The following is a 57,671-nucleotide window of genomic DNA, read 5'->3' as shown; positions in this document are numbered from 1 at the left end:
TCAAACCAGTCGGGATGGATATTTCAGCCTGGAAGCCATTGGATGTATGGGTGCTTGCAGTAATGGCCCTGTAATCAATATAAATGGTGATTTTATTAATGCAGTTTCGGTATCAGCGATCGCTTCCCTGATTGAGCAATACCGGAAAAAGGCTTAAGATGTATTCCAATGGATGATAAGGAATTTTTATTAGAAGAGGTGCTTCCTGGAAAATCGCTCATGATGGATCGAAGGGTTTCAGAGCGATTGGCTACTCTATGTAATGAAAGAGTATCTAAGCCTATAATATATATCGGATCCGGTACCTGTGGAATAGTGGCCGGGGCTGGTGAAACGCTCAAAGCAATCACGAAGTATATTTTAGAGAATAAGCTTCAGGTAAGTGTTATTGAGGTAGGCTGTATAGGATTATGTTCCTATGAACCTATTGTGGATATCCAATTACCTGGCAAAGCCAGGGTATCATTCAGGAATATTCAGTCACCTATGGTTGAGTCATTGCTTGATGATGTTTTCAATGGCGAAATCCCTTATGACCAGGTAATCGGGCAATATAAAAACGATCTTCATAATGCCTGGGAGGGAGTAAGTAGTCTGGAAAGACTCCCATTCTTTGCATTGCAACATCGCATAGTGATCAGGAATTGTGGGATCATTGATCCGGGTTCCATAAATGAATATATTGCAAGGGGTGGGTATCAGACCTACCTGAAATGTATTCGTAACTATACTTCTGATAAAATATGTGAATTTGTTGATGAATCCGGATTGCGCGGCAGGGGAGGTGGAGGCTATAATACCGGGAAGAAGTGGATGATTGCCAATAACCAGGTGAGTGATCAGAAATACCTCATCTGTAATGCTGCCGAGAGTGATCCTGGTGCATTTATGGATCGGTCCTTATTGAAGGAGATCCTCATTTGTTATTGGAAGGGATAGCGATTGCAGCCTATGCTATTGGTGCAACCAAAGCCTATATTTATGTAATGGCTGAGTACCACCTTGCATGGTCGAGGTTGCGGAAGGCTATTGACCAGATGAAAGATTATGGACTGCAGGGATACAATGTGCTTGGCAGTGGAGTTGACCTTCAAATGATCCTGGTAAAAGGACCCGGTGCCTTTGTATGTGGGGAAGAGACAGCACTTATCAAAAGTATCGAGGGAAAAAGAGGCATGCCCGAATCGAAACCGCCCTATCCTGCTATCGAAGGGTTATTTCGTAAACCGACAGTTGTGAATAATGTTGAGACTCTTGCCAATGTCCCCTTTATTCTTAAGCATGGCCCTCAACGATTTAATGAAATAGGTACAACGAACAGTAAAGGCACCAAGGTATTTGCACTATCAGGAAAGACGGTGATAACAGGATTGGTAGAAGTCCCGATGGGCACATCAATCCGGGATATTATTTATCGGATTGCCGGTGGAATTCAGGATGGAAAAGAACTGAAAGCGGTGCAGATCGGTGGGCCTTCCGGAAGTTGTATACCTCCTCATAAACTTGATCTTCAGGTTGATTATGAATCTCTATGGGATGCAGGTGCCATTATGGGATCAGGTGGGATGGTTGTTATGGATGAGAACACCTGTATGGTGGATATGGCAAAATTTTTCATGAATTTCCTCAATAAGGAAAGCTGCGGAAAATGTATCCCTTGCAGGGAAGGTACCCGCCGCATTCATGAAGTACTGGAAAGCATTACACGACGGCCTCAAAATGAAACCGGCCATGAAACACTGGAAAGGTTCAAAGGAATTATGCAACTTGAAGGTCTTGCTGAAGTTATCAGGGATACTTCATTATGCGGGCTCGGACAAACAGCCCCTAACCCCCTGATCAGCGCACTTACATGGTTCAGAGATGAATTTGAAGAACATATTTTCGATAGGAAATGCAGGGCTGGAGTATGTAAAGAATTGAGAGTATTCTACATTGATGTGGATAAATGTACAGGTTGCGTAGCCTGCCTGCGAAAATGTCCAACCAATGCTATTGTCGGACAACCCCGTCAGCCGCACTTTATCGTGGAAGATAAGTGTATCGGATGTGGGTTATGTTTCGATGTTTGCAAGTTTGTTGCTGTTATGGTCAAATGAGTTCATTCAAGACCTCATTGAATCATTAAAGAGTTCTAAACTAAGAAGTTATGTTTTTCGATATAGAAGTAAACGGTAAAACAATAAAAGCACGGAATGGTGATACCATACTTTCTGCTCTTGAGCGGAATGGTATTAAAGTTCCCACGCTATGCCATCTTGAAAATTTGCCTCCCAATGGGGCTTGCAGGATGTGTGTTGTTGAAGTGGAAGGAAGACAATCTTTGTTACCGGCATGTTCTCATCCTGTGGAAGAGTGGATGAAAATTAAGACTCATTCCCCCAGGGTAGTCAAAGCAAGAAAAACAAATATTGAGTTACTGCTGAGCAATCATCCTGATGATTGTCTCTATTGTGAAAGAAATGGGAATTGCGAATTACAAAGGTTTGCAGAAGATCTGAACGTTAGGGAGAGAAGGTTCCATGGCTCCCGGAATAAATACAAGACTGACCCCTCCAGTGCCAGTTTACTTCGTGATCCGGCAAAATGTATTCTTTGTGGCCGATGCATCCGTATTTGTGAAGAAATTCAGCATATCACTGCATTGGATTTCATCGGCAGGGGTAATAAAATGCAGGTAGGACCAGCATTCAACAAAGGAATGAACCTTTCCAGTTGCATAAATTGCGGTCAATGTATAATTGTTTGTCCTACCGGCGCTCTCACTGAAAAGCAACATCCGGGTGAATTGCAGGATGCACTTCATAACCCTGATATAAAAACAATAATTCAGTGCTCCCCTTCTTTATCAGTCACACTGGCTGAGGAGTTTGGACTTAGAGCAGGAAAAGATATGGAGAGCCTGATGTATGCAGCACTGCGCAAACTAGGCTTCGATTATGTGTTCGATACTACCTTTGCAGCAGATCTTTTAGTTGTTGAGCAAGCGGCAGAATTACTCGAACGGCTGAACGAAAAGAAATTGTTGCCGATGTTCTCCAGTTGTTGTCCGGCATGGATCAAATATGCCGAACAGGCCAGGCCATCAATACTTAATAAGATTTCCAGTTGTAAATCCCCGCAACAAATGATGGGGGCTCTCATTACCAGTCATTTTGCAGCTGATCTGGGTCTGACAGATGATTCCATTTATTCAGTCTCTGCAATGCCTTGTGTAGCTAAGAAATTTGAAGCTCAAAGGGAGCAGATGACCCATAAAGGAATCACAGATGTAGACACTATTTTAACAACCAGGGAACTTGCCCGGTTGATCAGGTTGAATGGTATAGACATACAACAAGTTGAACCTGAAATGGTTGACTTGCCATATCGTTCCAGGAGTTCTGCAGGCAAGTTGCTTGCTGTTAGCGGTGGTCTTACAGAATCGCTGATACGCACCCTTCATTTTATGATTACAGGAAAAGAGATAGCTCAGCCAAAAATTCAGGAACTTCGGTCATCAAGAGGCAGAAAAGAGTTCAAAATAAAAATAGGGGAGTTTAACCTTGGATTTGCTGTTGTTAATGGCATCGGGAATGTAAATGAGTTGCTTACTGAGATTGAAAATGGCAGGTCCGATATTCATTATATTGAAGTCATGGCATGTCCGGGGGGATGTGTTGGTGGAGGGGGACAGCCCATACATCCTGAGTTTAATAACCTGAAAGCCAGGGCAAAAGCTGTATTTGACATAGATGATAAAGAAGCTATAAGGTTTGCTCACAGAAATCCTTCCCTGATAGCTCTATATGACCATCTGCTAGGTAAACCATTAAGTGAAACAAGTATGAACCTGCTGCATACATCTTATCAGCACAGAGAGGTTATGCTTTGATCATTTTTATGGTAAAATACTAATCAACAATAGGTAATGATGATTCAGCATAATCAATTATAAGGTATGGAAGCAATAGGGTCTGATAGAACCAACCTGGAGGCAGAGTTTAATAAACTGGTATTCACCATTAAGGAAAAATGCCGTGTTTGTTATACATGTGTCAGGGAATGCCCTGCTAAAGCCATTCGTATCACAGGCGGACAAGCTGAAATCATTGCCGACCGTTGCATAGCTTGTGGTAATTGCATAAAAGTCTGCAGTCAGGGAGCCAAGGTTTTCAGAAAAGAGATTGATGCTGTTAACCATCTGATAAATTCAGGAAATGTCGTTATAGCATGTGTTGCACCGAGTTTTCCGGCTGAATTTGCTGATATCAAGGATTACAGAAACCTGGTGGGTATGATTAAAGCACTTGGATTTAGTCATGTTACGGAGGTTTCATTTGGTGCCGACCTGGTAGCCCGGAAATATAAACAACAACTTAGTCATGGTAAACAGGCCATTTCATCTGATTGTCCGGCTATTGTTTCATATATTGAGAGATATTATCCTGATCTTACAGGTTTTATGGCTAGTGTTGTCTCGCCTATGGTTGCAATGTCACGGGTCGTAAAAAAGGTGTATGGGGAAAAATCAAAAGTTGTGTTTATAGGGCCCTGTCTGGCTAAGAAGGCGGAATCAAAGGAAATTGACAATGCCATCACCTTCAGGGAACTGAGAGAAATGTTTCAGCAGAAACGGATTACACCCAAATCGGTGAGCCCTTTGGAATTTGATCCTCCTTTAGGTGGTCGTGGGGCTATCTTCCCATTAAGTCATGGATTATTGAATACAATGGAAGTGACTGAAGATATTTTGAGTGAAAAGGTTATTGTTGCAGGTGGTGGAATGAATTTCCTTGATGCTTTGCGGGAATTTGAGCATGGAAATCTGAATGGACACCATCTCCATCTCCTGTGTTGTGAAGGTTGTATTTTAGGTCCCGGAATGTCGCCGTATCCTAATACTGCAGCCAGCAGTCAACGATTTGCCAAGAAAGCAAGGATCATCAGTTATGCAAATCAAAGGATGCTCAACCTGGATAAGGAAGAGTGGATGCGCAACCTTGAAGAATATGAAAAGCTTGATCTTTCCAGGAGCTTTACAAAAAGGGATATGAGGATTCCCCGTCCCAGTAACGAACAAATAAAGGAAGTACTCTACCGAATTGGCAAGTTTGGCCCTGATGATTATCTTAACTGTGGTGCCTGTGGTTATGATTCATGTGAAGAACATGCAATTGCAGTAATTAATGGTTTGGCTGAAACAGAAATGTGCTTGCCTTATTCCATAGAGAAACTACACAACTATATCAGGGAACTGGATACATCGAATGAGAAACTGGCATCCGTGCAGGAAGCTTTGCGACATTCAGAGAAGCTGGCAGGGATGGGGCAACTATCAGCAGGTATTGCGCATGAGTTGAATAATCCTTTAGGAGTAATTACTATGTATAGTAATATTCTGAAAGAGGAACTGCCGGAAGACAACCCTATGATCAGAGACCTGGAATTAATTGTTGAGCAAGCAGATCGCTGCAGAAAAATTGTAGGCGGATTGCTCAATTTTGCCCGCAAAAACCAGGTTAACATCAGTGAAACAGATGTAATCGCATTGGCAGAAAGGAGCATAAGTTCAGTGATAGTACCCCAAAGCATCACTATTTCATTCGCAAATAATGTAGCTGATCCAATGGCGATGCTTGACCTTGACCAGATGACACAGGTACTTACCAACCTTTTGAAAAACGCAATTGAAGCCATGCCGGAAGGAGGGGAGATATTATTGAAAGTAAGTGATTCAAGTGAAAATATCATCTTCACCATATCTGATAATGGATCTGGAATTGAAAAGGAAAATATGGATAAACTATTCACTCCTTTCTTTACAACCAAAGGAATTGGAAAAGGAACTGGATTAGGATTGCCTATCATTTATGGTATTGTGAAAATGCATAAAGGAGAAATTAATGTGCAATCGAATTCTGATAAAAAGGCAGGATTAACAGGCACCACTTTTACAATTTCAATACCCAGAAAAAGATTGATTTAGCATAAACTCTTTAACAGGTTTGGTCCTGTGAGGCTTTGAAACGAATACCTAGAAAAAATTGTAATGAAAAAGCGGATATTGATTGTTGATGATGACATGGATTATCTCTACCAGATGCGGCTGAAAGTAGAGCAGATGGGCTTTGAGACGGTAACAGCAGAAAGCCAGGCAGAGGCAGAGAAAATCATCCTTGAATTTAAGCCTGATTTATGCATTCTTGACTTGATGATGGAATCAGATGACAGTGGTTTTGTGTTGAGTTATAAGATCAAAAGAAAGTATCCTGATGTGCCCATTATTATTGCAACAGCAGTAACAGCGGAAACAGGAATGACTTTTGACATCAGGGCTGAAGAAAGCAAAAAGTGGATTAATGCTGACCTGTTTCTTGATAAGGGAATCAGGAATGATCAACTACAGCGTGAAATAAAGAAACTTCTTAAAATATAATATGGCAACTTATAAAATCCTTGTTATTGATGATGAACAAGGCATCCGGGATGGAACAAGGAGGATTCTCCAGAGTTTTAAGGTTGATTATCCTTTTATGGATGAACAAATTGATTTCCAGGTATTGGAAGCAGGAACAGGCACTGAAGGTATCGAGCTGATTGACAAGGAACAGCCTGAGATACTATTGCTTGACAACAAACTTCCGGATATTCAGGGTGTAGAAGTCTTGGAGTATGTCAAGAAAAAGCAATATGACATTGTTGTTGTGATGATTACATCTTATGCATCCCTGGAATTGGCTGTAAAAGCAACCAGGGACGGTGCATTTGACTTTATTCCGAAGCCATTCACTCCTCAGGAAATTCGGGCTTCCATTGAGAATATTACAAAACAGATCTTCCTTAAAAGGATGACTCAAACACTGAATAGTACAGGGAAACAGATACGTTTTCAATTTCTGTCAGTGCTTTCACATGAGCTTAAAGCGCCGTTAAATGCGGTTGATGGATATCTCAAGATGATCAGGGATAGGCAGTTGGGTGAAAATATTGAGGCCTACAATGAAATGATCGACCGATCCATTGAACGAATTAAAGGGATGCGCAGCCTGATTATGGACTTGCTTGATCTAACAAAAATTGAATCTGGCAAACCTGTTCAGAAATTGGAAGAAGTTGATGTCAGGAAAATCGTACAGCTTTCCATTGATACGATCCGACCTTATTCCATTCAGAAAGATGTTGATATTTATCTGAATAATAAGGAAACCATCACTATGAAAGCTGATGCCGGAGAGATTGAAATCATTATGAATAATCTCATCTCCAATGGTGTTAAGTATAATAAAGTAGGAGGGAGGGTAGATATATTTGTTGAAAAGTTGAAAGACATGATTCGAATAACTGTATCGGATACAGGAATTGGCATGTCAGAAGATGATAAAATGAAGATATTTGATGATTTCGTAAGAATCAAGAATCAAAATACCCGAAATATAACCGGAAGCGGTCTTGGCTTGTCGATTGTGAAAAAAATTGTAGATATGTATCATGGCTCTGTTGAAGTACAGAGCACTCCTGATAAGGGAAGTACCTTTATCATTAACCTTCCGAATGTGGAAGAATAAGTAATTCTATTGATTCACCAAATCTAAAAAGCGTCCAATGAAAAAATTACCAGATAAAACTGTTGAACGTCTCAGCCAATACAGGCGGACTCTTTTAATTGCATTTGGAAATGGGAAACACCATATTTTTTCTCATGAACTGGCAGCCATGTTACATATCACATCAGTCCAGGTTAGGCGGGATATAATGCTTATCGGATATTCCGGCACACTCAGACAAGGCTATGATGTCAAGGAGTTAATTGAAATTATAGGGAAAATCATTGATAGTAAGGATGGGCAAAAGGTGGCAGTAATTGGTATCGGAAACCTGGGAAGAGCCATTATCGGCTATTTCAGTGGTAAAAGAACCAAGTTGTCGATTGTTGCAGGCTTTGATCAGAATCCTGACAAAATCGACAGGGTTTATGCAGGTGTTTGGTGTTATCACTTTGACAGGCTTATTGAAATTATTCAAAAAGAGAACATCAGCATTGCTGTATTGACTGTTCCCGCCGCTGAAGCTACCCAGGTGGCTGATAAACTGGTGGCAGCAGGAATTAAAGGAATATTGAATTTCACTCCACGACCCTTAAATGTTCCTTCTAATGTTTACCTGGAGGAATATGATATGATCACCTCGCTTGAAAAACTGGCTTATTTTGTAAAGAAGGTTTAATTGGTTGTAAATCAGCTTACAGCTTGCTGTAAAATGATCTAAGAAAAAATACAGAATGAAGGTTTTTCATGATCTTGGCGAACTCATTTCCATTCCAAATCCTGTGGTTACTACAGGTTCTTTTGATGGTGTCCATGTGGGACATAAGGCTATCATTGGTCGGATTAACCGATTGGCAAGGGAGATACAAGGTGAAAGTGTCCTGATTACATTCCACCCGCATCCCAGGAAAGTCCTCTATCCTGAAACTGCAGGAAAGGATTTATACCTGATCAATTCACAAAGGGAGAAAGTAGAGCTATTGCGGAAAGCAGGATTACAAAATCTAGTCATTTTGACCTTTACTGCTGAATTCTCTAAAACTACTTCTATCGATTTTATCAGGAATATCCTTGTTAATAAGCTAAACGCCAAGAAAATAGTTATTGGTTTTAACCATCAGTTCGGTTTCAACCGGGAAGGAAATTTTGAATTTCTTGATGAATTAGGGAAATACTATGGTTTTGAAGTGGAAGAGATTCCTGAGCAGGATATTCATAATGAGACCGTTAGTTCGACACTTATCAGGAAAGCTTTACAGGAAGGCAAAATACAACGGGCTAATGCTTATCTCGACCATCATTATTTTCTGATGGGGAATTTATTGCCTGGGAGTCAGGAGTTGAAAGAACTGCAGATTCAAACCTTTCAAATAGCGATTGAGGAAGAATGTAAGCTGGTTCCGCCTGATGGTGTTTATGCTGTAAAAATTGAAGTACGGGGTCATTCATGTAAGGGCATACTGAATATTAAAAATAGCAGATATGGGAATGAGCGTTCCGCTGATGAGATGAAAATAGAATTTTATCCATTTACCGATCAATCAATTCCAGTAAACCAGGATGCAATTGTGTCATTTTCAAAGCGAATCAGGGATGAGTTACCCTTTGCTTCTTTGGAAGAACTCAAAGTACAGCTAAAAAAAGATCAAACGATGGTGGATGATATGATTTATTAATCAAAGTATGCAGAAGAAACCTCAAAAACTGAAGATTACATTCCTGGGAACCGGAACTTCAACCGGTGTGCCTGTAATTGCCTGTAATTGTGAGGTTTGCCAAAGTCTTGATGTTAAAGACAAGAGGTTTCGGACTTCTGCTCTTATTTCGATTGCCGATTCAAATATTGTGATTGATTGTGGCCCTGACTTCAGAATTCAGATGCTTAGACACAAGGTGGATAACCTGGATGCAGTGTTGTTTACCCATGCCCATCGCGATCATATTGCCGGATTGGATGATATTCGTGCCTATAATTATATTCTGAATAAATCGATTGATGTTTATGGCTCAGCACTAACCCTTGCAGCTGTTAAGGAGCAGTTTCCTTACATTTTTGCACCTGGAAGGTATTTTGGTGTACCCCAACTCAACATGCATGCAATTGACCTGGAACCATTCAAGGCCGGAGGTTTAGAGTTTATACCGATACAGGTTCTACACCAGGAGATGGTAGTTTATGGTTACCGTTTAGGAGATTTCTCTTATATCACTGATGCCAACTATATTGCCCCCGAAGAGCTTGAAAAGGTCATGGGTTCAAAGGTTGTTGTGTTGAATGCGCTTCGAAACTCAAGGCATGTTTCACATTTCTCCCTGAATGAAGCCCTTGAAATTCTAAAAAAAATTAATCCTGAAAGAGCCTATCTTACACATATCAGTCACTTTCTTGGCAGGCATGAAATCGTAGAAAGTAAGCTTCCTCCAAATGTTCACCTTGCTTATGACGGGCTTGTGATTGAAGTATAGATAATTTAGAAATTTAGAAATTTAGAAATTTAGAAATTCTCTGAAGTAGCGAATTGCTTAGAATGAGTTATCAGATTTTTTCTAACCTCACACTAGCAAACTCAACTGCACTTTAGCTCCCCCCCTAGCTCACTTTAGTTCACTCTAGCTCACTCTAGCTCACTCTAGGCACTCTAGCTCACTCTAGGCACTGTTAATAAATTCACAAAGATTAGGTATTGAAATGCTTTAATTCGATGAAATATATTTAATTTTGTTTCATAATAGTGACTAAGTCGGATTAACATGAAATTTAAGCCTGAGATTTGCCGGATTCCCGATCAACGAATGAAACCATTCATTGATGCAGATGAGATTTGGGAAATCCTTCAAACTACTACATCTACTGCAGAACAGGTAAGGGAAGTGATTGCCAGGTCATTGGCCAAAGAACGCCTCACCCTTCGTGAAACTGCCATTCTGATTAATGCTGATGATCCTGCTTTGATCGAAGAAATTAAAGAAGGAGCAAGGAGATTAAAAGAACTGGTTTATGGAAACAGGATTGTACTCTTTGCGCCCTTATACATTGGAAATAAATGCACAAACAATTGCAGTTACTGTGGCTTCAAAGTGTCAAATAAAGATGCCATCAGGCAGACACTTGATGATGCTGCCCTGGTTAAGGAAGTAGAAGCTCTTGAGGATAATGGTCAGAAGAGACTTATACTGGTTTATGGTGAACATCCGGAGTATAATGCCGAATTTATTGCACATACAGCCAGGGTTGTTTATGGAGTGAAGAAAGGCCAGGGTGAAATCAGGAGAATTAATATCAATGCTGCACCACTTGATATTGAAGGATTCCGGATCGTGAAAGATGCTGATATAGGCACATATCAAATTTTCCAGGAAACGTATCACCCGGAGATTTATAAAACCTATCATTTAGGAGGTCAGAAAAGAAACTTTGAATATCGGCTTACTTCCCTCGACCGGGCCCAGGAAGCCGGTATTGATGATGTTGGTATTGGAGCACTGTTTGGATTGTATGACTGGCGATTTGAAGTGATGGGATTAATCAGGCATACCAATCATCTTGAAGCCTGCTATAATGTTGGTCCTCATACCATCTCCTTCCCAAGGATACAGGAAGCATCAGCCCTTAATTTTGATGGTAAGTACAGGGTCTCAGATGAAGATTTTACTAAGTTGGTAGCCATATTGAGATTGGCTGTCCCTTATACCGGACTTATTCTTACTGCCAGGGAAAATCCAGCAGTGCGACATGAAGTGATGCGCTTTGGTGTTTCCCAGATAGATGGTGGAACGAAATTAGAGATAGGTAGCTATTCAGATAGTTTAAATGAATTGCAGGATCTGAACAAAGAGCAGTTCCATGTGAATGATTCAAGGTCATTGAACGAAATTATTGATGAACTGCTGGTTGATGGTTACCTGCCTTCATTTTGTACGGCATGTTATCGTTTGGGCAGGACCGGGGAGCATTTCATGGAATTCTCAGTTCCAGGATTTATTAAAAGATATTGTTCTCCCAATGCCATTCTTACCCTGACTGAATATCTTGAAGATTATGCCCCACGGGAAACCAGGATCAAAGGGTATGAAGTCATCGAAAAAAATCTTCTGGACCTCGAAAAAGCCCAGGAACGTTCCAATGTTCCTGAAATCAGAAATCGAATCAGTCGGATCATAGCCGGGGAGAGAGATTTGTATTTTTAGGCTTTTGTCGTTTAGGATTAGCCATACCAATGTTTCTTATTTTGATTAACTTGCCAATACATTGAATATGAATGAGACCCGAGTATTAGGATTATTGATCACCGACAGGATCAAGGAAGCGGGGAGAACCCAGGGATTATTAAGCAAATATGCCCCTTTGATTCGCTCAAGACTGGGTTTTCATGAAGTAAATGATAATGTATGCAGTAGAGTTGGGATCATACTTTTACATTTAACAGGACCATTAGTTGAGTGGGAAGAGTTTGAAACCGAACTCAGGAAAATTGAAGGAATTGAAATTCAGGTAATGTCATTCAAATACTAACATCCTCGCCATGAAAGAAGTCCGAATCCTTGGGGTTTATGTGAACGATCGGGTGAAAGATGCAGCCCTCATCCAACCTATTTTAACCAAATATGGTTGTTCGATCAGGACCAGGCTGGGTCTTCATAGCCTGGAAGACATTTATGCTGTAAATACAGGATTAATTATTCTTGAACTGGTTGGAAGCCAGGACGAATGCCTGCGACTCGAGAATGAACTACTCTCTATTGATCAACTGGATGTTCAGAAAATGACATTCCGGAAATAATCTCTACGACTTTTATTGCAGTACAGTTTAATTACCGCCCATTATTGTGACGGATCCTTTATGTTTATCTGTATTGAAATAGCCTATTGTCTTTACAACATAGAAGTAAACCCCATCCGGAGCTCCTGCCGGTGACCAGTCATTTTTGTAGTCAGAAGTGGAGAATAAACGGCGCCCCCAGCGGTCAAAGATATAGACCTCGAAACGCATATACTCATGATCCAGGGGATTCCCGCTTTCATCAAATATTGTGAATACCCTGTTTTCCGGTGAACCATTGGGAACAATCAGGTTGGATATCTTCAATTTTTGATCTTTGATTGGAATGCGTTGAATAATCAGTGTATCACATCCATTCTGATTAGTGATGTGCAGTTTAAGCTGATAGAAACCATCCAGGTTTGAATTGGCCAGATCGTAAAGGTGGGTAGGATTGAAGGAACGGGCTGTATCCCCATCACCAAATTCCCATAATGGTGGTTCGATGACATGAGTAGGGCTTATTTCTTCAAAACTAAAGGTGAGAATTGGATTTTCCCTGAACAGGACCGTTGTAGTATCTCCTTCGCATTCAATTTTCAAATCAACCTTCGGACCAGGCAAGCCCTCAATCGAATAAAGGCTGTCAAGTTCACATCCTTTGCTATCAATAATCCTTAAACTATTAGGCCCATCACATAGATTAGTCTGGATAGAATCAAATCTTCCGGGTTGATTATTCCAAAGATACAGGTAAGGAGGTGTTCCGCCTGTGGCTTGTGCCAGGTAGTTGGCATCACATTTCCCGATACAGGTTGGATCAATTTCCTGGATTGCCAGTTGAATAGGAGGGTTTACAAAGGCTAAACCATTATGGTAAATATCAGAGATTAATGAATCGCCAATACTATGGTAGATGCAATTTCCCGGTGTAATGGTATCCCAAATTAATGAAGTAGATCCTGTGATTCCTTTAAAAACAAGCATTACCATAGTATCCTGAAATAAACTTGTTTCAGTCGGCCTGTGCCAATTTATCGAAACCTTGCCATTTAGTTCAGTAACCTGAAAACTCCCGCCGGTAAGATCCTGATGAAGGAGATAATAAGATTCATAACTGAGGACAGCCGGATTAAAATTGAGTACCAGGTTGAAGGAATCCACCCCTACCATATTTTTCACCTGAATTGGCATTGCCTGGGATGTGCCGGGGCAGAATAAACTGGTATCTATGCTTGTCTCCACATAAAAAATCTGGGCCAGACTTTTCACTGGATTCAACATCAGCAGTAAAACAAATAAGAGGATGAGATTCCTAAAATGCATATGATAATTCAGGTTCAGGATTTTTATTCAGGCATGCGATAGAGCTTGCTAAATTAATTAAAAATAGCAAGCATGCTATATAAACGGACTATGGGTGAAATTCTTGTGTATTATAATGAAGATTGAGTCATTGAAGTACAATTTCCTTAATTGGTCCTGAAATTTCCACTTTCAAAGGGCTAATCCATTGTTAGTTATCTCTTTTCTAGAAGAAAATTCCAGCATGTAACATCATGATTGAACAGGCGGCTAGTACTTCAATACCTGCTTCTTCCAGCTTTTTTTCAAAACCGGGATTTTCTGTTCCGGGATTAAAAATCACTCTGACTGGCTTGAGATTCAGGATGTACTCAAAATAGGGTTCCTGGTTCCTGGCACCAAGATAAAGTGTAACCGTGTGGATTGCTTGTCCATCAGGAACAGACTTTACAATCTGAATTCCTGATACATTCCCTTCTTTTAAGCCAACTGCAATTACAGGAATTTTCTGCATTGCCAGGTCACTGAGGCACATATAAGAATACCTGGAAGGATCAAGGCTGGCCCCAAGTAATAGGACATTTTTGGGATTTGGTGAATTCTGAGTATCGCTTTGAATTGAAGTACTCATTCCAGCTACACCTCCCTTAGCATAAGTTCAAGATTTTCAAAGCGTTGCCGATAGTCATCCATGGAACGCCTGATAATTTCATGAGCCTCATCACGACCAAAGATGTGTGTTATTTCAACATGCAGATCCAGGCCTGGCAAGTCCTTGTATGTCAGGAAGTAATGTCTTAAACGATCCACTACCATTTCAGGACAATCTGAAATATCTTTATAATCACCATAAACAGCATCATTCCTAAGCACACAAATGATCTTGTCGTCGGATTCATTTCCATCGATCATTCTGAATCCCCCGATAGGAATTGCTTGTACAAGAATATCCCCATGGGAGATCACTTTTTCAGTTAATACGCATACATCAACAGGGTCTCCATCACCTTTGATATCTGTTCTGCCACTTTTTTCCATGCAAAATTCTGCCACTTTTTTCCCGCTGAATGTTTGAGGAATGAAACCGTACATAGCAGGAACTACATTCGAATATTTCTGTGGACGGTCAAGTTTCAGGTATCCGCTAATTTTATCAACTTCATATTTTACTGTATCCGTTGATACCATTTCAATGAATGTAGTGATGCATTCCGGAGCCATATCACCTACTTCGACCCCATGCCAGGGATGCGATTTATACCGTAATCCCATCAGTTTACCAATGGGGTCCATTATTTTATTGGCCATAGCATATACAATTTACCTGCAAATATAAGCGGTTTGTTGATACACATGATAGTGAACTCCAGGTTAGATGTTAATCAGAAAAAACATAGAAATGACTATTACTTGTTGATAGGTAGTGTGATTAATAATAGCTAAGGATTTATTTCCACAAATGATTTATTGTTTAGATTAGCATCGGTTTTCAAGGACTGGAAGATCGTTTGTTGCAATGAAACAGATATATGAACGTTACTTTAGCAGGAATAAAAATGATGCGTTTTTCAATAACAATAATCATCTCAATTTTACTACTCTCTGGCTGTGAAAAGGAAGCAGGAGAAGGAGGTACCTCCAGTATCACCGGTAAGGTATGGGTACTAGATTATAATAGTGAGTATTCAGAAATAAATGCTACTTATTATGGTCAAAAAGAGGATGTTTTTATCATTTATGGAGATGAGGTAGTTTATGGCAATGCCTTCGAAACTAATTATGACGGCACTTATAAATTTGATCACCTGAGAAAGGGGAAGTACAGGATATACGCTTATTCTGAAGATACCACCGGCCTGGTGCCCGGAGGAACATTCCCGGTTATCAGGGAAGTTGAAATTACAGAGAATAAGCAGGACCTGGTAATTGATGATCTTGTAATTGTTAAATAGTATACTTGAATTGAACTCGCTGAACGATATAAGGAATTTACTGTCTGGCTTTGATCCTATAAGCCTTACAGATATGGATTCTGTGAAACTATTGAATCGCTCGGAAAAGAAATTTGTGTTGCATTTCAATAGAATCTCTTCTGTTCTGAAAGAAGTTATTTCTGATTACAAAGTGCTTGAAATCAATGATGAACGCATCCTGGAATACAATACTGAATATTTTGATACCAGTGACAATGCCATGTATCTTGCTCATCATAACGGCAAGCAATCTCGTTTTAAAGTCAGGCGACGCGAGTATGTGATATCGGGTGAACAGTTCCTGGAAGTAAAAAGACGAACCAATAGTGGACGTGTCCAGAAAAAGCGGGTTGAACTCCAGGGAGCAAATCTGGATTCAAATTTTGAACAGGTATTCATCGAAGCTGCCACACCTTATAAGCTTGATGGACTGGAAATGAAGTTGATCAATACATTCCAGAGAATTACCTTAGTAAGTATTCCGAGAAAAGAGAGGATTACCATTGATGTGGGACTGGAATTCAAAAATGATCATAGTACCATTCAGCTTCCTTCAGTTGCGATCATAGAAGTCAAATTCGACAGGATGGCTACAGAACCCGGGTTTGAAAAAGTCATGAAAAAACTGAGGATTCACGGTTCAAGCGTTAGTAAATACTGTATCGGGAGAGCTTTGCTTGAACCAAAACTCAAATCCAATCTATTTCAAAATAAAATCAGGTATCTGACAAAGCTAAATGCCCTGGTTAATGACCATCGTAATAATGCTTAAAGGTTTTCCTGGTCCTGATGTTTAGTAGCCAGGAAGTTAGCATATATCTAATATCTGGATACTCTTTCCCCTGAATTCACAGCTTTCACCTCGTTTTTTACCTTGTAAAGCCTGGTAAATAGGGACTTTTGCAGAAATTGCATAGAAAAGCTGGCTTTCAATTTCAATCTTACCGCTGCTGATGGCTACAAAGTAGTTTTGGTCCTGAGAAAATACTACTGCGCCAAATCCGACAATTTCTATTTTTTTATTAGGGTCAATCTTTTCAAGTACTTTCAATTCATTCAATTCAGTATCCAATTGTTGGGCCATCATGTCGCGCTTCCTCATCAGTTGAGCCCTGAATGCGTCATACCTGTCCCTGGGTGCCCCATATTCATTGGCTTGTTGCTGGGCATCATTCATGGCAATCTCGAGGTTACTGATAGAATCCAATAGCCGTTTCTTACAGGTTTCCAGCAAGATGCCTTTAATCTCTGTTTTATCCATTACTTTCTTTAAAGCGATTAAATCTCAATGCTTTTACAATGAAATCAGGTAAGGATTTATGAGGGTGCCTTTTTTTAAGGTTGAGATAAATTCCAAATTTCTTGAACACCGGGACTTTCAATGTCTCTACAAACTCTATCAAAGTACCATCAGGATCAGCGATATAGGCAAAGTGTCCAGCCGCTTCACCCATATCGAAACCTTTCGTGTCATGAGACGCAATGCTGTCAACAGTGAATGCGAAACCGTCATTTCTGCATTCTTCACGTAAACTACGCATGCCACTTACATCAAAGCACAGATGGATGAATCCCAGGTCTCCCCAGAAGCGATTTTCATATATTTTACGAACCGGCCGGTCAATGCTCTGAATCAGTTCCAACTGCGTTGGTCCGAGCAACTTACTAAAGCTCCCCCGTTTGTGATCGGAATGGTTCAGAAGAATTCTGCGAAAGTTTCCTTTACCACCCGGCAATGTTGTCAGATCTTCAAAATTCCCGGTTTTGTCATAAACAACCTTATTGTACCCCAATATCTTACTATATAACGGTAGAGCTTTTTCAATATCAGTTACTCCAATGGTCACCCCAAATACTGCTCCGGTGGGCTTGTTCTCATTCATGAAATAAGCATCACAAGGAACTACTTCAAAATAATTGCCATAAGGGTCCTGGAGGAAATAGTGATCTTTCCCGCCCGGGTCCTTGCTAATATTATGTGGTTCAAGCCCTGCCTTTTTATGAAGTTCAAATGCTGCATGAACATCCATCGACTTGATTTTCACGGAAAAAATGCCCAGGTCACCCATTTGCAAATCAAATGCAGGTTGCTGAGGGATGCGATCTTTATAATTCCATATCTCAAAACCACCGCCACCTTGCATATTCATGGCCAATGCAGCATGACGTTTCTGTGGTTTTCCACCAGTATACGGGAGCATAAGCCCGGCAATGGCTTCCTCTTCAAATATCCTGATATCCACTCCAAATGCTTCACGGTACCATTTCCATGCTTCAGCTACATTATTCACACCAATACCTACTTGCTGAATTCCCCGTATATATTTTTCTGACATGATGGATTCTTTTGAACGAAATTACTAAAATGTTGAGGAAAGTGAAAATTGTTTATTGCTGTTAACAGTAAGAAATCCGTAAGCTCAGGTAGGTGAGACCTTTGAAATCATCCTGTAAAATATGGAAGGAAGGAATCTTTTAAGATATACCGAGATCTTTTCAAATCCTCCGATTAATACCACGATCTTGTTTTTCCTGAATGCCCGGATCATTTCTTTAGCACATTGCTCGGCCGTAATTCCTTTATCCTGCCTGGCATCCATTTTTCCATGTGGTTTTCCATCAGCAGCCAGTGCATTCAGGGAAATACTTGTCCTGACCCTATCAGGACATACTATGGTGACGCCAATTTGATCATGCAGATGTTCTATCCGCAAGGTTTCATAAAATCCATGCAAAGCATGTTTAGAAGCACAATATGCTGAACGAAGCGGGAAACCAAAAAGGCCGGAAAGACTGGATGTTACAATAATGTGGCCTCCCTTATTTTGAATCATATGGGGCAGTATCGCCTTGGTGAGTGCAATATTCGCAAAATAATTGATCTCCATAATTTTACGATCTATCTCAAGCGGTGACTCTTTGATAAGAGAACGTTGACTTATTCCACCATTATTAAAAAGGAAATCAATCCTTCCAAATAAGGAGATAGCTTTTTCAGAAATATCATTGAACTGGGTAGGCAATGAGCAACCTTCTGCCTTGTGCTGCATTGAATTGAGAAAGCCGTACTTTTGCAGGCTTAAGGAATCTTGTCCGTAGGTTCGCCCATCAATTCTGATTGAATAGCCATGAAATTTGCTGCATACCCTTTTCATCCTGACCTTAAACAAAGCATTGCTGATGCGGGATTCCTGCGCCCAACTGATATCCAGTTTAAGGCAATTCCACCTATCCTCCGGGGCGAAGACGTGCTTGGAATTGCTCAGACAGGCACCGGGAAAACAGCAGCTTTTGTGATTCCTGTAATTCAGCTGCTGCTAACCACCGGCCGTAATGAATTACCCAAGGGAATCCAATGTCTTGTGATGGTGCCAACCAGGGAATTATGCCTCCAGATTACTGAAGTATTTAAAGACCTGGGCAAGTATACCCAAATAAAAACATTAAGTGTATTTGGGGGTGTTAGCCAGGATCCCCAGATTGAGCTTTTAACAGAGGGAGTGCATATCCTTGTTGTGACTCCCGGCCGTTTGTTTGACCTAATCAGCCAGGGTCACATAAAACTGGACCAACTAAGGATGTTGGTTGTGGATGAAGCCGATCATATGCTTGATCTGGGATTTATCAATGATATCAATCAATTGGTTAAGATGCTACCCAGGAATAGACAAACATTATTCTTTTCTGCTACGATAAATCCTGAGATTAAAAAACTGGCCTATTCGCTTGTAAATAATCCCATCAGAATCCAGATTTCACCAAAGGATCCGGTTTCTAAAAATATTGACCACGCTGTTGCTTACATCAGTATGGATGATAAACGATTTTTCCTGGAGCGCTTGATCAAAGAGAATGAGCAGAGTAAAATACTGGTGTTTGTCCGGACCAAGGTAAGGGCTGAACGCGTGAATAAAGCCCTCGAAAGAGCAGGAATCAGGAGTTATACCATCCATGGAGATAAAGTACAGCAGGAAAGGATCCAGGTATTGAGAAAATTCAGCCTGGGAGAGATTTTGGTATTAATAGCTACGGATGTGAGTGCCAGGGGAATAGATATTCCAAATGTAGATTATGTGGTGAACTATGACCTTCCTGAAAAAGTTGAGAATTATGTTCACCGGATCGGTCGGACAGGCAGGGGTACACATAGGGGAAATGCAGTTTCATTCTGTAGTGAAGAAGAGAAACCCATCCTGGATGAGATTACTGAATTTGTGGGAAAAAAGATCAAAGAACTCGATATTAAGCAATCTGATTATAGTGAAACACTGGACTTTTCTGAAGTCGCTGATCATGATTGCCTACCATGATTATTGAATGAATTTGAAGTAGTTAGTGCCAATATGACAGATTATATTTTTAAAAGATGACAAAATGACACATAGTTATCTAATGGTTTAGAAATTGATGATTAGGTTTAACGTTCAAGTAATTATATAAACCTATGAATTTCAACAATTTCACAATAAAGGCCCAGGATGTGGTTCAGCAGGCTCAGCTTGAAGCACAGGAAAGGAAACACCAGGCGATTGAAGTAGCACATCTTTACCGTGGGATTCAAAAAGCGGATGAAAATATTGTTCCCTTTTTACTCAAAAAACTTGGGGTTGATCCTAATCTTATCGATAAGGAAATTGAAAAACTTTTTCTATCGATGTCTAAAGTTGAAGGAGGGGAGGTTTATCTCTCACAGGAATCAGGAAAAGTGCTGCAAAAAGCAGATACCTATCTTAGGGAAGTTCGGTGATGAATATGTCTCCATTGAATTATTGTTGTTGTCGATGCTTACCTCAGCCAGTGAGATATCAAATATACTGAAGCGCCAGGGAGTAACTGAGAAGGGCTTAATATCTGCTATCCGGGAACTCAGGAAAGGGAATTCAGTAAACAGCAAGACTGCAGAGGATACTTACCACGCATTGACTAAATATGCCAGGAATCTGAATGAACTGGCGAGATCGGGTAAACTTGACCCGGTGATTGGTCGTGATGAGGAGATCAGGCGAATTTTGCAGATACTCACCCGCAGAACTAAGAATAATCCTATCCTCATTGGAGAACCCGGAGTTGGAAAAACAGCGATTGCTGAAGGCCTGGCGCATCGAATCATTAATGGAGATGTTCCGGATAACCTTCGGTCGAAGCAAATATTCTCTCTGGATATGGGGGCGCTTATCGCGGGTGCAAAGTATAAGGGAGAGTTCGAAGAGCGATTAAAGAGTGTAGTAAAAGAAGTCATAGCTTCAGAAGGTGAAGTTGTGCTTTTTATTGATGAGATTCATACCCTTGTTGGAGCAGGGGCATCTGAAGGTGCTATGGATGCTGCCAATATCTTAAAGCCGGCCCTTGCCAGGGGTGAACTTCGTGCCATTGGAGCAACCACATTGAAAGAGTACCAAAAGTACTTTGAGAAAGATAAAGCGCTTGAGAGAAGATTCCAGATCGTGATGGTGGATGAACCATCCTCGGCTGATGCTATCTCTATTCTCAGGGGATTAAAGGAACGTTATGAGACACATCACCAGGTCAGGATTAAGGATGAAGCAATTATTGCTGCTGTTGAGTTGTCACAGCGCTATATAACAGATCGCTTCCTGCCTGATAAAGCTATTGATTTGATTGACGAAGCCGCATCTAAGCTAAGGTTGGAGATCAATTCTGTCCCGGAAGAACTTGATGAAATTGAACGGAAAATCCGTCAGCTTGAAATTGAGCGGGAAGCTATTAAAAGAGAGAAAGATGAGCTGAAATTAAAACAGCTTGGGGCTGATATTGCTAATATGGAAGCAGAACGCAACCAGTTGCAGGCAAAGTGGAAAGCCGAAAAGGAGCTGGTCGATGGGATTCAGCAATGTAAAAAGGATATGGAACAGTATCGGTTTGAGGCAGAGAATGCTGAAAGGGAAGGAGATTTTGGCAAGGTTGCAGAATTAAGGTACGGGAAAATTAAAGAAGTGGAAGCTAAGCTCATCCATTTGAAAGATCAGCTTAATAAAGTACAATTGAATTCAGCAATGATAAAGGAAGAAGTTGGTTCTGAGGAAATTGCTGAGATTGTTTCGCGTTGGACAGGAATCCCGGTAAGCCGGATGCTGCAAAGTGAACGAGAAAAACTTTAATCTGGAATTCGAGCTTCACCAAAAGGGTAGATTCCAGGCAGGAAGAAGCTATCGAGGCAATTTCGATGCTATCAGGCGCAGCAGGGCTGGATTGCAGGATTCAAAAAGGCCTGTGGGCTCTTTCATCTTCCTTGGTACCACAGGTGTTGGAAAAACTGAACTTGCAAAAGCACTTGCGGAATACCTCTTTAATGATGAGAATGCCATCATTCGCATTGATATGAGTGAATACCAGGAACGTCATGCCGTCGCAAGGCTGGTGGGGGCTCCTCCCGGATATGTGGGGTATGATGAAGGTGGTCAGCTCACTGAAAAAGTCAGGAGAAAACCTTATTCTGTGATCCTGTTTGATGAGATGGAAAAGGCTCATCCGGATATCTTCAATATCCTTCTACAAGTACTTGATGAAGGCAGACTGACAGATAATAAGGGTAGAACCGCTGATTTTCACAATGCACTAATCATTATGACTTCTAATATTGGTTCTCAGTTAATTCAGGATCAGATGAATGAAAGTGGAAGTACGGATGATGATTCTTTATTTGAAAGCACCCGAACTCAGGTCATGGATATGTTGAAAAGGAGTATCCGGCCGGAATTTCTAAACAGAATCGATGAGATCATTATGTTCCACCCTTTAAACCGGGTTGAAATCAGACGAATTGTTGAATTACAGTTGAAATCACTCGATGACTTACTGGGGAAAAATGGTATAAGTCTTTCATTTTCAGAATCTGCGCTGGAATTCCTTGCTACTAAAGGATATGATCCAAACTATGGAGCCAGACCTTTGAAAAGAGTCATTCAAAAGGAAGTACTGAATAAGCTCTCCAGGATGTTACTCTCAGGTGAGATTACAAATAATCAGCAAATTATGGGAGAAATGCAGGAAGGGGAATTGATTTTTGAAATGGCCAATTAAAATCAATTATTTGGAGCACCCAGATTGATCCAGATCTTTACCATATTGATCTGACAATCAGTTAATTTGTTGCTATTTTGAGGCATTGGACTATAACCATTCAGCTGATTGATCGTTCCCAGAAATTTCCCATTATCTGCAATCGCTTTAGCATCAGAATATATTACAAGTGGGATTCCCCCGCTTGGGTTTCCACCACTGTGGCAACCCTGGCAGTGATTCTGAAGCAATGGCTTGATATGAGTGAGATAGGTAACATTGGTCGTATCACATCCTGCTTCTAGGCAACTGTTATTCTTTGCTCCCTGGCTGATCCATTTTGAAATCAATGCTAATTTATCAGAGGTAAATGCAGGGTAGGGGGGCGGTGGCATCCTGTCATCAAGGTCACTTTCTGCCATTTTCTCGTAAATCTCACTCCTGGTAGGGTTTGAAATATTAATTCCTCCTGTTGACATTATATTAGCATAACTATTGAGTACAATTCCTTCCTCATGTGTTCCAACGTCGGCAGCCACTCATTGCACATCCTGACTGAAGCATGGGAAGAATTTGTTGCTCAAAATAAACAGTATCCGGACTGCATTGGGAGGTGGGGTTTTGGGTAGTGTCGTCAGGAGGGTTTACAGTTTCCTGGAGTTCAGGATCATGCTTGCATGCAGACGATAAGAATAGTGACAAGATGATCACCGTAATAGAGGTTGTTAAGAGAGTTGGACGAGTCATAATTCGTTTGGGTTTATATCTATGAACTTACCTAAATTGATTTTATTATATTACATCAAAAAAAGCTGCTCCGAAATTAACCTTCGAAACAGCTTTTTGTTTTGGTCAAATCTTCAAATCATGAAGCGAAGAACAGAATGAATCAGTTTGTTTTAATTCTGAAAAATATAAACTAACCCCATGTTAATTTCAAATGAACTCCACGAATCTTTGGTTTTCTCAACACTGGCAGCACTTTTCTGATCAACTTCTTCTTCATTTTTAGTAAACCATGAATCATAATCATAGCCAACGAATAAGTCCAACCCAAAGTTATCTGTCATCAAATAGGTAAATCCACCTCCTACCCTGGCGGAGAAGTATGTTGATTTCGTCTCATCCTCAGTACCTCCGGTATATTTATAAGTTGATTTATCAAATCCAGTTCCTAGACTACCTTCACCATACAAATTCATCTTGTTCAACTGGAAGAAATAATACCTTACAACTGGACCTACCAGGAACTTGAAGTATTTATCATCACTTCCAGATTCATACTTGTAGTGTTCGGTGTAAAAATCGATGAAAAGACCTGTCATCAGGTTGTCAGCAATAAAGTAACCTGCTTCGGGGTTAATGAAGAATTCAGAATATTTAAAAACATCGACAGATGTACCACCGGATTTGGATTTCTTATTGCCTATATCAAGGCCAAGATTACTATATCCTGCTGTGAAACAGTTGCCTTTCTCAAACTGAGCCATTAAAGCACTGCTGGAAAAAAGCACAATCAAAAAGAGAATAGAAAGCTTTTTCATAGATTTGGTTTTATTTGGTTATAGAACAAATATAGCAAACTATTCTACGGAATGCAATTATTGGATATTATCACTGATTATAAGATACTATGAAAAGTACATATGATCAGGCGATTCCTGTCATAAGGAACGCTAAGAATTAAGGTCTTGAAATGATTAACGGAATTTGATTTTCCTTGCTGCAAACAGGCTCATCCGAATAAGTAACCAGCCATGTTTGAAGCGGCTGATTTGGGTACTTCCATATTCCCTGTCACGATACCTGATGATGATCTCTGTGATTTTCAGGTTTAATTTGGCGGCTCCGAATAATAGGTCAAAGTCACCAAAAGGATCAAAATCACCAAAGAAATGCCGGTTCCTGATGATTTGTTCATAATCCCTTTTATATAAGACTTTCGTACCACACAAAGTGTCCTTTAACTTTTGCCCCAGGAGATAAGTGAAGAACCAGCCAAAAAACTTATTTCCTAAAAGGTTTAGGAAACGCATGGCATTTTCGTCCATGGGATAAACCAATCGGCTTCCATTAATGAATTCCCCTTTGTTATACCGCAAGGCATCATAAAACTTGGGGAGTTCTTCAGGTGGCATGGTGAGATCGGCATCAAGGATCATCAATATTTCTCCTGATGCAGCATCAAAACCTTCCCTAACTGCATTGCCTTTCCCTTTACCACTTTGCTTGAAAACAAGGATATCCTTTTCAGGGTATGCTTCTTTAACTCTCAGCATCTCTTCCAGGGTTTGGTCACTCGAATTCCCTTCTACGAATATAAACTGCTGATGAGTTCCAAATGCAGGGGTTCTCTTAATAGCGTTCTCAATATTTCCCCGCTCATTCCTGGCCGGGACTACGATTGAGACGCTATATTGCTGATCATCTGACAGTACTGGTCTGGCAATCAAAAGATTGATAAGATTCAGATGGTTAATGAGTGGTAAGTTGGCCAAGAACTTATTAAAGAGGAAATTAATTACAGGGATATATTTAGGGAAAAGAAGCTTCCTTTCTACCTTAATAGTTTGATATCCTTCAAGTTGCAGCAAGTTCTCCAGATCACTTGTGGTAAACCAGTTCTGTGCAGGTTGTTTCAGTTTTATCCTTAATGCTTCTCCAATTTTAAGTATGGGTTCCCATTTATAGTTGTACTGCGAAATTACAATCCTTGTTTGTGTATGACAAAGGGAACGGATGTTATGTAGTGCTTTCTGAACATCCCATAAACAATTGGTAAGATCCGAAAGAATAATGTAATCAAAAGTATCTTTGAGGGTTAAATCTTCAATATCATCAACTCTGAATTGTAGTTCCGGGTATTTAGTACTTGCAATTTCAATGTATTCAGGGGCAAAATCAATACCAATTCCAATGCTGGGTTTCACAGAGTGAAGTAAATCACCTAATCCACATCCGATCTCCAGGACTTTTTCCCTTCAGGAATAATGAATGCGAAATAATTTTCAAGAGACCGGTGATAAAAGCTGTTACGACGCTTCCATCTATTCCTGGAACCTGCACTCTTTCTATAAAAATCAAGTAATTTGGCTTTATTCATAATGAGATCCCGGAAAACAGTAGCTCTTAAAGGTATATCTGATAAACTGTTTACAAACGTATGAAAATTATTTCAAATCTTTCCCGGATTGACACTCATTTTAAAGGTTCAGGCAACTATACTCAAGTGCCCTGTTTAGATATTAATGAATATTGTTGACATTTGCATTTGGAAAAGCATCTTCAGGTCAACTTTTAATTACTCCGATCATGTCCAAAGAGAAACTCCGGGAAAAACCAAACAATGTAACTTCAACCAATAAAAAAGCTTCTGAACCCAAAATGGGTGGTTCCTTGTTTGAGATGATGGACCGCTCACTGGAGAAAGCACACCCCTGGTTGATATGGCTGAGCATGGGTATAACCCTGCTTTTCAGTCTGTTATTATATGACCCAAAGGTTAGCCTCACAGGGGATGATTCCTTTTATATCATCAGGGCATCAGAATTTATCCATTCTTTTAAATACCCGGCTTTCCAGGGCCCATTGTTTCCAATGGTACTGGGATTGGTGGTTGCCATCTTCGGCATCAGTCTTACACCTTTGAAATTATTCTCAATGGTTGCAATGTTGGCATCCATTTACCTTATTTACAGAACCTTCAGAAATCGAATCCCGGCCACAATCCTGGTAATTGTAATTGCTTTAAGTTCTATCAATGGTTATCTCCTTTATTATGCCAGCCAGGCCTATTCAGAGGCTTTTTATATCCTGATGCAAATACTGATGGTGTTGGTTTTCTTTAATTACTTTATTGACCAGGATAAGAAATTTACTTTCAGGGAAGATCTGAAACGGCACTTCATTCTTGCATTAATTTTACTTCTTTTAACTCTTACACGCAGTATTGGCTATTCTGCCCTTATGGCTGCCGGTGCTTATTTCCTGCTGAAGGGACAATGGAAAAACCTGGCATACTTTATTTTAGCATTCGGTGCTGTTTTCATTACTTTTCAAGGGATTAAATATGCCTTATGGAGTGAAGGTGGACTGCAATTCAGTAACCAGGGAACCAGCCTGTTGAACAAAGACTATTATGCCCCACAGGACGGGAAAGAGGACTTCGGTGGATTGATTAAACGGTTCTTTGATAACTCCAACCTTTACCTTTCGAAGCATTTTCTTTATATGACAGGATTCCGCACCTATGCCCCTGTTCTTACTTTATTCCCGCTTCTTACCATATTAATATATCTGCTTGCAATAATTGGACTTGGATATACTTACTTGAAAAACAACTACTTGTTCTTTACAGGGCTTGTAGCCGGAGCTTTTTTGCTGGTTACTTTCGTAGTACTTCAGGCCAAATGGGATCAGGGCCGTTTGATTATTCCAGCCTTCTCATTTCTGTTAATGCTGGTTGTGGCAGCCTTATATTATCTGTTCCAGCAAAAGAACCTTAAAATACTTCAGTTTGTCCTTCCACTGATAGCAGTTATTGCGTTTTTTCAAACCATAGGTGCTTCTGCTACTCAGATCAAAGAAGCCCGCAAAGAATCAGGCCGTTTTGGAGGTCTTACACCAGATTGGAAACATTATTTACAGGCAAGTGAATGGGCCGCCTCTAACCTGCCTGAAGATGCTGTTATCGCTTGTAGAAAACCTTCTATTTCCTTTGTTTATGGTGAAGGCAGGAATTTCTATGGAATCATGCAGCTACCAGCCTTTGACAAAGACCGTTTTTTTAGCGACTGGAAAAATTCCCAGGGGTCATATGTTGCTTACTCCTATGACCAGTTCGAAGGGAAACAACTACCTCCCGACCTCATTCGGACCTTAAAACAAAATATTGTGGCACAATTTTTTGCTGCTGACAAAGTCTATTTTATTGATAATTTGCCTGATAATCTTAGAGTGTCAGTTATTGGAAGTATGAGTGCATTTGGAATTCAGGGAACTACATCTCCGGATTCTTTATCCATACTTCGTGGGAAAGATGATAAAGCTACTACTTTGATTTACCCGGATTCATTGCTGCTGAGTCTTCATAAAAACAATGTTTCTTATGTCCTGACCGCTAACCTGAGAAGAAATTCACTTGTAAAGAACGGTCAAATCATCAATACTGTGGAGAGATACATGGCATTTATTCAGGATAAATATCCCGGAATTACATCCAAAGTTGTCCAGATTGGTGCTGATGAAAATGAACCTGCAACCATCATGAAACTGGAATATGAAAAAGCAGGTTTGAAGGGAATCAAATAGTCTGCAATGCATACAGACATTTACACTTAGGCTGATTCTATAGCAATACCAGGAAATTCACTTTTTTGGGATGACCTGGTTTAAATAACTGAATATGGATAAAGTAGTTCCATCCAATTTTGTAAAATCATCCAATATTATTTTCCTGTCTATCGGGCTGGGTATGGTTAGTTTCCTTCTTCGTGAAGAGAATCTTTCACAACGCTCTCATTTGTATATTTCCCTCACATCCTGGATATTGCTGGCAGGAATTGGCTTACTTGTCCGAAAGGGTTATAATTGGGTCAAATACCTGATGCTGTTATTAACAATTATTAATATTTACAGCATAACACTTATTTTCCAGGTGGTGAATGATAAACTGCTTTCCGGAATCCTTGGAGTAGCCCCTCTGCTAATTCAGGTTTGGGCTACAGTAATTCTTTTCATCACACCATCTGATTCTGAGAACTAGGTTCATTTGATCAGAAATAAATAGCCTTTTCCCTTTAGGGTTACTAATTGGATATCTGGATCCTCCGAAAATAAAGCTCTCAATTTCCTGATATATACATCCAGTGTCCTCGAATTAAAAAAGGAGTCATCCCCCCAGATCTTAAGTAAAAGGGATCTTCGTTCAATCACTTGGTTAATGGTTTCTGTAAGCATTCCCACAATTTCCATCTCCCTTGCAGATAAGGAGAAAGTAGTGGTAGGTGAAATTAACTCATATCGCAAGGGATAGAGCGTGTACTTTCCCAGGTGAATCTCATCTTTCCCATTCTGCTTTTTTGAAGTCAATAGAAATAGTTGATTTTTTATCCTGACCATCAGCTCTTCCATGCTAAATGGTTTTTTAATATAATCGGTACCCCCGCATTCAAACCCTTTGACCAGATCCTCTGTCTCACTCTTAGCAGTAAGGAAGATCACTGGCAATGAAGGTTTTTCAGTCTTGATTTGTTTACATAGTGTGTACCCGTCCACATTTGGGAGCATAATATCGAGAACACAGATATCAGGCTCAAAAGAATGTAATGCTTCCATTACTTTTGCCCCATCCGTAATCAATTGGATGTCAAACCCTTGTTGCTGAAGTGTTTCACTTACAATTCTTCCTAAAAAGGCTTCGTCTTCAATATATAAAACCCTGGTTTTCATGATTTCTTTTTTGGAAAAATGAGTGTAAAAATACTTCCTCCTTCTGGTACAGATCGATAGGTGATGCTTCCATGATGCTGATGCATGACAGTTCTGGCATAACTCAGACCAAGGCCATATCCCTTTACATCATGAATATCACCGGTAGGAGCCCTGAAGAATTTCTCAAAAATTTTATCCCGGAATTCTTCAGGCACTCCAATTCCTTTGTCAGCAACTTCTATATGAATGAAATCATTTGCATTTTTCAATGTAATGCTGATTCTGGCAGGTGCAGTGCTGTATTTCAGACTATTATCCAGAAGGTTGATTAATACTCCACTAACATGCAAAGGATCAGCCATTACAACACATTCATCTCCGGGAAATTCGAGTATGATTTCAGCCTGTTCGCTATCCAACCGGGGTTTGAGTGTATGAAGAACGCCACTTAATAATACCTTCATATTTACTTCTACAGGATTGGATAAGAATGCATCTCCATTGTCAGAAATGCTCATAACCCTGTTAATCAGTAATTCCAGCCTGTCAGCTTCAGACGTAGCCATATCAAGGTATTCATTCATGATATGGGGATCATTACTTCTGTCATATTTCTTTAATGCCTCGAGCGCAACCTTCACAGTGGCAACAGGGGTTTTTAATTCATGTGACATATTTCTGATAAAATCGTTCCGTTGAATGTTTAACAATTCTTGTGTCCTTAAACTTCTATGACTGAGAAGAAATGCCAGAGCAGTAAGTATCACAAGCAATAATGCAAAGCCAATCTGTGGTAGCATTTTTGCAAGGATCATTAGGCTATAACCCTCGATATTTGCTTCAATACTTTTATCTCCTGTAACCATCTGTAAATGTGGCGGAGGTTTTGCCTGAAAGAAACTGCTGTCAGGAAAATCCTGGGTTTTCCATAAGATCCTGATTTTCGGATCGAACCCGGCTATCTCCTTAGTAAAAGTGCTTTTAAAAAGGTTAGTATCTGAATCCATTGCCCATGCTGCCATATTCTGACCATTAAAACTGCTGTCGGAGAACTCATTAACAAATAGTTTTACCCCTTTCAACACCAGGTCCCTTTTAAAAAATGAAGGATCATCGTGCTTTGTAAATGCTTTTACCTTCACCGAATCACTCACTTTTACTATGATTTTGCTTTCTTCTACAGGAAGATGAATAGGAGGTACTTCCATATTCATGAGTGCATCCCTTTCAAGGGAAGAATACCTTTGGAGAGAATCAGTATTGAATTCAAATTGAAAATTGAAATGAGTGGTACTATCAATCATCGGATTGATGTATTGTTTTAGAATTAAAGAATCAATCATCTGCTGCTGAGAACGCATCCAAAGCTCAGAAATGTCCTTCATTAGGGTCTTCTTATGTTCCCCGTATTGCATGTTCAGCCAGTGAATAGTGAGTATCATTAATAATAGCTGGGCAACTATCATCATCGAACTTATCAAAGGAAGCCGGGTTGATTTCTTCTTCATATGCATGATGCAAAAATAATTGAATACCTGCCTTATAGGATAGCCATTAACCTTAATTAACCTTAATTAGCTGTGAATTAACCTTCACCGATCTGATGAGGTTATACTTTTGACGGATAAAATCTAATCCTATGAAAAATATCCTGATGATTATCCCGGCAATGCTTTGTATGTTGACTGTTATTGCTCAGCAAGGGACGGTTGTATATGATGAAACAATGAAATTAGAGATCCACCTGGAAGGCGAAGGAGCGGCAATGCAGGATTTGCTGCCAAAAGAAAGAAAAGTGACTAAGCTGTTACATTTTACACCGGATGCAACATTATTAGTAAATCAAGCCCAAACAGACGATCAGGAAGTGACAGAAGAAATGGCCGGGGGAGGAATGATGGTGGTGAAAATGGAGGAACCTGATGAAAAAGTCTATTTCGATATTAATAATCAGAAAGTTATTGAACAAAGGGATTTCATGTCCCGTATGTTTCTCATTGAATCCATTCCTGATTCATTACCCTGGAAATTAACCGGGAACCGGAAACAAATTCTGGATTATCCTTGCCTGGAAGCATATTACGAAAAGGATAGTTCAAAAACTGTTGCCTGGTTTACCCCATCCATTCCTGTTTCATCAGGACCCGGTAATTATCGCGGGCTCCCCGGACTCATCCTGGAAGTTAATGTGAATGACGGGAAAAGAATAATTACGACTTCATCCATCACTCAAGCTGATGTTAAGGCACTTATGGTGAAGCCAAAACAGGGAAAAAAGGTTACAAAAGAGGAGTTTCAGGCCATTGTTGAAGAAAAAACCGGTGAGATGAATAGTGAAGGTGGTGGTGTGTTCATGATTAAAATAACCCGGTAGATGCTTAGGTTTCTGATTCCTTTTTTCATCCTGTTCCCGTTTATCATTCAGGCCCAGACTTCTCTTTCAGGCAAAGTGTATGATGAAAGTGCCAAACCCTTGCCTTATGCAACGGTTGCTTTGTTAAAACCTTCTGATTCAACATTATTGTTCTTTGGTATAACCAACGAACAGGGAAATTTTGAAATCAAACGAATCACAAAGGGAACTTATATTTTACAGGTGGCATTTATTGGTTTTCAGACTTATTATGAAAGTATTGTTTTTCCTGAAAAAGCTGGCGATTATGGTGTGGTAGTATTGAAGGTCAAATCATTGAATTTGTCAGAAGCGGAAGTGCTGGGCGAATATATCCCGATAACAGTTAAAAAGGATACCATAGAATACAATGCTGCTGCTTTTAAAACCAAACCTGATGCTGTAGCAGAAGATTTACTACGGAAACTTCCCGGTGTGGAAGTGGATAGAGCAGGAAATATTAAGGCGATGGGAGAGGATGTCAAAAATGTGATGGTGGATGGGAAAGAATTCTTTAGTTCCGATCCGAAAGTGGCCACTAAAAATCTCCCTGCTGATGCTATCAATAAAGTGCAAGTATATGACAAGAAATCTGAAGCTGCTGAATTGGCCGGAATTGATGATGGGTCACGGGACAAGACCATCAATTTGCTTCTGAAGGATGGGAAAAAGCAAGCCTGGCTTGGTGATGTTACGGCAGGAGCAGGGACTAATGAAAGATATGCCGCTTCGGCAAAGGTATATCGGTTTACTAAAAGCAATCAGTTTGCTGTATTAGGTATGCTCAACAATATCAACCGGTTCGGATTCAGTTTCCAGGATTATATTGATTTCAATGGGGGACTGCCAGCTATGATGGGGAGTGGCTCCATGCGTTTCAGTATAAGCAGCGATGATGAATTACCCATAAATTTTGGACAAACAGTGAACGGATTGGTCACCTCAGGAGCCGGAGGGATAAACTATTCCTTTGATCTGAAGAAAAACAACCGGATTTATGCCAGTTACATGGGAAGCGGCACCGACAGAAACCTAATCCAGAAAGGTTTTACCAGGAATTACCTGGCTACAGGTGAATTCACTGAAGAAAACCAAAACGACGAAAACAGCCGAAATTATAGTCACCGGCTGAACCTTGGCTGGAAGGATAAATCAGATACTACCAGAACCTTGATGTTTAATGGTTCAATAGGGTTGACTGATTCAAGAGAAGATGCCTTATCCTTCTCAAAAGCAATTCGTGAAAATGATTTTATCCATCAGCTGGAATCGAATGCAAAAATGAAACGATCCGGGATGTCAGCGAGCAGTACATTTTCTGCGATGAAGAAAGGAAGGGGAATATTCAAACTCTACAGGTTGGGCATGAATGCAAATTTCAGCAAAAGCCTGAGTGACAATGACCGGCTGAATCTCAGTCAATACGCTGGAATTGAAGTGCTCTACCGTGATCATCAGTTCAGGAATAAAGATTCACGCTCTCAGGAAATTGGGGCTAGTTTGGGCTCAATGGTCAAAATAGCGAAAGGCCTTTATTTTGAACCTGATGTGAGTGCAAGTTTTGAAAAGAATTCATTAAACAGAACCCAGGGTTTATCAGGAGAAGAACAATCCCCTGTTGATAGTCTGAGTCCGGATTTCAGCAGAAGTCTGTTACTGGTCAATCCTACGGCACGAATCAGGTGGAATTTTTCAAAGATGAGGATAGTGCCAGGCTTAACCGTCCAGATTGTTGACAACAAAAACGTCCTGTCAGGTGATGAAGGTGAACAGACTACATATGCCAGGGTCCTGCCTTCTTTTAGCTGGGAATGGGATTATTCAACAGGTAACCGTCTAAGCCTTGATTATAATTCTTCCCTCTCAGAGCCAACACTTGAATTTCTTCTCCCGGTAGTTGATAATTCAAATCCGCAGTCACTTTTCTATGGAAACAGGAAATTAAAGCCAGAAACCAGGCATGAAATCTTTGCTAACTGGCTGCTTTTTGACCAGTTTTCGCAAACTTCAGTTTTTGCCAGGGTTGGAGGAACTTATATAGTCGACAAAATTGGGTTTTCCCGGTGGATTTCCGATAGCCTTGTTCAGCGGATATACTTGCTGAATACTGATAATGAGAGAGAATTGAATGGAAATATTGACTTCACTACACCGCTAAAAATCATCGGGATGAACCTGCATTTAGGACTGAACGGACGTTGGACAAATGGATTGAGCTTTGTAAATGATGCAGAGAATAAAACAAACAGTTTTTCAAGAAGTGTCCTTTTGAGCCTGGACAACAGGAAGAAAGAGAAATGGGACCTCGACATTGGAGCTGAAATTAGCTTTACCGATGCAAAATATTCGCTTCAATCCGGATTGAATAACAAGTATATCACTTTGAACTATTTTGCGGAGTTCAATTATAATCCGAATGATAGCTGGCACTTTGGAATGAATGCTGACGTGATAAATTATAGTTCAGGCAGCTATCAGAAATCGGTAAGTATTCCTTTGCTGGGTGCAGAAATGAGTTACAGCTTCCTCAGGAACCACAGGGGTATTCTTCAGCTTGAATCAAACGATTTGCTCAATGAAAACAAAGGCCTGCAACGGACAAGTGAAATGAATTACCTCAGAGAAGTACGATCCAACATCATTGGTCGATATGTTTTGCTCTCATTCAAATATAGGTTGAATAAGGCTGCAAAAGCCAGGGGTGGGCTGGAGATTGAAATGAAGAAGAGATAAGGCTTGGTCATTGAAAAATTTATGTCAACTCTTAGAATCTTGAACTTTATCATGCAAAAATCAGGGTTCAGTGGTGATCAGCATGATTCCACCAGAATTGAGTAGCCCAGTATCCCCCGATAAATGTTAATGTCAGAATTACATAACTAACCGGCAGTAGCTTCATACCTTCTGTACCTTCCGGAGCTGTATTTAAACCTGGGATTGACCATGGGAAATAGGCGCCTAACCCAGATAATGCAACAAATTGTGCCATTATCATTGTTACGAAGATAAAACCTAATGGGGCAACCAGACCTCTTCCATAGCCGGCCAGAAAAGCAACCGGGCTGCATAAGAGTATGGTCATTAATGCAGTAATAGCAAATGTTGAGATACTCTCCTTCAGATTGGTGGCAGTGAAACCGGAAAGATTCATTAAATAGCAGATTATCAATGCACTAATTATCATCACGAATGAAAGCAGTATACTCCAGCAAATCACTATAAAAAACTTTGCCAGTACAATATGATTTCTTGAAACCGGCAATGCCAGTATATCTTTCATTGTGTGTTGAGTATGTTCACTTCCAAACATCCAGGAAGTAACGAATCCATACCCAATTAGACCAACGGATGCAATGGCCTGTATTACCAGGCCCATATACGCCGGACCATCAGCATTACCAAATAAGGATGCTTTTGCACCGATAATTCCAAGTTTGGCAGATATTTCAGGATGACGAACAATATAAATCATCAGACCCATCATAATAGGGATGAGGATAAATAAGAAAAGAGTGATCCAAAAAATCTTTGAACTCTTGATTTTCAGATACTCAACTTTAATTGCTATAGCGATTTTTCTCATTGTGCCGTTTTTTGAATTCCAATGGTTCTGAAGAAATAGGTTTCCAGGTCCTCTTCAACAACATGTAACATGGTTGGGGGTAATTGCTGATTTACCAGGATGGTGGTAATGATTTCGGGTTTTTTAATGAGTTCAATATCATTGATCTGAAGTATACTTTCACTTTCTTTGTCTGCAGTGATTCCTTGCGATGACAGCACTTTGATAGCTGCATCATTATCCCTTGTGCTGACGTTTAAATGTTTATGACAAAGTAATTCCAATTCAGCCGTATTTATTTCCTGTATTAGCTTTCCATTATGAATGATACCTATCCGGGTCGCAAACTTTGATATTTCTCCCAGTATATGACTGGAAACAAAAACAGTAACTCCTTGTTCCTGTGCCAGGGTTTTTAATAATTCCCTGATTTCATATATACCTGCAGGATCAAGGCCATTCGATGGTTCATCCAAAATGAGGATTTTCGGGTGATGAATCAATGCTTTTGCCAATCCAAGCCTTTGTGCATTGCCTAGTGATAAATGCCTTGCCTTTCTGTTTGCATATTGAGTAAGCTTAAGTGACTCCATGACTGATAATACTGCATTTTTATCTTTTAATAGCCTTAGACTGCGGATGATTTCAAGGTTTTCCTGTACCGTAAGATCCGGATAGGAGTATGGTACTTCCACCAGGTAGCCGATTTCTTTCCAGAGGTCCGTTTTGTTGGATTGGACCTTCATGCCATCAATAAATGCTTTCCCTGAATCAGGTTGTATCATCCCAAGTAACATCCTGATGGTAGTAGTTTTGCCTGCACCATTCAATCCCAGGAATCCATAGATTTCTCCTTTGTTTACGTTGAGGGAAATTTCAGAAACGGCTACTACATCCTTGTATCGTTTGGTAAGTTTTTCGGTTGTAATCATTGCAGTGAGATAAAGTGAACTAAAGTGCCTAAAGTGAGCTAGAGTGAGCTAGAGTGAGCTAGAGTGAGCTAGAGTGAGCTAGAGTGAGCTAAAGTGAGCTAAAGTGCCTGGAGTGCCTGGAATGCCTGGAGTGCCTAAAGTGAGCTAAATTTGTTAATTGTATCCGTCCGTCAGCTGACGGATCCGTGGAGTAATCCGTCCGCCAGCCGGCGGATCCGCGTTCCATTTTTTAGCTAGAGTGACTTGAATGTCTAAAGTGAGCTTAAGTGAACCATGGTTGATTGGGATAGTTTGCTTTTTTAGACTCTCAGGTTCTGATAAATGGAGTTGAATGCACCAAGCAGGTAATCTTTGTAAGCTTTGGGATCATTGTTATTCACATACCTGATGAACACCCCATCCGTACAATAAAGGAAAAGGTCAGCTATTTCTTCGTCATTGGAACCGCTCTTAATCTCATTCTTTAATCTGGCATTATTAATCACCTTTTTCCATTGATTCAAGTCTTGTTTATGCATTTCCAGTTCTTTTTCAAGGAATTCCGGGAAACGACTTACCGCTTCAAACATGATGAGGAAGAAATTCAAGCTATTTGACCTTTCTGGCAGGCTCACTGATAATCCTTGCATTATTACCAGTGAATCATTCAGAAATTCAGCATAATCATGGTAAAAAGTGAATAAAGATTGGTGATCGAAGGTTTCATATTTAACCTGCCCCATACTGAAGATCATTTCTGTAACTTCCTTGAATAATGCCTCTTTACTATTAAAATAATGATAAAAAGCACCTTTTGATAAGGCTGTCTTTTCTACAATCTCGCTCATGGTGACATCTCTGTAGCTCTTCTGCAGAAATAACATCAATGATGTTTGGAGGATATGCTCTTTGGTGTTATTCATAAACCGACCGTTTGGTTTGCAAATATAGTGCAGATTTAGATATTTCAACAATGAGGAGTAATAATATTTTTCGAGAAAAAATAATTGAAGACTTCAAGCTTAGATTATACTATTTCAAGGCCTTATTTTTCCAGTTCAGCATGTAAAGATGGCATGCCGGAATAGCAGTGGATAACTTTATGCTCAATATTAACCTAATTTAAAAATCCATGAAAAGAATTCTATTCATAATCATTGCTGTCCATTTTGCTTTTTCCTCATGGGCACAGGAATCGTTCGGTGGTTTGATGTTTTCCGCCAGACTTGATACTACTCAGCATGAAGGGCAGCTTTGGGTCCCTTCTTCAGGAAATGCTGTGGCCGGTTTTTCGCATCATGACGATACGCTATGGTTCGAAATTACTGCCAATGGACTTACTGGTCCGATTACTTCAGCTCATATTCATTCTGCCGAAAGTGGAAGTGTGGAATATAGCCTGAATCCTTTCATAGATGGGAATAAACTTAAAGGGTATCTTACAGAAATAAGCTTTAACAATGGTAAACTTAAAGATTTTCTCGAGGGTGCTTATTATGTAAATATACATACTGCCTCCAATCCTGATGGTGAGATTCGCGGCAGAATTATTCCTGAAACAGATGACAACTATCTTGCAACGCTTGATATGATTCAGGCTGGTAACAGCATCCCATCTGACCATACACCAATTGGTCTTGGTTCATTTAATCTGAGTATGGACCATACAGAATTGGAAATCAATTTATTGGTTAATGATCTCACAGCTCCCATTACTAATGCACACCTGCATTATGGCAGCCCGGGTCAGAGCGGACCAGTGATTGTTCCCCTGTCACAGTTTAAAAATGGGAATAATTATAAAGGGATTTTTGATCTGACAGGTCTTGCAAATCCCTCCACTTTCCTTGATTCATTGCAGAATGGTAAGGTTTATGTCAATGTTCACACTTCCAACTTTCCTGCTGGTGAAATCAGGGGACAACTTATGAAGAGTGCTCCCCTCTCATTTGATACCTGGATGGATCCCGGGCAGGAAACAACGAATGTTGATCCTTCTACCCCGGAGGAAGCAATGGCAATCTGTAACTTCTACGTGAACAGTAGCCTTGATTCCATCTGGTTAAATGTGGTAGCTGATCAACTAAGCGGACCTATTCAGTCAGCACATTTCCATAATGGCAAAGCAGGTAACAGTGGCCCTGTAGTTGTTGACCTCAATAATTTTATCCAGGGTAACCTTATTACCGGTTTATTAACCCCTTCAAGCCCTAATTTTGTTTCTGACTTTGATTTCGATGAATTCGTCAAGCGTGTGCTAAGTGATGACATTTATATCAACATTCACACAAGCCTCAACCCAGCTGGTGAAGTACGCGGACAACCAGCATCTTTAAGCAGGGAAGGGGTGATTTATAGCTTATGCCCTGAACAGGAAGTTGCTGCTGTAACTGGAGGGGAATTTGCTCAGGGATCTGGTTTTGTGTCGCTGGACAGGAAATATACTAATCTGCATTATGGACATGCCGTGAGTCGCTTGAGTTCAACCATAAGTATGAGTCATTTCCATCATGCCCTACCCGGGGTTAATGGTCCTGTAGTTTTTCCCCTACCCGCCGATTCTGTTATGATGGGCTTTTGGAATGATGCTTCGTTTACTGATGATATAGCTGACCAGTTTGAAAGTGGGGAAATGTATGCTAATTTCCATACAACACTAAATCCTGCCGGCGAAGTCAGGGGACAGGTGGAAATTGTGGATTTCTGTGAAACCGTTACTGCTGTGAATGAGGAAATCCTTCCTTTTACATACTCGATGAATATCTATCCGAATCCCATCAGTTCCTCATCGATAATGGCTTTTTCTATTCCTAAGTCCGGATTTGTATCAGTGACTATAAACGATCTTCTTGGCAATCATAAGAAAGTTTTGGTAGATCGACTCATGAAAAAAGGCAGCTACACCGAAATTATTGAAGCACAAACCTTATCAGCAGGGCTATATTTTTATAGGCTGACAATTGATGGTAAGCTGGCAGGTACTGGTAAATTCATGGTAATCAGGTAAAGTGGATTTTCTCAGATTCAACTGATTCTGCCATATTCAGTCAGTAAACCATCTAATCCCTTGCATCATACCGGTGCGGGGGATTATTTTTGTGAGTTGATTTTTGAGCTTTATTACTTTGCTCCACGTGTCTCCTGAACTCGAGCACAATGGATATCAAAATCAAAAAAAATGAGAAATCGCTCTGTTTCATTTCCCAATACAAAATTTCCCGAAAATATTCCCTAACAACTCTTCCGTCGATACTTCCCCTGTGATGAGACCCAGGTGGTACAAAGCAGCCTTTATGTCAATCGCTATCAGGTCAGTAGGTAGTTTATTTGAGAAACCATCCTGTGCACTGTCAAGCGATAATAAGGTTTGCGTTATGGCTTCAAAATGCCTTGCATTGCTAACAATCGCCTGATCTGAAAGGTTTTCGGTTTTAACCGTTCTCAAGAGGTTATCAATAATAAGATTAATATTTTCCTTCCTCTTAGCTGAAATGAAGAGGGTCTCCAGGTCGAAAAGAGCTGTCATATGCTGGGGCGCTTCAAGCATCAGGTCAGTCTTGTTGCCAATAAGCATAAACTGCTTATCAGGATCATCGATATGTTCTTTGAAAGTATCCTTTAGTTGGTCAATTTCCTCAGAAGTGATGCTGCTGATATCAAAAACATATAGTATGACAGAAGCTTCTTTTATCTTTTCATAGGTACGTCCGATCCCTATGTTTTCAATGGTATCATTGCTATGTTCCCTCAATCCGGCCGTATCAATAAACCGGAATTTGATCCCTTTTATGGTAAGAGTGTCTTCAATGGTATCGCGTGTGGTGCCGGGAATGTCGCTGACTATGGCTCTTTCTTCATTCAGTAGAGCATTGAGAAGTGTCGACTTGCCTACATTGGGTTTTCCAATGATAGCAACCGGGATCCCTTGTTTGATAACATTTCCAAAGGTGAATGATTCCGCAAGTCCTGATAACTCCGTCTTTAGATCTGAAATGAGCTTCAGCAACTGACTACGATCGGCAAATTCCACATCTTCTTCACTGAAATCCAGCTCCAGTTCCAATAAGGAGGCAAGATCAACCAGTTGTTTTCTCATCTCCTTAATTTTACTTGAAAACCCGCCTCTCATCTGGGTAAGGGCAAGATCATGGGCCGCTTTGGAATTTGAACTGATCAGGTCGGCAACAGCTTCAGCCTGCGACAGGTCAAACTTCCCATTCATAAATGCTTTAAGTGTAAATTCTCCGGCTTTCGCCATTCTTGCGCCATTACTGAGCAACACTTCCATTACTCTCTGCTGGATATATAAGGAACCATGACAGCTGATTTCAACTAAGTTTTCACCTGTATAGGAATGGGGTGCACGAAACACTGTCACTAAAACCTCGTCAATTACATCTTCACCATTCTTAAACATACCCAGGTGAACTGTGTGAGAATCAACCAGATCAAGTCGATTTTTTTTATTTGCCGGAACAAAGAGCGTATTGCAGATCTCAATTGCTTTCGGACCTGAAAGACGTATAACAGCAATTGCACCTGATCCTGGAGGGGTTGAAAGTGCACAAATGGTGTCATTGCTTGACGAAATTGCTCTAAGAATACTCATGGCTGTATATTGTGGGGGCCCCGTTATTAAATATTTTTTTACTCAAGTTTCAATAGATGGTTTCCAAGCCTCTCAAAGATGGGATTGAAATCAAAGATACGAAAATGGCCTTGGGAATGCCAATAAATGGCTTATTTAGAGATCTGGTATTGATACTAAATACTGGTTGTCAGGGTATTATAAGGTGTCACCTGGATCAGCACCTGCTTCCTGATCGGTGTGTTTCCCATTTTCCAGTATATCGATGATGGGACGAACTTCATAGACAGATGTACTTTTCTTATTTCCCAAAATAATGATCACATACTCCTCGTCCGGACTTGACCATAGCATGGTTGAATAACCGGCCCACCAGCCACCGTGATAGATATACTCCACTTTGTTCATATCATCAGGCTGTGTGATCATCCTGAATCCGAAACCATAGTTATGCCGGCTTTTCTTTTCAAAACTCCTGGGTGTAAATGCTTCTTTTAGCCATTGCTTATTGAGGAGACATTCATGCCTGAGTCCAAAATACCATTTCGAAAGATCTTCTACTGACGAAAAGATTCCTTTGTCTCCATAAACACCATCATAGAATTCCCGTTCCCGTTGCCGGTTGCCGTGGTGACCAATCGTTTTCAGGTTGAGTAGTGTATCAGGGGCATGGGTGTCGACAAAGGTATGGGTCATATCCAGGGGTGTAAAGATCCTTTCCTGCATGAAAGAAGAATAACTTAACCCACTGATTTTCTCTATAATAGAAGCCAGGAGGATAAAGTTTGTATTGTTATAACTGAAAAAAGAACCTGGCTTATTATAGGGTGGGACTATTGGGTTGGCCTTGCAAAACCAGTCAATAATGGTGTCATTGGTAGGTTCAGGGCCATTCATTTTTCTTTTTTCTTCAAAAGCATAAATATAATTAGGTAGTCCGCTTCTGTGGCTCAGTAAATCCTGGATTTTGATTCCATGATACGGGAAATCCGGGATATACTGTTGCACTGAATCTGTTAAAGATAGCTTGCCTTCCTGAATCAGAAGCAGAGTTGCAACACCGGTAAAAGTTTTGCTGATGGAGGCCAGTTGAAAACAACTGTTAATACTCAGAGGTGTTTTTTTCTGACAATCGCTATACCCAAAGGCTTTTTCATAGATGATAACTCCTTTTTGAGCAACAAGGACAGTTCCATTAAATCCTTGCCTTTTATGCTTTTTCTCGAACAGGGTATCAAGAGCAAGGGCCTTTTCATCAGCATGTATCTGTTTCCTGATAGCTGCTTGCTGTGCAGGTGTAAGAAGATGCTTGTCAAAACATTTCTCGGTCTCTTCTGCAGTTTTTGTGCCAGGTGAACATGAGTAGAATAATCCCAGATTGAGAGTAAGTAAGAGTAAGAAACCCGAAAACAGCATTTTTCCCATAAGCCTTGATCAAAGTAGATATTGCAAAAAAACACAATTGTATTTCCTGACCGCATTAAAGTGATGCAGAGTTGTTAACAAAATCATGTGTGAAACCTCATGTCGAATGTATGATGTCGGATGTCGAATGTATAATGTCGGATGGCTGATGTTTGATGTCGGATTTTGGTCCGCCAGCTGGCGGATGGATTTTGGATTTTATATTTTGCATGTTGCACCTATCCGACTAACTGCATTTAATAATTTAAGCAAGAATTTATCTGTCATGCGGACTCGGCACCCAGAGCCAACGGTTTTTCTTCGGGGTACCCAGCACCCAGCACCCAGCACTTATAATTTGTATTTTGCACTTATCGAGTAAATAAATCCGCGTAAATCCGCGCAGCAATTCGCTCATCGCGTTCCATCTGCCGTTTCAGTTAAGTCTGTCACCGCCGATTGCCTTGGTCAGGCTGGTTTTCCACTTTGTACTTTACATTTTGCATTCTACATTTTACATTTTGCACTTTGACATGCTCTTATGAGTAAATTCTCATTAAAAGCAGTAATTCCCCCGGTCAGGCGGATTTTGGATTACCCAAGTGGTGCCTTTGGCGCTGATTTATGATTGCAGATTGTGGATTGCGGAATTGGGTTTAGCCTAAACTGGCACCCATTGCCCAGCACCATACATCCAACATCCGACATCCGACATCCAACATCCGACATCCTGTCATAAGCACAATTCTTGATATTTGAAAAACCTTTTTTCCTACCTTTGGCCAAAATCACATAGCAATTTACCATGAGCATACTTGTAAATAAAGATTCCAGGATTCTGGTCCAGGGATATACCGGAAGTGAAGGGACTTTCCATGCTTCCCAAATGATTGATTATGGAACCAATGTAGTAGGTGGCGTTACTCCGGGAAAAGGAGGGCAAATGCACCTGGGACGTCCTGTTTTCAATACGGTGAAAGATGCAGTAACCTCAACACAGGCTAATGTTTCCATTATTTTTGTACCGCCCGCTTTTGCTGCAGATGCAATTATGGAAGCAGCAGCAGCCGGTATCAAAGTGATCGTATGTATCACTGAAGGAATTCCTGTAAAGGATATGCTTCAGGCAAAGGAATATGTCGACAACCTGGATTGCAGGCTTGTTGGTCCCAATTGCCCTGGTGTTATTACTCCGGATGAAGCTAAAGTAGGTATTATGCCTGGCTTTATTCACAAAAAGGGAGTAGTTGGAATAGTTTCACGTTCTGGCACCCTTACTTATGAGGCTGTTGACCAGCTGACTAAAGCTGGTTTAGGACAGACAACTGCCATTGGAATTGGGGGAGACCCAATTATCGGGACCACCACAAAAGACGCTATGGAATTATTCATGAATGATCCTGAAACTGAAGGAATTGTTATGATAGGTGAAATCGGCGGTTCGATGGAAGCTGAAGCAGCCTATTATGTCAGGGATCATGGAACGAAACCTGTAGTAGGATTTATTGCAGGTGCTACAGCTCCAAAAGGTCGTACAATGGGCCATGCAGGTGCCATCGTTGGTGGAAAAGCAGATACAGCTGAAGCAAAGAAAGAAATTATGCGTGAATGCGGAATTACGGTGGTCGATTCACCTGCTGATATAGGTTCTGCTATGCTTAAACTCCTTAAAGGATAGTTAAAATACAAATATATTTGGTGCCCTCAGGTATCACTTCAAGACGAGCAATGCTTTTCAGTATTGCTCGTTTTAATTTATCAGGGTCTCAAAGAATAACTCGTTGATTGCTGTACTTCAGGCTTAGAAGTCAGGATTGCTGCTATGCTTGAAGAAAACTGACTCTGGTAATTTGTCAGGGTTTCTCTATTCTTTCATAGCAACCCAGGTCAGGGCCCGCATCCGATAGTCGTGAATTCCCCTTTAAATCAGAGTTGATATTCCGTGAAGAAGTTGAAATGATGGAAAGACTTCCTGCATCTTTAGCGAAAGATAAAGTATCTAACTCGAATTGTCCGATCCATGGATCAATAAATGCAGCCTCTTCATTTATGATGCAATTCACAAACAAGTGTGAGAATTTTGATGACTCTTCTGTCTGAACAAGACAGTTATCAAACTTAACATTAAAGGAACTGCCGGCAATACTGTCAAGGATGATTTCTTCAAAACCGTTTCCCATAATAATGCAGTTGCCGAAATAAGCCTCTTCAAGTGCAGTAGGAGTCTGTGTACCATCAGAATAATAATTGTTGCTTAATAATAAAGTCTGAAATTGTTTGCTGGAAGAACTCCAGTAATTTGAGAGGGTGCAATGCCTGAACTCACATTTTCCACCGGCATCAATCGCCACCGCATAACCTCCACAATTTGAAACTTGTGAGTTATACACCCTGATATTTGAATGGATTGAAAGAATCCCGAAGTTTACCATATTATGTATGATGCAATTCATGAATATGGCATTTGGTATGCTCCCAATAGTGGTGCTATCCATTGCAACTCCATATCTCCCGTTCCTGATGTCAGCGTATTCAAATAGATTTCCGGTGCTTTCACCTTCAATTAAAATTCCTAACCATTGCCCTGAAACCGTTTCATATTCCTCATCCAGCCTGTCAGCCCTGAATTGAACAGGCTTTTCCAATGTTCCATTCACACGGATAGTTCCTGAATTTCTGACAATCAGCCCGCTATTATTATGAAAATAAAGCCTTGCACCTTGTTCAATATTCAAAGTACACAAGGAGTCTACCACCAGGTTCCCATAGATAACATGAGGTTTTTCGGCACCCAGAAAAACAGAACCTCTCAGGGTGTCGTTGGCATGAAACCAGGCATCCTGTCCCCATGAAACCAGCTTTACATCCTGGTGATTTCCATTGCTGATAAAAAGGATGGAATCTGTCTGAATCAGCGGATTATCCTGGTTATTAGGATCAATAGTGACTTTTACAAAAATGAAAGCACTATCATTAGGCCCAATTTCCAGGTCTTTCACTTCAAATGCCGATTGACCATCAATATTAATACGATAGGGAGATGCTGAGCCCCGGGCAAGCCTGATCGATTCAACGATCACTTTCTGATTGCTTTTATTCCTGACAAGTAATGGCTTTGTAGCGCTGCCAATACTGGTAAAAACGGTATCAAATAAGATGGTATCATTACTGAATTCCAGTCTGAAAGCAGGGTCAGTATTCAGGTTTTCTTTTGTACATCCGTTATAGACCATTAAAATACATGCCAGGATGCAAGAAAATACAATATAAGGAATGATTTTTTGGAATGATCTCATGGATTGCCTTTCAGTGCAAAAATAGAAGCTTCATTCTAATTTACGTTCAGAACTTGTTTTTATTATCAATGATTTGCAAAAGTGCCGCTTTTATTGATAATTTTATACAGAATCTTCATGGAAACGAGAGTCTATTTTTATTTAGATTCAGTATTGCCAATGCATTTGGAAATTCAGCGATACAAATCTATAAAGCATTGGTATCGAAGGGCAAGGAGTAAATAGATTTTATAATCAGATATGTGAATATTTGATAATCTTTAATACCTTTGCAAACTTTTTAAGACTGATTTCGTTAAAGATTAAAATATTGATATATTATGAGTTACATTGAATTTGAAAAAAAGAAACTAGTTAATCTCGAATACTCTTTAACTCGTGAACTTCTCAGATCGAACCGTGCCGGATCATATTCCAGTACTACGATCATTGGATGTAACACCCGCAAATATCATGGGTTACTGATTACTCCGCAACCGCAGTTGGACGGTGGCATGCATGTATTATTGTCGAACCTTGATGAATCAGTGATTCAGCAGAATACCGAATTTAATCTTGCTATACATCGTTACAAAGGAGGAGTATATAATCCGGCTGGACATAAGTATGTTGCTGATTTTAATACTGATCCGATCCCGACTGTTACTTATAGGGTAGGTGGGGTAGTGCTTACCAAGGAGATGTTATTTGTCAGTAATTCTGATCAAATCATAATCAAGTATACCCTTGTTCAGGCCAATTCACCAACCCGGCTTCGATTCCGCCCTTTCCTTGCTTACCGGAACACTCATACGTTGAGTAAAGCCAACATTGATGTGGAACGGAAGTATGACCCGATTCTGAATGGAATAAAACTCCGGATGTACCAGGGGTATCCTTATCTTCATATGCAGTTTTCAAAGGATCCTGAGTATGTGCATGTTCCTGATTGGTATTATCAATTCACATATACACGGGAACGTGACCGTGGATATGACTATGTAGAAGACCTCTTTACTCCCGGATATTTTGAATTGCCCATTGCAACGGGTGAAAGCATCTACTTTGTAGCAGGATTGGAAACTGAAAATCCGGCACAATTTGGGCGCATGTTTGCTGCTGAAACAAAACGCCGGGTTCCAAGGGATAGTTTTGAGCATTGTCTTCAAAATGCAGCACAGCAATTCATCCTCAGAAGGGGCAAGAAAGTGGAAATTATTGCAGGATTTCCCTGGTTTGGAAGGGTGTCGCGCGATTCCTTTATTTCATTGCCGGGTTTAACCCTTATCAATGGTGATTATAAAACCTTTAAAGAGGTACTTGCCAACCTGATAGCAGAAATGAAAGGCCCACTTTTCCCCAATCTCGGAACTGGAAATAAAGTGGAATATAATGCAGTAGATGCCTCTCTCTGGCTTTTCTGGACTTTACAACAATACAAACAGTTTTCCGGAGACCGGAATATCTGGAAAAATTATGGGAGTCTTTTACAGATGATTCTCGAAAGTTTCAGGCAGGGTGCTTCCTATAATATCCATATGATGGAAAATGGATTACTGTATGCCGGGATACCTGGTGTTGCTGTTACATGGATGGATGCTGTGGTTGAAGGAAAACCTGTGACTCCTCGCACCGGTCTTGCAGTTGAAGTAAATGCACTCTGGTATAATGCCATCCGGTTCGCTATTGAACTTGCTGAGGAAGCCGGAGAAACTCAGTTTGTCGATAGTTGGAAACCTATTGCTGATAGGATTCCTGCTTCATTTATAGAAACTTTCTGGCTGGAAGATAAAAGTTACCTGGCTGATTATGTTCATGGCGATTTCAAAAGTAAATCAGTTAGACCTAACCAGGTATTTGCTGCTTCATTACCCTATTCGCCACTGACAGAAGAACAGAGAAAAGGAGTTGTTGACAGGGTGAAGAGTGAGCTATTAACTCCCCGGGGTTTAAGAACGTTATCTCCGAAAAATCCTGCTTATAAACCTGAATACTCAGGTAACGAAATTGAACGTAACCTGGCCTATCATCAAGGTGCAGCATTTCCCTGGCTCCTGGGTCATTTTGCAGAAGCATACCTTAAACTATTTGAAAAGGCCGGTGTTTCATATATAGAAAAGATATATGCAGGATTCGAAGAAGTAATGTCAGAACATGGCATTGGCACAATTTCAGAGTTGTATGACGGAGATCCTCCTCATAAACCTTCCGGAGCTATCTCACAGGCATGGAGTGTTGCAGAATTGCTGAGAGTTAAGCATTTGATCGATCAAAATAAAGAAACCAAAAGTAAACCCAGAAAAAAGTAGAAAATTATAAATTCCATGAAAGTATTAATGTTTGGTTGGGAGTTTCCCCCTCATATTACCGGAGGTTTAGGTACAGCATGTTTCGGAATGACTAAAGGTTTGATGAAACATGATGTTGAGGTTTTGTTCGTTGTTCCAAAAGCATATGGTGACGAAAGTCAGGAAGCTGTCAGACTGGTAAATGCAAGTGATGTTCCTGTATTTATGAATGATCCTGTTTCCAGGGAACACTGGAACCAGATCACTTTCATGGAAATTGGCTCAAACCTGATTCCTTATGTGGGTCCGGAAGACTTTGAAATAATGGTGCAAGAAAACATCAAATCATCAACCACTGTCTCCAACCCTGTTTTTGCTGAGAGGTATCAGTTTTCAGGGAAATATGGTCATGATTTGATGGAAGAAGTGTCGAGATATGCATTGGTTGGCTCATCTATTGCTTCTGCAAACGAATTTGATGTAATTCATGCTCATGATTGGCTTACCTACCCAGCAGGAGTTGCTGCCAAAAGAATAAGCGGAAAACCTTTGGTGGTGCATATGCATGCTACTGAATTCGATCGTTCCGGCGAAAATGTTAATACCAATGTGTTTGAAATAGAAAGAAAAGGAATGGAAGAAGCTGATAGGGTCATAACTGTCAGCAACCTCACCAGGAATATTGTAATTGAACGCTACGGAATTAATCCTGATAAGGTAATTACCGTTCATAACGCTGTGGAACCTTCCGAAAGAAGTGATATTGAAATTGGTGAAAAGCATGTCCGTGAAAAAGTGGTGACATTCCTGGGTAGAATCACTTTCCAGAAAGGACCGGAATATTTCATTGAAGCTGCTAAAAAAGTGCTGGAACGGGATCCGAATGTCCGCTTTGTAATGGCTGGTACTGGTGATCTGATGGAGAAAATGATACGAAGGGTTGCCAAATTGAAAATCTCAACGCATTTTCATTTTACCGGTTTTCTCAAAGGTGAAAATGTAGATCGAATGTTTGCCATGAGCGATGTTTATGTCATGCCTTCAGTATCAGAACCTTTTGGAATTTCACCACTTGAAGCCATGAGGTCCAATGTCCCTGTTGTGATCTCTAAACAGTCAGGTGTTGCTGAAGTACTCAATCATGTGATGAAAGTGGATTTCTGGGATATCGATGCCATGGCAGATGCAATTTACGGACTGCTGCATTATGATGCTATGACGAATATGTTCCAGGAGTATGGTACCGAAGAAGTGGACAGCTTGAAATGGGAAGAAGCTGCCGGTAAAATTAAGCAAGTATACGAATCTGTTTTACAATAAAAATTGTCTCTAAATTACTTTCTATGAAGTCATTATGCCTTTATTTCCAGATTCATCAGCCATTCAGGCTTCGAACATACCGGTTTTTTGATATCGGCGCTGATCATTACTATTATGATGACTACACTAACAGGCACATAGCCAAAAGGATTGCAAATCATTGTTACCTTCCTGCTAACCAGGTTTTATTGAACCTGATCAAAGAATATGGTTCTTCATTTAAGGTTTCATTCAGTATTTCCGGCACTGCATTGGAACAATTTCAAAAGTATGCTCCTGAAGTGATTACTAGCTTTGCAAAACTGGCTAAGACAGGAAATGTAGAATTCCTTGCTGAGACTTATTCCCACTCACTTGCCTCTGTAGTGGATCAGGGTGAATTCAAACGCCAGGTTACTGACCATGTGAATGCCATTGAATCGTTATTTGGCGTGAAACCTGTCACATTCAGAAATACAGAGCTGATTTATTCCAATGATATCGCCGGACAAGTATTGGATATGGGATTCCAGACCATGCTGACAGAAGGTGCCAAGCATGTGCTGGGTTGGAAAAGTCCCAATTACCTTTACTGCAGTGCTTCTCATGATCGTTTGAAACTTCTGTTGAGAAACTACCAGTTAAGCGATGATATTGCATTCCGCTTTTCACAAAGAGACTGGAGCGACTGGCCATTAACTGCTGAAAAGTACATTGGCTGGCTTAATGCTGTTGAGAAGAAACAGGAAATTGTGAATCTTTTCATGGATTATGAAACCTTCGGCGAACATCAGAAGGCAGATACAGGGATTTTTGAGTTTTTATATGCTTTTCCATCAAAACTGATTCAGTCAGGAAAATGGAAATTACTCACTCCTTCTGAAGCTGCAAAAGAGTTACAACCAGTCGCAGGTCTCAATGTACCTGATGCCATATCATGGGCTGATGAAGAAAGAGACCTCACGGCATGGATTGGAAATGATCTTCAGGATGATGCTATTGAAAACTTATACTCGGTTTCACATATCATGGCCGAATGCAACGATCCTGACTTAAGGACTGATTGGCACTATCTTCAGGCTAGTGACCATTTTTATTACATGTGTACTAAATGGTTCAGTGATGGTGCCGTTCATCATTATTTCAATCCCTATAATACGCCCTATGAAGCATTCCTGAATTATATGAATGTACTCTCTGATTTCCTTATCAGAGTAAAGGATTATGCTGCCAACAAAGGATTGAATGCTATTAAGCCGAAAGAATTACCTAAAGCGAAAGATGACAAAAAGGTGGTTTCTGTCGGGAAAAAGACGAAGTCAGCACCCGTAAAAGTAGCCAAAACAAAAAAAACAGAAAATAAAAAGGAAGTTAAGAAATCAGGAAACTAGCATTCTTACAGAGTTTTTGAATCAATCGGTAAGCTCTTAAACATATTACATAAGGCATGTCCGGGACTTGTCTTATGTAATTTTTTTTACTTTTGGCCCGCTTTTGATGGGTTACTTATCCGAAAATGAGGGATTAATCTATGTTCGTTTGAAGCGTAACCTAAAGCTAAATTACTTATTAAGTTGACATTATGAGTGAAAAGAAGTTAAGTAAACCTGATTATATTTTCGAAATCAGTTGGGAAGTCTGCAATAAAGTTGGAGGAATTTATACTGTAGTTTCTACAAAAGCCTCCGGACTCCAGGAGACTTATGATAACAATTTTGTACTTATAGGCCCTGATGTTTGGAAAGAAACTACCCAGAATCCTGATTTCACTGAAGATCGTACAATCTTTAAATCCTGGCGTGAACAAGCTGAAGCCGAAGGACTAAGGTTTAAAATCGGAAGATGGAATATAAAGGGTAATCCAATTGTGATCCTGGTTGATTTTTCAATGTATATTTCCATAAAGGATAAAATCCTTGCCGAATTCTGGGAGAAATACAAGTTGGATAGTATCACCGGAAACTGGGATTATTTTGAACCGGCATTATTCGGATATGCTGCAGGGAAGGTCATCGAGAGTTTCTATAACTGGAACCTTACTGCTGATGATAAAATTATTGCTCATTTTCATGAATGGATGACCGGGAGCGGAATCCTGTACCTCCGTGACAGAGTCCCACAAGTAGGTTGTGTATTTACAACCCATGCTACTGTAGTTGGCAGATGTATAGCCGGCAATGATTTGCCGCTTTACAGCCATTTTCATGATTATTCCGGTGAGGGAATGGCTCATAGATTCAATGTACAGGCCAAGCATTCAATGGAATCCCTTGCAGCAATTAACAGTGATGCTTTCACTACTGTAAGCAAACTTACTGCTGACGAATGCAAACAATTCATTGGCAGGGATGTAGATGTAATCACACCAAACGGTTTCGATGATGCATTGATCCATGATTTTGATGAACTAAACGATAAAAGAGCGATTGCACGTGATAAGATTTTATCAGTTACACAAGCTGTAATCGGTCAGACTATGCCAGCTGATACATTGCTTCTGGTTAATAGCGGGAGATATGAATTCAGAAATAAAGGTATCGATCTGTTTATTGATGCACTTGCTGAATTGAATACAAATCAAAGCCTTACCTACCCTGTAGTAGCATTTATTACAATTCCGGCGAATCATTCAGGCCCGGTACCCGGAATTCTCGATCGTCTCCTTGATCCCAAAGATGACCAGGCGTTATCCGGTAAATACCTGACACACGGATTATTCGAAGCCGAATATGACAGGATTCTGCATCACCTCCGGGAAAGGAAGCTCATGAATGGAATCGGTGATAAGGTTAAAGTGATTTTTGTTCCTAGCTATCTGAATGGCAATGATGGAGTATTCGATATTCCTTACTATGATCTTTTGCCTGGTTTCGACCTTTCAATTTTCCCATCATATTATGAGCCATGGGGTTATACTCCGCTGGAAAGCCTTGCATTTGGTGTCCCCACGGTAACAACTACCCTGGCAGGATTTGGATTATGGGTTCAAAGCAATCTGAGGAATGATAGTGTAGTGGTGATCGAAAGAAATGATGAAAACCAGGATAAAGTGGTTGATCAAATTGCCCAGACGATTCTGAAATTTGAAAAGATGTCAGAAAGTCGGAGGGGCGAACTTGCTCTATTGGCTATTTCTACGGCACGTTCAGCTCTTTGGAATAATCTGCTGACTTATTATTATAAAGCTTATGGAATAGCTCTTCAAAAGGTTGCTCTTCGTGCTGAACTATTCAGAAATAAGCAACTTATTGAAACAGTTAGCAGTGTAAATGGGAAAAAGCACACACATCCTGAATGGAGAAAAGTGCTGATTCGCCAGGCATACCCTGACTCCCTGAAGGGATTGGTTGAAATATCCATGAACCTTTGGTGGTGCTGGAATACAGATGCCATTGAACTTTTCAGGATGATTGATCCTGAAAATGCAGGGAATATTGACCAGAATCCTATTTTCCTGCTAGAATCCTTATCACTCCAGCAGCTTCGGCGCCTGGAGAAAAATGAATCCTTCATGTCAAAACTTCAGTCTGTTTATGCCCGTTTCAGGGAATACATGGATAATGAAGGAAAAATAAAGCCACAGGTTGCCTACTTCAGTATGGAGTTTGGATTACATGATTCATTGCAGATTTTCTCCGGTGGTTTGGGGGTTTTGGCAGGCGATTACCTGAAGCAGGCGTCTGATACCAATATCGATATGATCGGAATTGGACTGCTTTATAGATATGGTTACTTCAAACAGGGTTTATCAGTTAGTGGTGATCAAATCTCACAATATTTTCCACAGCGTTTTAACCACTTACCCATCAAGCCGGTTAGGAATGAAAATGATGAGTGGCTCCAGGTGAGTGTTGCACTGCCAGGGAGAACTTTATATGCAAAAATATGGCGCGTTGATGTTGGAAGGGTTCCTTTATTCCTGTTGGATGCCGATATTGAAGAAAACAGGGAATCGGATCGATTTATTACCCACCGCTTATATGGCGGGGACCTTGAAGTTCGGTTGAAACAGGAGTTATTGCTGGGAGTAGGGGGAATCCGGTTACTTCATACATTAGGAATTGATCCGGATATCTATCATTGTAATGAAGGTCATGCTGCCTTTATTGGTATTGAACGTATGCGGAACTTCGTTGAAGAAAAACAATTCTCTTTCTCACAAGCTATTGAAATCGTCAGAGCATCAACCCTGTTTACCACTCATACACCCGTACCTGCGGGTCATGATGCTTTCCCTGAAGATATGCTCAGGACTTATATTCCTCATTATGCCGATAGGTTGAACATCTCATGGGATGCCTTTATGAACCTTGGCAGGTATGTTGAAGATAAACCGGATGAAAAATTCTCTATGAGCGTCCTGGCATGTAAACTTTCCCAGGAAATCAATGGAGTTAGTGAAATACATGGCAGGGTTTCAAGGGAAATGTTTGTGAATATGTACAAAGGTTTCTTTGAAAAAGAACTTCATATTGGCTATGTAACAAATGGCGTTCATTACCCAACATGGGCATCACCTAAGTGGAGGTATCTCTATGAAAGCCAGTTTGGTGCAGACTTTATGAATGACCAGTCCAATCCTGAACACTGGCAGCGAATCCATTCAGTACCTGATGAGAAAATCTGGCAGATCAGGCAGGAATTACGGGGTGATCTGGTTGATTTCATTCGCAAACGTTTACTGGATTCTATGGGCTCCAGGCAGGAAAATCCGCAGAATGTGATCAGGACTGTTGAAATGCTTGATAAGAATGCATTAACAATTGGATTTGCCAGGAGATTTGCAACTTATAAAAGAGCTCATCTTCTTTTCTCAAACCTCACCCGCCTGGCAGAGATACTTAACAGGCCCGGATTGCCGGTTCAATTGGTATTTGCAGGAAAAGCTCACCCGGCAGATAAAGCAGGTGCCGACCTGATTAAACGGATCATAGAAGTTTCAAGGATGCCACAGTTCATCAGTAAAGTGATCTTCCTTGAAAATTATGGGATGGAAATGGCCAAGAAACTCGTTCAGGGAGTTGATATCTGGTTGAATACCCCCACTCGCCCGCTCGAAGCATCAGGAACCAGTGGTGAAAAGGCCATCATGAATGGTGTCGTGAATTTTAGCGTACTCGATGGCTGGTGGGCCGAAGGTTTCAGACCAGATGCCGGCTGGGCCCTCCCGGAAGAAAGTATTTATCAGAATCAGCAGTTCCAGGATGAACTCGACGCTGAAACCATCTATAACATACTTGAAGACGAGATCATTCCAATCTTTTATGCAAAGGATTCCAGGGGAATTTCAAGTAAATGGATATCATATATCAAAAATACGATCTCAGGAATTGCTCCACATTTTACTATGAAACGACAATTGGACGATTATTGTAATCTTTATTACAAGAAATTGCATCAAAGGTCGCAGATTCTGAAGGAGGATGACTATTCCCAGGTAAAGAAACTGGCCGGATGGAAAAACAGGATGCTCAGAAACTGGGATAGCCTGGAAATCGTTGACGTAAGTCTGCCAAATTCTACCATCAGTCCGCTTGATCTTGGTGAGACACTTCGCTCAGAAGTAATACTGAATCTTGGGGAAGTGAATCCGGATGATATCATGGTGGAATTAGTGGCTGGTCAAAGAGTAAACGATCAGATGATTGAACCCCAGGTAATCCATGTGCTTAAACTTGATAGGATGGAAGGGGATAACGCCGTTTATGCCTTTGAAGTAACTACTACCCGATCAGGTGTGTTTGATATCTCATTCAGGATTACCCCCAAACATCCTCTGTTACCGCATCGTCTTGATTTTAACCTTGTTAAATGGGCCTGATAGCTTTAAACTCAGGTACTTTTTGAGTGTCATTTTTGGATTACAGGCATTATATGTACTTTTGCAACCGGGGTTGTTTCAAAAGCAGTTTATGCTGAAGCACTTTTGGAAACAGTCTGAAATTTATTAAATCTAGACATCCGCCTTAGACGGTCAGAATTCAGCATCCAGGATCCTGCCCGACTGTCAGTATAGAAAAGATAGAACCATTATTTGGAAAATGATTCTGGATTCTGGCTTCTGACTCCTGAATTCTTCGGGAAATGACCTTTTTAGACAATCCTTAAAACTCCTGATTATTAATCAATCACATTTAAAATGAAGTTACTGGAAGGAAAAACAGCATTAATCACCGGTGGTTCCCGGGGAATTGGAAAAGCAATCGCGATCGCTTTCGCTGAAAATGGTGCCAATGTTGCATTCACTGATATTCGTCGGGATGAAATCATGGAAGAGACAGAAAAGGAACTAAATGCCATGGGTATAAAAGCCGTGGGTTATGCATCTGATGCCAGTTCCTATGAAGATAGTGAAAGGGTTGTAGATGAGGCTGTTAAGGAATTTGGCAAGATTGAGATCCTGATCAATAATGCTGGTATAACCCGGGATAATCTGCTCATGCGAATGACAGAAATGGACTGGGATCTTGTAATAAAGGTAAACCTTAAATCAGCTTTTAACCTGACTAAAGCAATTCAAAAGTATATGCTAAAACAACGGTTCGGCTCAATTATCAACATGAGCTCTGTTGTGGGTGTAAGTGGAAATGCAGGCCAGTCGAATTATTCAGCTTCAAAGGCCGGACTTATAGGTTTCACAAAGTCTATTGCTCAGGAATTAGGTTCCCGTAACATCAGGTGTAACGCCATTGCCCCAGGTTTCATTGAAACCGACATGACCGCAAAACTACCAGAAGATGTGAGAAAAGCCTGGGCTGAACAGATTCCTTTACGCAGGGGCGGAAAACCTGAAGACGTTGCCAAAGCATGCGTATTCCTGGCAAGCGACCTGTCAAGTTATATCACCGGACAGGTACTCAATGTTTGTGGAGGGATGAATACCTAGTCTTCAGATACATAATAAGAAGCTGTCTCATAAATAGTTAGTTCCCATTACTTCACCTCTTTCTTAAAGAAAATTTCCGTCATCTGATGATGGATGAAGCCAGGAATTAGCTCTTTGTGAGTCAGCTTTTTTTATTTATGGCTTATAAAAATAGGAATGGTATTCATTCATAGCCAGCACTTTTGTAAATGTCTCCAATCCTTGCGCACTTACTTTCTGGACTAAAGGAGCAGGCATAAATGGCGTAATAAGTTCATAGATGTCACCGCTTTTCATAGTTTGTGTGGTTGAAAGCACAATCGACAAGGGATGTTCGCCTTTTTCAAGCATTTCCCTGGCATCAAGACTTTTAGTGATATTTTCAGTTCTTAGCCATTCGGGAGGTGTTTCTTTCATTGAGGTTGATTCCATAATTTCAGTGTATAAATTTTGACTAACTGATTGTTGAAGTGTGTTAACGATTTGATCCCAAAGAACAATTCCAACTGCTGCTACTAACTAGTTTTGGGTGTGATAATCAGATCATCAGGCTGCATGATTCTGAATTCAAAGCTCGGTATCATGCTTTGTTTCCATAGGATAACAACCGTTGTTCTCCCTGCAATGCTCTGAGTTCTGTCAGATCCTGCGAGAATTCAAAAGTACCCAGGTAGTTGCCTTTTGCATCGCGCAGCGGATAGTAGTTGATATAAATGAATTTACCGCCCATCTGGATCCAGAAAGGTGCACTGCTTTCTTTTCCACTCTTGAAATCGAGTAATATCTGGTCTACAATCTGCACGCTTTGTGGAGGATGACACATTCTTACATCACGGCCTAATATTGCCCTGTTCCTGTCAAAAATCCTATGTTCCCCCTGGGTAAAGAATTTTACCTTGTCATTCCTGTCAACAAAAGTGATATCTATAGGTAAAGTATTGAGTAAGGCAGTGAGTTCCTCAAAAGTGAAACTTCCACTTGGAAGCCTGATTATTCCATCTTTGAGTGATGGATCCACTTTGATTTGTGAACCTTCTGATAATTCCAGCACCCATTCATCCTTTGGATCGTAAAGACAATATCCAATTTCATTGGTCTGCACATAAACTTCATACCACTCTTCATCTGTAAGTTCATCCATCGTCATTGGGAGAAGGATTTCTTCTTCTTTCATGATCATGTCTTTCAGTGCTTTTACAGCTGGCTGAAGTTTAAGGGAAATTAGAGATTTAAACTCATCATGGCTGGAATCGCCAGCTACTTTAAGGCTCTCTATCGCATCTTTAAGAAATGTCCTTACCTCATCATGCTTGCCCCACATAACCGTTGGAGGTCCTGTAATACCTTTCTTCTCCAGGAAAGGGAAAAGCAAGTTCTCTTTCCTTCGGTAATGCTTGTCAACATCCATAAGGCTATTGTAATGAGCAAGCAATTTCAGGGATAACTCAGCAGGCTGATAACTGGATTCATCTTCGTTGGCAATGATAAAACTGCTTTCAATTTTTTCAGTTACGGACAGAAGTTCCTGGTTTTCTTTCTTGAAGGTATCTACAGGATGGCCGGGAGGGATGATTTTGGCAGATGATTGATCAATATGTCCCTCAAGAACTGTTGTATGGATGTCACAAAACTTTAGGACTTCCTCAACTGGTAAGCCTTCATTGATTAATTCCTGCTCAACAGAGACTACATCATCATAAGGGATGTTTTTCAGCAATTGGATCAACTGCTGTCGGACAGCATCAGGTGCTTCACCTTTATGTAACTGAAGGATCATGTGCTTAAGAAGTTCCTTCCTTTGTGCAGAATTGTTAATTAATTCGCTCATTGATTTTATGTATTTGATAATCAGTGTTATGAAATAATAAGTTAATTTAGACTTATTAAATGCAAATATATAATAATTTAAGAACTACAATACCTAATTAAATATTTTATTGTAACATGATGACTCAGCCAAGGTATTTGTTTCGTAAGTTTGCTTAACTAAACCACTTTAACATGAAAATTCAATTCAGAACTTTTAATTTATTGCTGATACTTTTTTCAGCTATTATCACCAACGCACAGG

General features: G+C 40.4%; 45 protein-coding genes and 3 pseudogenes (2 of these 48 running past the window's edge). 28 read left to right on the top strand and 20 right to left on the bottom strand.

What is annotated here, in order from left to right; all coding sequences use genetic code 11:
• From IPH84_05090 to IPH84_05035, 12 genes and pseudogenes are all read left to right on the top strand, one after another.
• Positions 1-157, top strand: the end of a protein-coding gene (locus tag IPH84_05090; protein MBK7172605.1) for an NAD(P)H-dependent oxidoreductase subunit E. The gene continues 305 nt to the left of window position 1, outside the view; only the last 157 of its 462 coding nucleotides appear in the window; its start codon lies off the left edge, out of view; its stop codon occupies positions 155-157.
• 65 nt (positions 158-222) lie between these two features.
• Positions 223-2,099 (top strand): annotated as a pseudogene (locus IPH84_05085) (4Fe-4S binding protein).
• 50 nt (positions 2,100-2,149) lie between these two features.
• Entirely contained in the window at positions 2,150-3,874 is a 1,725-nt protein-coding gene (locus IPH84_05080) for a (2Fe-2S)-binding protein (GenBank protein MBK7172604.1), read from the top strand.
• Positions 3,875-3,940: 66 nt separating this feature from the next.
• Entirely contained in the window at positions 3,941-5,968 is a 2,028-nt protein-coding gene (locus tag IPH84_05075) for a GHKL domain-containing protein (protein MBK7172603.1), read from the top strand.
• 63 nt (positions 5,969-6,031) lie between these two features.
• Positions 6,032-6,418 carry a response regulator gene (locus IPH84_05070; GenBank protein MBK7172602.1) on the top strand — a complete coding sequence of 129 codons (387 nt, stop codon included), beginning with the start codon at positions 6,032-6,034 and terminating at the stop codon, positions 6,416-6,418.
• 1 nt (position 6,419) lies between these two features.
• Complete coding sequence (locus IPH84_05065; GenBank protein MBK7172601.1) at positions 6,420-7,547, top strand: hybrid sensor histidine kinase/response regulator; 1,128 nt, start codon at positions 6,420-6,422, stop codon at positions 7,545-7,547.
• A gap of 37 nt (positions 7,548-7,584) precedes the next feature.
• The gene (locus IPH84_05060) at positions 7,585-8,205 is read left to right on the top strand and encodes a redox-sensing transcriptional repressor Rex (GenBank protein ID MBK7172600.1); all 621 of its coding nucleotides are present in this window, start codon (positions 7,585-7,587) and stop codon (positions 8,203-8,205) included.
• Positions 8,206-8,260: 55 nt separating this feature from the next.
• Positions 8,261-9,202: a bifunctional riboflavin kinase/FMN adenylyltransferase gene (locus IPH84_05055; protein MBK7172599.1), complete on the top strand. Its 942-nt coding sequence runs from the start codon at positions 8,261-8,263 to the stop codon at positions 9,200-9,202.
• A gap of 28 nt (positions 9,203-9,230) precedes the next feature.
• Complete coding sequence (locus IPH84_05050; protein ID MBK7172598.1) at positions 9,231-9,992, top strand: MBL fold metallo-hydrolase; 762 nt, start codon at positions 9,231-9,233, stop codon at positions 9,990-9,992.
• Between the two features lie 285 nt (positions 9,993-10,277).
• Positions 10,278-11,714, top strand: coding sequence for a [FeFe] hydrogenase H-cluster radical SAM maturase HydG (hydG, locus tag IPH84_05045; protein MBK7172597.1), 1,437 nt, complete (start codon positions 10,278-10,280; stop codon positions 11,712-11,714).
• A 67-nt stretch (positions 11,715-11,781) separates the two neighbouring features.
• Positions 11,782-12,039, top strand: coding sequence for a hypothetical protein (locus IPH84_05040; GenBank protein ID MBK7172596.1), 258 nt, complete (start codon positions 11,782-11,784; stop codon positions 12,037-12,039).
• Between the two features lie 10 nt (positions 12,040-12,049).
• Entirely contained in the window at positions 12,050-12,307 is a 258-nt protein-coding gene (locus IPH84_05035; protein ID MBK7172595.1) for a hypothetical protein, read from the top strand.
• A 27-nt stretch (positions 12,308-12,334) separates the two neighbouring features.
• Here the strand turns inward: IPH84_05035 and IPH84_05030 are convergent, their stop codons facing one another.
• From IPH84_05030 to IPH84_05020, 3 genes are all read right to left on the bottom strand, one after another.
• Positions 12,335-13,612, bottom strand: a complete 1,278-nt coding sequence (locus IPH84_05030) for a gliding motility-associated C-terminal domain-containing protein (protein MBK7172594.1) — start codon at positions 13,610-13,612, stop codon at positions 12,335-12,337.
• 205 nt (positions 13,613-13,817) lie between these two features.
• Entirely contained in the window at positions 13,818-14,222 is a 405-nt protein-coding gene (locus IPH84_05025; protein ID MBK7172593.1) for a CoA-binding protein, read from the bottom strand.
• Between the two features lie 5 nt (positions 14,223-14,227).
• Entirely contained in the window at positions 14,228-14,899 is a 672-nt protein-coding gene (locus tag IPH84_05020) for an inorganic pyrophosphatase (protein MBK7172592.1), read from the bottom strand.
• Positions 14,900-15,120: 221 nt separating this feature from the next.
• Between IPH84_05020 and IPH84_05015 the strand changes: the two genes are divergently transcribed.
• Both IPH84_05015 and IPH84_05010 read left to right on the top strand, forming a co-directional pair.
• Positions 15,121-15,543, top strand: a complete 423-nt coding sequence (locus tag IPH84_05015; protein MBK7172591.1) for a hypothetical protein — start codon at positions 15,121-15,123, stop codon at positions 15,541-15,543.
• Between the two features lie 10 nt (positions 15,544-15,553).
• On the top strand, positions 15,554-16,336 hold the full coding sequence (locus IPH84_05010; GenBank protein MBK7172590.1) for a polyphosphate polymerase domain-containing protein: 783 nt from the start codon (positions 15,554-15,556) through the stop codon (positions 16,334-16,336).
• A 36-nt stretch (positions 16,337-16,372) separates the two neighbouring features.
• Here the strand turns inward: IPH84_05010 and IPH84_05005 are convergent, their stop codons facing one another.
• From IPH84_05005 to IPH84_04995, 3 genes are all read right to left on the bottom strand, one after another.
• The gene (locus tag IPH84_05005) at positions 16,373-16,825 is read right to left on the bottom strand and encodes a hypothetical protein (protein MBK7172589.1); all 453 of its coding nucleotides are present in this window, start codon (positions 16,823-16,825) and stop codon (positions 16,373-16,375) included.
• Complete coding sequence (locus IPH84_05000; protein ID MBK7172588.1) at positions 16,818-17,900, bottom strand: VOC family protein; 1,083 nt, start codon at positions 17,898-17,900, stop codon at positions 16,818-16,820. Before IPH84_05000 ends, IPH84_05005 begins: the two co-directional genes overlap by 8 nt.
• An 84-nt stretch (positions 17,901-17,984) precedes the next feature.
• On the bottom strand, positions 17,985-18,719 hold the full coding sequence (locus tag IPH84_04995; GenBank protein ID MBK7172587.1) for an SDR family NAD(P)-dependent oxidoreductase: 735 nt from the start codon (positions 18,717-18,719) through the stop codon (positions 17,985-17,987).
• On the opposite strand from IPH84_04995, the gene IPH84_04990 reads away from it, so the two are divergent.
• Both IPH84_04990 and clpB read left to right on the top strand, forming a co-directional pair.
• Positions 18,693-19,874 carry a DEAD/DEAH box helicase gene (locus IPH84_04990; GenBank protein ID MBK7172586.1) on the top strand — a complete coding sequence of 394 codons (1,182 nt, stop codon included), beginning with the start codon at positions 18,693-18,695 and terminating at the stop codon, positions 19,872-19,874. The genes IPH84_04995 and IPH84_04990 overlap by 27 nt on opposite strands.
• 134 nt (positions 19,875-20,008) lie before the next feature.
• Positions 20,009-22,605, top strand: a pseudogene (gene clpB, locus IPH84_04985) (ATP-dependent chaperone ClpB).
• Positions 22,606-22,607: 2 nt separating this feature from the next.
• Here the strand turns inward: clpB and IPH84_04980 are convergent.
• The 4 genes and pseudogenes from IPH84_04980 to IPH84_04965 form a co-directional block, all read right to left on the bottom strand.
• Positions 22,608-23,123, bottom strand: a complete 516-nt coding sequence (locus tag IPH84_04980) for a hypothetical protein (GenBank protein MBK7172585.1) — start codon at positions 23,121-23,123, stop codon at positions 22,608-22,610.
• Positions 23,098-23,331, bottom strand: a complete 234-nt coding sequence (locus tag IPH84_04975) for a hypothetical protein (protein MBK7172584.1) — start codon at positions 23,329-23,331, stop codon at positions 23,098-23,100. The genes IPH84_04980 and IPH84_04975 overlap by 26 nt, the downstream gene beginning before the upstream one ends.
• Positions 23,332-23,483: 152 nt before the next feature.
• On the bottom strand, positions 23,484-24,128 hold the full coding sequence (locus IPH84_04970; protein MBK7172583.1) for a porin family protein: 645 nt from the start codon (positions 24,126-24,128) through the stop codon (positions 23,484-23,486).
• A gap of 156 nt (positions 24,129-24,284) precedes the next feature.
• Positions 24,285-25,687: pseudogene (locus IPH84_04965) on the bottom strand (glycosyltransferase).
• 209 nt (positions 25,688-25,896) lie between these two features.
• Here IPH84_04965 and IPH84_04960 point away from each other — a divergent pair.
• The gene (locus tag IPH84_04960; GenBank protein MBK7172582.1) at positions 25,897-27,894 is read left to right on the top strand and encodes a hypothetical protein; all 1,998 of its coding nucleotides are present in this window, start codon (positions 25,897-25,899) and stop codon (positions 27,892-27,894) included.
• 94 nt (positions 27,895-27,988) lie between these two features.
• The gene (locus IPH84_04955; protein MBK7172581.1) at positions 27,989-28,348 is read left to right on the top strand and encodes a hypothetical protein; all 360 of its coding nucleotides are present in this window, start codon (positions 27,989-27,991) and stop codon (positions 28,346-28,348) included.
• Positions 28,349-28,350: 2 nt separating this feature from the next.
• Here the strand turns inward: IPH84_04955 and IPH84_04950 are convergent, their stop codons facing one another.
• Together IPH84_04950 and IPH84_04945 are read right to left on the bottom strand one after the other, a co-directional pair.
• On the bottom strand, positions 28,351-29,034 hold the full coding sequence (locus tag IPH84_04950) for a response regulator transcription factor (GenBank protein ID MBK7172580.1): 684 nt from the start codon (positions 29,032-29,034) through the stop codon (positions 28,351-28,353).
• Complete coding sequence (locus IPH84_04945) at positions 29,031-30,524, bottom strand: HAMP domain-containing histidine kinase (protein ID MBK7172579.1); 1,494 nt, start codon at positions 30,522-30,524, stop codon at positions 29,031-29,033. Before IPH84_04945 ends, IPH84_04950 begins: the two co-directional genes overlap by 4 nt.
• 131 nt (positions 30,525-30,655) lie before the next feature.
• Between IPH84_04945 and IPH84_04940 the strand changes: the two genes are divergently transcribed.
• Together IPH84_04940 and IPH84_04935 are read left to right on the top strand one after the other, a co-directional pair.
• Positions 30,656-31,390, top strand: coding sequence for a GLPGLI family protein (locus IPH84_04940; protein MBK7172578.1), 735 nt, complete (start codon positions 30,656-30,658; stop codon positions 31,388-31,390).
• Entirely contained in the window at positions 31,391-34,141 is a 2,751-nt protein-coding gene (locus tag IPH84_04935) for a TonB-dependent receptor (protein MBK7172577.1), read from the top strand. It abuts the gene before it with no gap.
• A gap of 67 nt (positions 34,142-34,208) precedes the next feature.
• Here IPH84_04935 and IPH84_04930 read toward each other — a convergent pair whose 3' ends face one another.
• The 3 genes from IPH84_04930 to IPH84_04920 form a co-directional block, all read right to left on the bottom strand.
• Positions 34,209-34,991: an ABC transporter permease gene (locus IPH84_04930; GenBank protein ID MBK7172576.1), complete on the bottom strand. Its 783-nt coding sequence runs from the start codon at positions 34,989-34,991 to the stop codon at positions 34,209-34,211.
• Complete coding sequence (locus tag IPH84_04925; GenBank protein MBK7172575.1) at positions 34,988-35,902, bottom strand: ABC transporter ATP-binding protein; 915 nt, start codon at positions 35,900-35,902, stop codon at positions 34,988-34,990. Before IPH84_04925 ends, IPH84_04930 begins: the two co-directional genes overlap by 4 nt.
• A 299-nt stretch (positions 35,903-36,201) precedes the next feature.
• Positions 36,202-36,804: a TetR/AcrR family transcriptional regulator gene (locus IPH84_04920; GenBank protein ID MBK7172574.1), complete on the bottom strand. Its 603-nt coding sequence runs from the start codon at positions 36,802-36,804 to the stop codon at positions 36,202-36,204.
• Positions 36,805-37,013: 209 nt separating this feature from the next.
• On the opposite strand from IPH84_04920, the gene IPH84_04915 reads away from it, so the two are divergent.
• Positions 37,014-38,888: a CHRD domain-containing protein gene (locus IPH84_04915; protein ID MBK7172573.1), complete on the top strand. Its 1,875-nt coding sequence runs from the start codon at positions 37,014-37,016 to the stop codon at positions 38,886-38,888.
• 189 nt (positions 38,889-39,077) lie between these two features.
• On the opposite strand, the gene mnmE is transcribed toward IPH84_04915, so the two are convergent.
• Together mnmE and IPH84_04905 are read right to left on the bottom strand one after the other, a co-directional pair.
• The gene (mnmE, locus tag IPH84_04910; GenBank protein MBK7172572.1) at positions 39,078-40,490 is read right to left on the bottom strand and encodes a tRNA uridine-5-carboxymethylaminomethyl(34) synthesis GTPase MnmE; all 1,413 of its coding nucleotides are present in this window, start codon (positions 40,488-40,490) and stop codon (positions 39,078-39,080) included.
• Positions 40,491-40,667: 177 nt separating this feature from the next.
• A complete protein-coding gene (locus IPH84_04905) occupies positions 40,668-41,885 on the bottom strand; it encodes a beta-lactamase family protein (GenBank protein MBK7172571.1) in 1,218 nt (405 codons plus the stop codon).
• Positions 41,886-42,678: 793 nt separating this feature from the next.
• Between IPH84_04905 and sucD the strand changes: the two genes are divergently transcribed.
• On the top strand, positions 42,679-43,551 hold the full coding sequence (sucD, locus tag IPH84_04900; GenBank protein MBK7172570.1) for a succinate--CoA ligase subunit alpha: 873 nt from the start codon (positions 42,679-42,681) through the stop codon (positions 43,549-43,551).
• Positions 43,552-43,726: 175 nt separating this feature from the next.
• On the opposite strand, the gene IPH84_04895 is transcribed toward sucD, so the two are convergent.
• Positions 43,727-45,169 (bottom strand): right-handed parallel beta-helix repeat-containing protein, encoded by a 1,443-nt coding sequence (locus IPH84_04895; GenBank protein ID MBK7172569.1) that lies wholly within the window; start codon positions 45,167-45,169, stop codon positions 43,727-43,729.
• A gap of 320 nt (positions 45,170-45,489) precedes the next feature.
• On the opposite strand from IPH84_04895, the gene IPH84_04890 reads away from it, so the two are divergent.
• The 5 genes from IPH84_04890 (at position 45,490) to fabG (ending at position 55,621) form a co-directional block, all read left to right on the top strand.
• A complete protein-coding gene (locus IPH84_04890) occupies positions 45,490-47,457 on the top strand; it encodes a glycogen debranching enzyme family protein (protein ID MBK7172568.1) in 1,968 nt (655 codons plus the stop codon).
• Between the two features lie 15 nt (positions 47,458-47,472).
• On the top strand, positions 47,473-48,756 hold the full coding sequence (locus IPH84_04885) for a glycosyltransferase family 4 protein (GenBank protein ID MBK7172567.1): 1,284 nt from the start codon (positions 47,473-47,475) through the stop codon (positions 48,754-48,756).
• A 23-nt stretch (positions 48,757-48,779) separates the two neighbouring features.
• Complete coding sequence (locus IPH84_04880) at positions 48,780-50,126, top strand: alpha-amylase (protein MBK7172566.1); 1,347 nt, start codon at positions 48,780-48,782, stop codon at positions 50,124-50,126.
• A gap of 191 nt (positions 50,127-50,317) precedes the next feature.
• Positions 50,318-54,556: an alpha-glucan family phosphorylase gene (gene glgP, locus IPH84_04875; protein MBK7172565.1), complete on the top strand. Its 4,239-nt coding sequence runs from the start codon at positions 50,318-50,320 to the stop codon at positions 54,554-54,556.
• Positions 54,557-54,874: 318 nt separating this feature from the next.
• The gene (gene fabG / locus IPH84_04870) at positions 54,875-55,621 is read left to right on the top strand and encodes a 3-oxoacyl-[acyl-carrier-protein] reductase (protein ID MBK7172564.1); all 747 of its coding nucleotides are present in this window, start codon (positions 54,875-54,877) and stop codon (positions 55,619-55,621) included.
• 135 nt (positions 55,622-55,756) lie between these two features.
• Here fabG and IPH84_04865 read toward each other — a convergent pair whose 3' ends face one another.
• Both IPH84_04865 and IPH84_04860 read right to left on the bottom strand, forming a co-directional pair.
• Positions 55,757-56,032 (bottom strand): DUF2249 domain-containing protein, encoded by a 276-nt coding sequence (locus IPH84_04865; protein MBK7172563.1) that lies wholly within the window; start codon positions 56,030-56,032, stop codon positions 55,757-55,759.
• 148 nt (positions 56,033-56,180) lie between these two features.
• Positions 56,181-57,428, bottom strand: a complete 1,248-nt coding sequence (locus IPH84_04860) for a DUF438 domain-containing protein (protein ID MBK7172562.1) — start codon at positions 57,426-57,428, stop codon at positions 56,181-56,183.
• Positions 57,429-57,601: 173 nt separating this feature from the next.
• On the opposite strand from IPH84_04860, the gene IPH84_04855 reads away from it, so the two are divergent.
• Positions 57,602-57,671 carry the 5' end (the start) of a hypothetical protein gene (locus IPH84_04855; protein MBK7172561.1) on the top strand. Its footprint extends 623 nt past the window's final position, so the window shows 70 of its 693 coding nt (coding positions 1-70); it begins with the start codon at positions 57,602-57,604; the stop codon falls past the right edge of the window.

This window comes from Bacteroidales bacterium, from assembly GCA_016707785.1.
GTDB lineage: Bacteria > Bacteroidota > Bacteroidia > Bacteroidales > UBA4417 > UBA4417.
This window is presented reverse-complemented; position numbering and strand designations above follow the sequence as displayed.

Coding starts and splice junctions, on each gene's coding strand:
- IPH84_05080 (MBK7172604.1), top strand. CDS start 2,150: ATGTTTTTCGATATAGAAGTAAACGGTAAAACAATAAAAGCACGGAAT.
- IPH84_05075 (MBK7172603.1), top strand. CDS start 3,941: ATGGAAGCAATAGGGTCTGATAGAACCAACCTGGAGGCAGAGTTTAAT.
- IPH84_05070 (MBK7172602.1), top strand. CDS start 6,032: ATGAAAAAGCGGATATTGATTGTTGATGATGACATGGATTATCTCTAC.
- IPH84_05065 (MBK7172601.1), top strand. CDS start 6,420: ATGGCAACTTATAAAATCCTTGTTATTGATGATGAACAAGGCATCCGG.
- IPH84_05060 (MBK7172600.1), top strand. CDS start 7,585: ATGAAAAAATTACCAGATAAAACTGTTGAACGTCTCAGCCAATACAGG.
- IPH84_05055 (MBK7172599.1), top strand. CDS start 8,261: ATGAAGGTTTTTCATGATCTTGGCGAACTCATTTCCATTCCAAATCCT.
- hydG (MBK7172597.1), top strand. CDS start 10,278: ATGAAATTTAAGCCTGAGATTTGCCGGATTCCCGATCAACGAATGAAA.
- IPH84_05040 (MBK7172596.1), top strand. CDS start 11,782: ATGAATGAGACCCGAGTATTAGGATTATTGATCACCGACAGGATCAAG.
- IPH84_05035 (MBK7172595.1), top strand. CDS start 12,050: ATGAAAGAAGTCCGAATCCTTGGGGTTTATGTGAACGATCGGGTGAAA.
- IPH84_05030 (MBK7172594.1), bottom strand. CDS start 13,612: ATGCATTTTAGGAATCTCATCCTCTTATTTGTTTTACTGCTGATGTTG.
- IPH84_05025 (MBK7172593.1), bottom strand. CDS start 14,222: ATGAGTACTTCAATTCAAAGCGATACTCAGAATTCACCAAATCCCAAA.
- IPH84_05020 (MBK7172592.1), bottom strand. CDS start 14,899: ATGGCCAATAAAATAATGGACCCCATTGGTAAACTGATGGGATTACGG.
- IPH84_05015 (MBK7172591.1), top strand. CDS start 15,121: ATGAACGTTACTTTAGCAGGAATAAAAATGATGCGTTTTTCAATAACA.
- IPH84_05005 (MBK7172589.1), bottom strand. CDS start 16,825: ATGGATAAAACAGAGATTAAAGGCATCTTGCTGGAAACCTGTAAGAAA.
- IPH84_05000 (MBK7172588.1), bottom strand. CDS start 17,900: ATGTCAGAAAAATATATACGGGGAATTCAGCAAGTAGGTATTGGTGTG.
- IPH84_04990 (MBK7172586.1), top strand. CDS start 18,693: ATGAAATTTGCTGCATACCCTTTTCATCCTGACCTTAAACAAAGCATT.
- IPH84_04995 (MBK7172587.1), bottom strand. CDS start 18,719: ATGAAAAGGGTATGCAGCAAATTTCATGGCTATTCAATCAGAATTGAT.
- IPH84_04975 (MBK7172584.1), bottom strand. CDS start 23,331: ATGACTCGTCCAACTCTCTTAACAACCTCTATTACGGTGATCATCTTG.
- IPH84_04970 (MBK7172583.1), bottom strand. CDS start 24,128: ATGAAAAAGCTTTCTATTCTCTTTTTGATTGTGCTTTTTTCCAGCAGT.
- IPH84_04960 (MBK7172582.1), top strand. CDS start 25,897: ATGTCCAAAGAGAAACTCCGGGAAAAACCAAACAATGTAACTTCAACC.
- IPH84_04955 (MBK7172581.1), top strand. CDS start 27,989: ATGGATAAAGTAGTTCCATCCAATTTTGTAAAATCATCCAATATTATT.
- IPH84_04950 (MBK7172580.1), bottom strand. CDS start 29,034: ATGAAAACCAGGGTTTTATATATTGAAGACGAAGCCTTTTTAGGAAGA.
- IPH84_04945 (MBK7172579.1), bottom strand. CDS start 30,524: ATGAAGAAGAAATCAACCCGGCTTCCTTTGATAAGTTCGATGATGATA.
- IPH84_04940 (MBK7172578.1), top strand. CDS start 30,656: ATGAAAAATATCCTGATGATTATCCCGGCAATGCTTTGTATGTTGACT.
- IPH84_04935 (MBK7172577.1), top strand. CDS start 31,391: ATGCTTAGGTTTCTGATTCCTTTTTTCATCCTGTTCCCGTTTATCATT.
- IPH84_04930 (MBK7172576.1), bottom strand. CDS start 34,991: ATGAGAAAAATCGCTATAGCAATTAAAGTTGAGTATCTGAAAATCAAG.
- IPH84_04925 (MBK7172575.1), bottom strand. CDS start 35,902: ATGATTACAACCGAAAAACTTACCAAACGATACAAGGATGTAGTAGCC.
- IPH84_04920 (MBK7172574.1), bottom strand. CDS start 36,804: ATGAATAACACCAAAGAGCATATCCTCCAAACATCATTGATGTTATTT.
- IPH84_04915 (MBK7172573.1), top strand. CDS start 37,014: ATGAAAAGAATTCTATTCATAATCATTGCTGTCCATTTTGCTTTTTCC.
- mnmE (MBK7172572.1), bottom strand. CDS start 40,490: ATGAGTATTCTTAGAGCAATTTCGTCAAGCAATGACACCATTTGTGCA.
- IPH84_04905 (MBK7172571.1), bottom strand. CDS start 41,885: ATGCTGTTTTCGGGTTTCTTACTCTTACTTACTCTCAATCTGGGATTA.
- sucD (MBK7172570.1), top strand. CDS start 42,679: ATGAGCATACTTGTAAATAAAGATTCCAGGATTCTGGTCCAGGGATAT.
- IPH84_04895 (MBK7172569.1), bottom strand. CDS start 45,169: ATGAGATCATTCCAAAAAATCATTCCTTATATTGTATTTTCTTGCATC.
- IPH84_04890 (MBK7172568.1), top strand. CDS start 45,490: ATGAGTTACATTGAATTTGAAAAAAAGAAACTAGTTAATCTCGAATAC.
- IPH84_04885 (MBK7172567.1), top strand. CDS start 47,473: ATGAAAGTATTAATGTTTGGTTGGGAGTTTCCCCCTCATATTACCGGA.
- IPH84_04880 (MBK7172566.1), top strand. CDS start 48,780: ATGAAGTCATTATGCCTTTATTTCCAGATTCATCAGCCATTCAGGCTT.
- glgP (MBK7172565.1), top strand. CDS start 50,318: ATGAGTGAAAAGAAGTTAAGTAAACCTGATTATATTTTCGAAATCAGT.
- fabG (MBK7172564.1), top strand. CDS start 54,875: ATGAAGTTACTGGAAGGAAAAACAGCATTAATCACCGGTGGTTCCCGG.
- IPH84_04865 (MBK7172563.1), bottom strand. CDS start 56,032: ATGGAATCAACCTCAATGAAAGAAACACCTCCCGAATGGCTAAGAACT.
- IPH84_04860 (MBK7172562.1), bottom strand. CDS start 57,428: ATGAGCGAATTAATTAACAATTCTGCACAAAGGAAGGAACTTCTTAAG.